Here is a 57,671-nt window from a genome sequence, read left to right as displayed (position 1 = left end):
TGTGGTTGAACATTTTCATCAATATTAACAGAAATTTCTTCTGTACCATCTAGACCAAGAGAATCAGCTGATTCACCTTTTTTAAACTCTAATGGTAATACACCCATCATAACTAAATTTGAACGATGGATACGTTCATAACTTTGTGCAATAACTGTTTTAACACCTAATAAGTTTGTACCTTTTGCTGCCCAGTCACGAGATGAACCCATACCATAATCGTTACCAGCTAATACAACTAAACCTGTACCATCTTCTTTATATTTCATTGCAGCATCAAAGATAGGCATTACTTCATTTGTTGGCCAATAAGTTGTAAAACCACCTTCAGTACCTGGCGCTAATTGGTTTTTAATACGTATATTAGCAAACGTACCTCGAACCATTACTTCGTGATTACCACGTCTTGAACCATATGAATTAAATTCACGAATAGGCACTTGATGATCTTGTAAATATTTACCAGCTGGCGTATCTTTACCAATTGCACCTGCTGGAGAGATGTGGTCAGTTGTCACAGAATCACCGAATTTACCCATAACACGTAAACCATTTAATGGAACAATCGTACCCGGTTCTTTAGATAATCCTTGGAAGAATGATGGATTTTGAATGTATGTTGAATTAGGATCAAAGTCATATAGAGGTTGATCAGTTACATCAATCTCATTCCATAATTCGTTGTTATTGTATACGTTATTATATTCTTCAATAAATAATTCAGGTGTTACAACACTATCAACGGTATCTGAAACTTCTTTAATTGATGGCCAAATATCTTTCAAATATACATCTTCACCGTCATTACCTTTACCAATAGGTTCATTCTGTAAATCAATATCAACCGTTCCAGCTAATGCATAAGCAACAACTAACTGTGGTGAAGCTAGGTAATTGGCTTTAACAAGAGGATGGATACGACCTTCAAAGTTACGGTTACCAGATAATACAGATGTCACTAATAGGTCCTCATCAGCAATCGCTTTTTCAATTTCTGGTAATAAAGGACCTGAATTACCGATACAAGTTGTACATCCATAACCAACCAAGTTGAAGCCTAAATCATCTAAATAAGGTTGTAAGCCAGCATCTCTTAAATATCCGGTAACAACTTTTGATCCTGGTGCTAGAGAAGTTTTAACGTATTCAGGAACTTTCAAGCCTTTTTCAACTGCTTTTTTAGCAACTAAACCTGCACCTAACATTACATAAGGGTTAGATGTATTTGTACATGATGTAATTGCTGCTATTGCAATATCACCTGTTTTCATTGTAGCTTTTGATCCATCTTTAAAGTTAATTTCAGCTTTCTTATCAAATTCACTTTTATCTAAACCGTGTCCTTGGTTGCCTGCTGGAGCTGTTACAGAATTTTCAAATGATGATTTCATATCACTTAAGAAAATTAAATCTTGAGGACGTTTTGGTCCTGAAAGCGATGCTTCAACTGTTGATAAATCCAATTCGATAACATCTGTATAATTAGGATCTTCTTTTTCAACATCAAAGAACATATGGTTTTGTTTCAAATATTCTTTTACTAGCGCGATATGTTCGTCTGATCTACCAGTTAACTTCATATATTTAAGAGATTCATCATCAACCGGGAAGAATCCGCAAGTTGCTCCATACTCTGGTGCCATGTTTGCAATTGTAGCACGGTCTGCTAGTGGTAAATGTTGTACACCTGGACCAAAGAACTCTACAAATTTACCAACAACACCTTTTTTACGTAGCTCTTGAGTTACTCTTAACGCTAAATCAGTTGCTGTTGCGCCTTGTGGTAATGAATTTACTAGTCGTACACCAATAACCTCTGGAATTGGGAAATAAGAAGGTTGTCCAAGCATTCCAGCTTCAGCTTCAATACCACCAACACCCCATCCTAGTACGCCAATACCATTTATCATTGTTGTATGTGAATCAGTACCAACTAATGTATCCGGAAATGCAGTTTTTTCACCATCTACATCACGAACATGTACAACACTTGCTAAATATTCTAAGTTAACTTGGTGAACTATTCCAGTTGCAGGAGGAACTGCATTGTAATTATCAAATGCTTTCGTTGCCCAATTTAAAAACTGATAACGTTCATAGTTACGTTCAAATTCTAATTTCATATTACGTTCAAGAGCTTCTGGATTTGCATAGCTATCCACTTGAACTGAGTGGTCAATAACTAAATCCACCGGTACTTCTGGATTAATTTTAGTAATATCTCCCCCAACGTCATCCATTGCTTTACGTAAAGAAGCTAAATCAACTACGGCTGGTACACCTGTGAAATCTTGTAAAATAACACGAGAAGGTTTAAATGGTACCTCGCCTTCATTTCCATCTTTTCCAAACTGACTTAAAGCTTTAATATGATCGTCTGTAATTACAAAATCATCTTCTTGACGAAGTAAAGATTCTAACAAAACACGAATTGAATAAGGTAAATTGGAAACTTTAGTAATACCTTGCTCTTCTACAGCTTTTAAATCATAGTAAGTATAACTTTGGCCATTCAAGTCAAAATGTTTTTTTGATTGCTCTTTAAAATTTGCAGCCATTTAATGATCCCCCTTGATACATTTTTATATTTATATGCCTTGATTAAATTGTATTATTATATTTATTGATAAACAACTCATCATGCTTAGAAAACGCTTAATTTAGGTTTTGACTTTTTAATCAGAGTATATAAGAAAAACTTATCATGCGGGCAAGGTGTAATAAGTATTTTTTATTAATTGAGAATAATTATCAATTTCGTGAATGATTCAATTCAATTTTCAAACGTATTATTTCATTGAGCAGAAAGAAAATTATGGCACCAAACTTTAATATTTCTTTTCAATGTCATTCTTTTGATGGGAGTGGGACAGAAATGATATTTTCGCAAAATTTATTTCGTCGTCCCACCCCAACTTGCATTGTCTGTAGAAATTGGGAATCCAATTTCTCTTTGTTGGGCTCCATCCCCAACTTGCACATTATTGTAAGCTGACTTTTCGTCAGCTTCTGTGTTGGGGCCCTCACCCCAACTCGCATTGCCTGTAGAATTTCTTTTCGAAATTCTCTGTGTTGGGGCCCCTGACTAGAATTGAAAAAAGCTTGTTACAAGCGCATTTTCGTTCAGTCAACTACTGCCAATATAACTTCGTAGAGCATAGAATATTGATTTATGTCCCAGTCTGAGTTAATTTTCTATAAAAGTATAGTTAATTTTTTATACCGTCGTACTTCACTTTAGCTTTGTCAAACCCCTTTCTATTAAGTTGTCAGAAATAAACCTATCTTAAAATATAAAAAAAATCGAGAATTCGTAGTTTAATAACGAAATTCTCGTTCTTATCCTTTTGAATATACTCAATTTTCCACAAAAACAAACAAGTAGTATATCTGTTCTAGCTACTAGAATGACATACTACTTGTTATTTAAATACTTAACTAAATTTTATTAGTTATCTTTTTTCTCTATATTTCTACGTGACTGACGCTTTTCAAGAATGTCAGATTCATAATCTTCTTGTTGACTCTTGATATATTCTTGTAAGCGATGTTTATTCGGAGTCAATGTTAAACCTAGGAATTTACGTTCCTGGTTCGCATCCTTGTAGAAACTTACCATCATGAGTATGACGACAAAGGAGAATGGGAATGCACTTATAATTGCAGCACTTTGAATCGCATTTAAAGCTTCAGCGCCGTTACCGCCACCAGCTAATAAAAGTACAAATGCTATTAAGGCCTGTGAAATTCCCCAAACAACTTTTACCATACTAGATGGATTTAATGAACCAAATGTTGTTTGCATTCCTAATACAAATGTTGCTGAGTCAGCAGATGTAATAAAGAATGATGCAATTAATAATAATGCAATCAACGATAAAACAATGCCAAATGGCACATGATTAAACACTCCAAATAGCTGTGTTTCAGGAGTCATATCAAAAATTTCTTTGTGTTTCTTACCTGTCTCGATGCCTAATACACCAAAGACACTAAACCAAACAAAACTAACAATTGCTGGAACTAGCAAGACACCAGAAATGAACTCTCTAATTGAACGTCCTTTTGAAACTCGTGCAATAAACACTCCAACGAATGGGCTCCAACTTAACCACCAACCCCAGTAATAAAGTGTCCATGAAGACATCCATTCACGTTTTTGAGGATTTAAAGCTGCTGTATCAAAACTATTAAACAAGAATGTGTTTAGTAAACTACCCGTAGAGCTAGTTAACATATTTAAAATAAGAACAGTTGGTCCAACAATTAAAGCAGCTACCATTAAAATAGTACCTAAACCAATGTTCAAGTTACTTAAGTATTGAATACCTTTACTTAATCCAGACCATGCACTTGCTATAAATAAGATAGTAACAACAATGATGATAATCGCTTGTACAAACGTATTATTTGGAACATTGAACAAGTAATGTAAACCACCATTAATTTGTAGAGCACCCATACCTAACGAAACGGCTACCCCAACGATTGTCGCAAATACAGATAAAACGTCAATAAAAATCCCAATAGGACCTTCTACTTTATCACCTAAAAGAGGACGTAAAGTTCTAGATAATAAACCTGGTTCACCTTTACGGAATTGCGAATATGCCAACGCTAACGCAACAACACCATAAACAGCCCAAGCATGGAATCCCCAATGGAAAAATGTTGAACGTAGAGCTTCAGTATAAGCTTCAGTAGTTTTGGGATCTGCTGTAGGTGGCGTAGCAAAGTGCGCCATCGGTTCAGCTGCACCATAAAACACCAAACCTATCCCCATACCAGCACTAAACAACATAGCAAACCATGAAATTGTATTAAACTCAGGTTTGTCATTTGGTTTACCTAGTTTAAGTTTTCCAATAGGACTAAAAATAAGGAATATACAGAAGAACACGATAATCGTAGTAAGAATAAGATAATACCAACCTAACTTTTCTGTAATCCACATTTTAATATTATTGGTAACATAGTTGAATTGTTCAGGTAAAAATGCACCAAGTAATACGACTATAGCAACAACAATTGCACTATAGATGAAGACTGGTGAATACTTCTTTCCATTTGGATTCTCTGGTGAAGAAGAATTCATAATTAATTACTCCCTTCAATTCTATATTTAATTTTATGTAGTAGAATAAAAAGATTATCTAAACATTTTATTCAATAACTCACGCACCTTTATAGGATAACAAAGGTCTTTGCGATAATCAAATTTTCTTGAATAATCTATTTTCTAATTTTTTTATTTGTTGTATAATTGAGGTTACATTTAAAAAAGAGAGGTTGAGTGTAATGTTAAAAGAATTCAAAGAGTTCGCCTTAAAAGGTAACGTCTTAGATTTAGCAATTGCTGTTGTGATGGGTGCAGCTTTCAACAAGATTATATCTTCATTAGTAGAAAATATCATCATGCCATTAATTGGTAAAATTTTCGGATCAGTTGATTTTGCTAAAGAATGGTCATTCTGGGGTATTAAATACGGTTTATTTATCCAATCTGTTATCGACTTTATTATCATCGCGTTTGCTTTATTCATCTTTGTTAAGATTGCAAATACATTAATGAAGAAAGAAGAAGCCGAAGAAGAAGCAGTTGTGGAAGAAAATGTTGTGTTATTAACTGAAATCAGAGATTTATTACGTGAGAAAAAATAATTTTTAAATAAAAAGAGATGGGCTAAGGTTGTTCTATACATTCCAAAGTACCATCTCTATTTTTTATGTTTTAATTTCTTTTGAATCTTGTTGAACTCTGATATTGATCTGATTTCACTTCTAAAACTAAAGGTATTCTATTTTTCAATTCGCTCACATGTGAAATAATCCCAACCATTCTACCAGTTGATTTAAGATTTAATAAAGTGTCTAACGCTGTTTCAAGCGTTTCTTGATCTAATGTACCGAATCCTTCATCAATAAATATTGATTCTAGTGAAATACCTCCTGATTGCTGCTGTACAATTTCGCTTAACCCTAAAGCTAATGCAAGCGACGATTGGAAAGTTTCTCCACCTGATAACGAGCTAATATGTCTAGACTTATTTGAATGCAAATCAAATACATCAATTTCTAGGCCACTAAGACCATGAGAAACCGCTTCTCGCCTAATTAGTTGGTATCGATTATCTGACATTGTTGCTAATCTCAGATTTGCTTGGGCAATAATTTGATCTAAATAGTAAATTAAGACAAAGTTTTCCAATGTAAGATTTTTGTTATTCTTACCACTGACAATTTCAGCCAATTGAAAAATTTCTTGTTGATCCTTTAATTCTTGATTTAAGTAATTAATATGCGAAACTATAGATTGTGTTTTATTAATATTATTTTGACATTGATAATGAACAGCAGAGTATTCATCTATCAGTGTATTCATCTTTTCTTTTTTTTGCTCATATTCATCTTTTAATTTATCAGAGTCCAATAACTCTTTATCCTTGGTTAATGATTCTAACCTAGCTATTTCCATTTCAAATTCATGATAACGTTTTTTATAAGTATCCCTTTTCTGCTCTAATTCCTCTTGCTCGCCCCTCCAGGCTATTATTTCATTTATATCATTGTCGTCAGTTAAATTCAGCCTCGACATTTCCATTTCAATAGATTTTTCATTCAATTCTAAGTCATTATTGTAAGTTTCTAGTTGATTTTCATAGTGATTTAGATTATTTTGCTCAATTAACTTTCTTTGAGACAATTGCATTGACTTATCTTCAATCTCCTTTGAGTGTTCTTGATGTTGGTTCACATCTTGAATATACTTCTTATAATCCACCTCAAAATTAGTGATATTATTATATTTCGAGAGTGTTTCAAATTCAGTGATGAGATCTCGACATAATTTCAACTCAGATTCATTTTTATTTAGTCGCAATTGTTTATTATGAATTTGCAACGTTAGATTATCTTTTTCTTCTTTCATTTGTTCTATAAATTTATTAAGATCTCTTTGATTATTCAATGCATTTTCATTTTCTAGCAGACGCTTATTCAATACTTCGAGTGAAAAATCACTTTGCGTTTTAATATTAATATTCGATATTTTTTCATTAACAAATTTAATTTCAGAATTATGCACAGCAATATTCGATTTTATTGCGTGGATATTTGCTTCAATTTCTTTAATTTCATTTTGACGTTTAGCAATACTGTCAAAATCAATATGATGCCCTAAATCCTGAATTTCATTACCACATATCGGACATTGATCTCCAATCTTTACAGCAGATTTAATTTCACTTATAAAGCTTTCTTTATCATTTAAGTCCAATTTTGATTTATCGTAGTGATCTAATTTTATTTCGAGATTCTTCATTATAGTTGTTTCTTCATTAATTTGATTCTCTAACTCTTGCTTACTACCTAATAGTTTATCTAATTCAGCTTTAGCTTTTTCATTTTCTTTAATTATATTAATTTCATTATTTATGTTAGTTATCGCATTATTTAGTTCGATAATTTTCTCGTAATCACTTTCGTTATTACCTATTGAATCTTCGACCTTTTCTAAACCTTTAATTAGATTATTTAATTCATCACCTAATTGTTCACCCTCAGTTCTCAAGCTTTCAATATTGAGATAACTTTGTTGATACTTATTAATATCGTTAAATAATACTCTAGTTTTATCAATAAAAGAGATTTTACTTTCAATTAAATCTCCGTTTTCTTCTAACATTTTTTTCTCTTTGTCTATGTTTCGCTTATCACAATCAAGATTCAATATTTTATTATTGGTTTTAGAAATATCTTTTTTGCTATTAGCAATTTTAGTTTCAATTTTTTCTCTATTTTCAATATAATTCAATAGGTTTGTAATATCTTGTAACAACTTTAACTTAGCTTCAATTCCCTCTATTTCAGGTTGTTGTTCTTTCAATTGAACGAAATCAATTTTATTTTTGTTGAGTTGATTAATATTATCTTTTAATATATTATTTTCTAATGTTTTCTTTTCTATTATTTCAAATTCTTTAATAGCAGTTTCTTTACTTTCATTTACAGATGCTAGTATTTCTTTCGACCTAGCTTGTAAAAGTGGTATATTTTCAATCAATTTGTCTATCTGTTGAGTGGCAACCTCTAATAAGCCTTTTATATTGTCATCATCAAATGATTCAATTTCTTGCCATAAAAGGTCAATTTGTTGATATCTATTCTCGATTTGAGCTTTTTCTTTTTTTACTTCTTCTTTTAATATTTCTCGTATAGCTTCAAATTTTTCACTGTCAAACAGTGTTCTTAATATCCCTTGCTTTTCACGACTGTTTGATATTAAAAAGCGTTTGAATTCACCTTGAGGCAAAATAAACAATTGTCGGAATTGATCTGCATTTACTCCTAATAATTCAATAATGAATTGGGTACCTGAAATTACTTTACTTTCTCTAATTTCATACTTGCCATCCACCATCTCAAATACATCAAATTTAGCGTTCGTTTTTGTTGTATTACCTTCTTTGATATAAGGGCCTTGTCTATGCACTTTATAAATTCGATGATTTAATTGAAATTCAAATGTTACTGACATCGGCTGTTTACCATCAGCGAAATGACTTCTCAAATCATTTTCTTCTCTTTGTTCAGTTGATGCTTTACCAAACAAGGCATAAGTCATTGCATCAAAAATCATTGTTTTACCCGATCCAGTCTTACCACTTATTAAAAACAATTCATTATTATCAATTTTAGAAAAATCAATTTCTTCTTTTAAAAAGGGGCCGAAATTATTCAACTTTAAATGTAATGGTTTCATTCATTAATCCTCCTTTCTCAATTCGTTTTCTAAAATATTTTTTATCTTTTTAGATTGGATATCCGATAATTCTTTATCAGTTATATGTTTATAAAACATTTCGATAATTGACATGTCATCTTTTCCACTTATTTCTATAGCATTATTTTCTTCATTGTAATTAAAAGTTTCATTCGTCAGCGCTAAAGTATTAGGATAAATTTGTTTTAAACTCATCATTGGATCAGTAATATGAGACATATTTTTAAGTTTAAAATGTAAATAATTATCTTTATTTTTCACATGAACTTTTTCATTAATAACATCATTATATTCGCCTGAGATAATTTCCAATTGTCTAAGTGGCTTAAGAGGAATAAATACATCGTTAATAATGCCATCATTAATTGTTACACGTCTATACCCTTTAGCTTGACCCGCTTCCGAAAATGAATACTGCAATAAGGAGCCACTATATTTAATTTTGTCGTCTTCTATACTAAATGGATGATGCAAGTGACCTAGCATGACATAATCAAATATATCAAAAACACCTTTCTGAACTGATTCAACCGTTCCAATAGTTAATGGTCTTTCAGAATCAGATGTCTTTCCACCTTGAACAGTCAGATGACTAATTAAAATATTGACGGCATCTTCATCAATTTCCGGTGCTATTGTTTCAATACAGCGCGTAATTCCCTGTTGATGTGTTTCAATGGTGTCATCTTCAAAGTAGTGTTTCATTTCGCTCACAGTAGCATAAGGGAGTGTATAAAAATTAACCCCATTTATCTCTATTGGTGAATTAATCGATGTAAAATCTGTTCTTATAAATAACTGATTATGTTCAAACCAACTCGCCCCATAGTTTAACCTCTCTTTACCATCGTGATTTCCACTAATCATAATTATTGGTATACGCAGTTCTAAATTTAACTTTCCAATCGCTTGTTCTAATAACATGATTGCATCTTTACTTGGATATGTTGTGTCATATAAATCTCCAGCTATCACAATGATATCGGGTTCTTCTTCTTTCATTTTTTCTACGAACATATCTAAAATATACGCTTGATCTTCTAAAAGCTGTTTGCCATTTAATATTTTCCCTAAGTGCCAGTCTGCTGTATGTATAATTTTCATTACTGCCTCCATATAGAACATTTGTTCGCTTTTATTTTAATATAATCATTTCACCTTTTCAAGTAAAATTAAAACCACTCATCGACTGATTTAGAAGTCGATCACAAGTGGTTTTAAAAGTAATTAATTGATTAATGTTTTCTTTAGTTTTTTGTATTTATATAGCATTGCTGCTCTCCAAGGAACAATCATACAGAATGCTAATAAAAAGAACATGCCGCCTAATTCTCCAGGATCTATTTCATTACTAATGAATATTTTCATCACAGTACGAATGATAAGTAATGAAATCAAAATAACTGGAAATGCTTTAGATCGTTTCATATAAATTTCTGTACCTTTGACTTCAAATCGAGAAGTCCAAATTAGAACTGTAGAAAAAAGCAAACCAATTATAAAGGCTTCTAGCATTTCCGATCCTGTTAGCCTAAAATATGGAACGACGTACATCAATGCACCGGTCGCCATAAAAAACGGTGGCAAAACTATTTTTTTCTCATTTACCGGATAATTTTGAGCTTTCATACGAATAACTATAACTATAGTTCCCATAAATAAAGCTACAATGATTGAAAATATTAAATAGAGCACGCAGACACCTTCTCGTTAAATAAACTCTCTGTAAATCATACAAAATGAATTATAGCATTTCTCAGTCTATTCGTCATTTTGTTAACTTTAATTTTAATAAACATATTTGTTTTTATTAATTTGATTATAAAAAGAGGCCATTTCCATATCTGGAAAATAGCCTCTATCAATTGCGAATTTACTTTTTCGCACTCTTCATATTTTGATCCATATTTTTATTCATCATCGTCATCATTTGATTAATTTTCTTCTGAGAAGGTTTTTGACCCATTTGCATCATCATCATACGAAGCATTTCTTCGTTGATTGGTGGGTTTTTCTTCAAGTAGTCCATCATATATTTTCTAGCTAAAAGGAAACCTCCAATTAAACCTAAAATTAATGCAGCTACTATAAAAATAATTGCTAACCAAGTTGCCATTGTTTCACCCGCTTTCTTTATCCTACTGAATTTTACTAAATTCATCACATTATTTCAAGAACTAGTTTATTCAAGTATTTTAATATCGATACTAAAAATAATATCAAAAATCATGCTGTTATAACAGAGCTTTTAAAGATTAATCTGAAATAGTATACTTTCATAACTTATCACTTATGATGTAGTTTAAGTGCTATACTCTAAATTTCAACACTTTAAAAGAAGCCTAAGATTATGCATCCTAGACTTCTAAACATACTCGCTTTATAAATTATTCTTATAAGCTCATAACTTGGTTTAAGATATTTTCTTTAGTAAATCCATATTTTTCAACTACTAAATCGCCAGGTGCACTTGCGCCAAAGCCGTCAATAGCAATAACTTTACCTGCAGTACCTACATATTTATGCCATCCAAGCGGTGAAGCCATTTCAATCGCAACACGTTTTGTTACGCTTGATGGAATAACTGATTCTTTATATTCTTCAGATTGTTGTTCAAATGCATTCCAGTTAGGCATTGAAACAACACGTACTGATTTACCTTGTTTTTCAAGATCTTTAGCAGCTTCAACTGCAAGACTAACTTCTGAACCTGAAGCTAATAATAGGAATTCTGGTGTCTCTTCAGAGCCATAAACTGTATAGGCACCTTTTCGAACGCCTTCTTCAACTACATCTTCTGGTACATCTAATACCGGTAAGTTTTGACGTGTCAATACTAATGAAGTAGGTGTAGATTCAGATTCTAAGGCAACTTCCCATGCTACTCTTGTTTCATTACCATCAGCAGGACGGATAACATTCATATTTGGAATGGCTCTTAATCCAGCTAATTGCTCAATTGGTTCATGAGTAGGACCATCTTCACCTACTGCAATTGAATCATGTGTGAAGATGAACGTTGCATTTAATCCCATAATTGATGATAAACGTAACGCTGGTTTTAAATAATCACTAAATACAAAGAATGTTGCACCATATGGATGTAAACCTCCATGTGCAGCCATACCATTTACAGCAGCACCCATAGCAAATTCACGTACACCAAACCACACATTTTTACCTTCAGGTGTTTCAGAACTATAATCAGTTGCATCATTTACATTGGATTTGTTTGAACCAGCAAGGTCTGCTGATCCACCAAAGAATGAAGGGACAGTTTTACTGATTGCTTGAATAACAGTACCAGAATCAGCACGAGATGCACCATTATGACCAAGTTCAAAACGTGGTAATTCATCCTTATAATTTTTAGGCAATTTACCACTAATTGCTAATTTAAATTCTTCTGCTAATTCAGGATATGTTTCTGCATATTTTTCTAATAATGAATTCCATTGAGATTCATCTTCATTAGCACGTTTTAACATAGTATTTTGGAAAATTTCGTATACTTCTTCTGAAACATTAAAACGTTTTTCAGGATCTAAACCGTAATTTTCAAATGTTAATTTTCTTTCATCTTCACCTAAAGGTGCCCCATGAACACCATTAGTTCCTGCTTTATTCGGTGAACCAAATCCGATTGTTGTTTTAACTTCGATAATTGTTGGTCCTTCTTGAGATTTAGCAGTAGTAATCGCATTATCAATTTCTTCTAAATCATTACCATCTTTAACTAGTAAGTAATTCCAACCATATGCTTCAAAACGAGCTTTTGTGTTTTCAGAAAAAGCTTTGTTTAATTCGCCATCTAATGAAATATCATTTGAATCGTATAAAACAACTAATTTACTTAATTTATTATGTCCAGCAAATGAAGCTGCTTCATGCGAAATACCTTCCATTAAATCACCGTCAGAAGCTAATACATATGTGTAATGATCTACAACATTATATCCTTCTTTATTAAATTTCCCTGCTAGGTGATCTTCTGCTAAAGCTAATCCTACTGACATAGCAAAACCTTGTCCAAGTGGTCCGGTAGTAACTTCTACACCATCTGTATGTCTGTATTCAGGATGACCTGGTGTTTTAGAACCCCATTGTCTAAATTGCTTTAATTCTTCTAATTCTAAACTACCAGAAACATGTAACAAGCTATACAATAATGCTGAACCATGCCCTGCAGATAATACGAAACGGTCTCTATTGAAGTAATCTTTAGATTGTGGATTAAAATTCAGATGACGTGTCCACAAAGTGTAAGCCATTGGGGCAGCTCCCATAGGTAATCCTGGATGACCAGAATTCGCTTTTTCGATTGTGTCGATACTTAGTGCACGCAGCGTATCAACAGCTAATTGATCTTTTTCATTAAACATCTTGTGTATCTTCCCTTCTTCAATTTTATCAAATACATTATAACTTATTTTAAAATAAAAAGATAAGTAAAATACTTATTTCAAGTTATAATGTCAGAAAATTCTTTACAGATTTGTGATTTAATTTTTATTATCTCTTTTTTGTTGTATCTCTTTAATTTTTTCAGGTGTTACATCATTACCTTCTGGATCAATTACTTTAGTATTTTCAATTTGTTGTTTAAACCCTTTTCTAAAACTCTCAAGATAAGCTTTTCTTAAGGCTGTTTGCTCCTTTGCTTCTTCTTGAGTTAATCCTACTTCTTTTTTCTTTTTAGCTAACTCGTTAATTCTTTCGATATTCAAATCAGAATTACTCAATTAAAAAACCTACCTTCAATTTGTTTATTCAATCATTATAATACTTTAACAAAATATAACAAATTTAAGATCAGTAAAAAAGTAATAAAAAACGCTATTTCGCAAAAATAGGCAAAATAACGTTGTGACAATGTATCAATTTATTAAAGCGAACACTTTCCCATCTCTTTGTTCGCTATTGTTTGTAGGGTCTTTATGTTCGTATGCTTTATTTATCGTATTGTTCTTAATTTGATGGTCAGTCATTTCGTACACTTGTTCCGAGTGAGCACTAATGTTCGCACTTAACAAGAATATTGCAAAGGCTGCACTTGAAACTAAAAATATGATGATATATGTTGATACGTTTTTATATTTATTGTAAAACATCATTTCCACTCCTAGAACATTTGTTTGTATTAGTAATTTATCAGAACTTATGTTCTCTGTCAATATTTTAACGAACAAATGTTTGTTTTGGTTGTGAATTAATGATATACTGTATATAAATTAATTTAGGGAGTGCCTATATATGAGAGAATTAACAAAACGACAAAGCGAAATATATAACTATATTAAACAAGTTGTTCAAATGAAAGGTTATCCGCCTAGTGTTCGCGAAATTGGTGAAGCAGTTGGCTTAGCATCCAGTTCAACTGTTCATGGTCACCTTTCACGTCTTGAAGAAAAAGGCTATATAAGAAGAGATCCGACGAAACCACGTGCTATAGAAATTGTAAGTGATCAAACAAATGATAATATTAATATGGAAGAAACGATTCATGTGCCAGTTATTGGTAAAGTCACAGCAGGTGTTCCTATTACCGCAGTAGAAAATATTGAAGAATATTTTCCATTACCTGAACACTTAACATCGACACACAATAGCGACATATTCATATTAAACGTCGTAGGCGACAGTATGATTGAGGCTGGTATATTAGACGGAGACAAAGTAATTGTTCGCAGTCAAACCATAGCAGAAAATGGAGACATTATTGTTGCTATGACTGAGGAAGATGAAGCAACTGTCAAACGCTTCTATAAAGAAAAAAATCGTTATCGATTACAACCTGAAAATAGTACAATGGAGCCAATTTACCTCGACAATGTTGCTGTAATTGGGAAAGTAATTGGTTTGTACCGCGAAATGTAATATTTTAAACCGTTATATATTATCGTAATTGTTAAGCCCTCATTTTTATAAATTTTGGACCTCTTGAAAAAGTTACGTTTTCAAGAGGTTTTATTTATTCTAATCTAAATTCAGTTCAAACAGAAATTGCGAATTGTTAGATAATCTCATTCTTTAATATAAATTTTGAATTACAGATTCCTGCAAAATGTTAAACAAATTAAAACTCGCCCCCGTAATAATTTACAGGAGCGAGCCATTATTATTTTTTTCTTTCTTTTTTATTAAGTATATCTTTGACGCGTTCAAGTATATCCGCATCTTTTGGTTTATCTGTTGTCATCATGTTTATCTACTTCCTTACAGACAAACATTACCCTTTAAACTCATGCCAAAAACATTAACCAGTATAATTTTCTGTCCAAAAAGGTTGTTTTTCATCATTAAAATCAACACCAACACCTAATATTTTAAACGTATCATTTAAAATGTTTTTTCTGTGACCAATAGAATTCATTAATCCTTGATGTGCATAGATACTACTAACTTGACCATATGCTAAATTCTCTCCGGCTGAGTTAAATGTAATACCATCTTTTTTCAATCGATCAAATGGTGATTGATCTTTTAAATTTGTATGATCAAAATAATGATTGTTGGCCATATCTTTACTATGCTTACGTGCAGTTTCAGAATTCTGTTTAGAATACTTCAATGTAGATAATTGATGTTGTTTTCTTTCAGCATTAACTAAATCAAAATTTTGTAGTTCAAAACTATCTGCAAGCGATTTCGAAGGTGCTCCATATTGTTCTTTTAATCTATTTTCCATAGCATCACTTACTTGTAAAACAGCTGTTACATTATTACGTCGATGCTTATCATAAAATACCGTCGTATAAATGTGATTTTTATGGAAAACATCATATTCTTTATTATTTTGTTCGTAACGCACTCTACCTTTAACAATCTCTGTTTCTGGTTCGCCTAATCTTTGCCTTACAACCGATTTCGGTGTATTGTATTTAATTTTTGATTTTGAAGTGATTATATTTTGATTTGTATATAACGCATTAACTTTATCTTTAATGTAACTTATCATTATAAAATTATTGTAATCGTCATCATAATACGTATACCACTTCGTACCATATTCATTAAATGTCACTCTTTTTGGTTTATTTAATGTTTTCTCAACATCTGATTTTGACATGTTCATTTGTATATTGTTAAAGGCAAATTGTTGTTTCTTCGGCGTATCCAATTTATTTTCCGCAGAAATTGTTTCTTTATTGATGTGAATGTCAATATATTGTCTTACTTCATTTTGTAAATGAATGAATGGTTTAAATTCTGTTATTGGCGCAATGATAATAATTGATAAAAACGCAACAACAGTTACTATGAATTTTTTAATTTACATCACCTACTATAAATATTAATCTCTATCACCGTTGAAAATAGAGTTTCTAACAATAACATAATCTACAGTACGTAATGATTTCAAGTCTTTTCCACCGGCATATGAAATTGAGCTTTGTAAATCTTGTTGCATTTCTTTTAAGGTATCCATTAATGAACCCTTATGTTCTACAAACATTTTTTTACCTTCTACATTTTTATGTTCGCCTTTTTGAAATTCAGATGCACTACCAAAATATTCTTTATACTGTTTACCATCAAGTTCTACAGTTTCACCAGGTGATTCTTCGTGTGCCGCAAATAATGAACCAATCATGACCATTGATGCACCAAATCTAATTGATTTAGCGATGTCGCCATGCGTTCTTATACCACCATCAGCAATCAAAGGTTTACGAGCTGCTTTACTACATATGTTTAATGCCGCTAACTGCCAACCACCAGTACCAAAACCTGTTTTAATCTTTGTAATACAAACTCTACCAGGACCTATACCGACTTTGGTAGCATCAGCACCAGCATTTTCTAATTCTCTAACACCTTCTGGCGTACCAACATTACCAGCAATAACAAAACTATCAGGTATATGGTTTTTTATATGTTTAATCATGTTTATCACTGAATCTGAGTGACCATGCGCAATATCTATTGTAATATATTCGGGGATTAATTTTTCTTGAGCTAACTTTTCAATAAAATCAAATTCCGCTTTCTTTACACCAACTGAAATAGATGCAAATAAGCCTGAATTTTGCATATGTTTTATAAAAGGTATTCTTGCTTCTTCATCAAAACGATGCATGATATAAAAGTAATCATTTTCAGCAAACCATTTCGCTAATTTCTCATTCATAACTGTTTGCATATTTGCAGGAACTACAGGTAGCTTGAATTTTTTCGGACCAAATTGGATAGTTGTATCACATTCAGACCTACTTTCAACTATGCATTTATTAGGTATTAATTGAATATCTTCGTAATCAAATATTTTCACTTTAAATAGCCCCTTTAAAAACTAATTATTTTTAAATGCAAATTAAAAACCGAATGTTTCCTTATTAATATGAGAAAACATTCAGTTTATAGCATTCGTATATACTGTACATTGTTTTATTGATATTGTAAATGGGCTAAAGTACGAAATTTGATTTTACCAACTTGATTTTTTAACACCTGGAATTTGTCCTTTGTGCGCATGTTCTCTAAACGCAATACGAGACATTTCAAATTTACGTAATACACCTCTAGGTCTTCCAGTTACTTTACATCTTCTAGTTAAACGTGTAGGTGATGAATCTCTTGGTAATTTTCTTAACGCTTCGTAATCACCTTTTGCTTTTAACTCTTTACGTAATTCGTAATATTTATTTACTAACTCTTCTCTTTTTCTCTCTTTTGCTATTTTAGATTTCTTAGCCATATATAGTTACCTCACTTTTTATCAAATCGTAATTATTACGATTTATATAATAACACAATCCTCACATAATTCAACAGTAAAGTTTCATTTCTTTGTTAAATCATTTTCTAAACCATCATATTTAAGATTAAAGTGTATTATCGAACATTTATAAAACATACCCAGAATTACTTCGTACTTATTAAATTCCGCTTTGAAATTTTAAATTCTACTATATTAAATACTCTTTCAAGCATTCGCTAACAAAGTGACTTTATAAAATCAGTAATCTATTTCCTTCTATAAATATTCTCAAATTTTAATAAAGTAACAACTAATACAATCATATATTGTTCTACCGATGAAACTCAATCCATTAATCACTCTTCACAAAAATTTCATAAAAAAGCGAGCTCCCCAATATAATAGGTAAGCCCGCTTTATTTTCAAATCGTCGTATTTGAATGATAAGAATTACTTAGTTTCACGATGTAACGTATATTTGTTTAATCTTGGGCAATATTTTTTCATTTCAATACGCTCAGGATTATTACGTTTATTTTTAGTAGTGATATAGTTACGATCGCCACATTCTGTGCATGCTAATGTTACGTTTACGCGCACGTTAAACACCCTCTCTTGTTAGGAATCTTTACGATTTATTATGATATCATAAACTGCTCAACTACGCAATATAGAAACTACATATCAAATTTATTTTTCAAAGTTTTCGTATGTTTCATCATTTTCAGTTTCAAGATCAATAGAATTTATATCAATACCTAATGCTTTTGCAACACCTTTACCATATTCTGGGTCAGCTTTGTAACAATGACGAATATGACGTCGTTTAACATCATCCGTTACGCCTTCCATTGCATTTGCTGTATTTGTAAAAATTCTTTCTTTAGCGTCCTCTGATTGTAATCTAAACAATTTACCTGGTTGTTCAAAATAATTATCATCATCTTGACGTTGATTATATTCATAGCCATATCCATCAGTTGGGAATGGTGGCTTTTTATATTCAGGTTGAGAATCAAATTTACCATGGTTATTTGGATAATAATGTGTTCCTCCACCTTGATTATTGTCAACTACGCGCATTTGACCATCTCTACTAAAAGGACAAATATTTTCAATACCAACACCTTTAGGTTGGTTTACAGGAATCTGCCAATGATTAACTCCTAATCGATATCTTTGCGCATCGCCATATGAGAATAAACGCCCTTGCAGCATTTTGTCTGGAGAAAAATCTAATCCTGGAATAATATTAGTTGGTGCAAACGCAGCTTGTTCAACATCCATAAAGTAATTATCTGGATTTCTATTTAATTCAAACTCTCCAACTTCAATTAGAGGATACTCATCGTGATACCATACTTTTGTTAAATCAAATGGATTATCTTTATGGTTTTTAGCTTGTTCCTCAGTCATTACTTGAATATACATTGTCCATTTTGGATAATCACCTTTTTCAATGGCTTCGAATAAATCGCGTTGAGATGAATCACGATCTGTAGCTATAATTTCAGCAGCTTCTTCATCAGTTAAGTTTTCAATACCTTGTTGCGTTCTAAAATGGAATTTAACCCAAACACGTTCACCAGAATCATTATACATAGAGTATGTGTGAGAACCGAACCCATGCATATGACGTAAATCTTTAGGAATCCCTCTATCTGACATTAAGATCGTTACTTGGTGCAATGCTTCTGGAAGACCCGTCCAGAAATCCCAGTTATTTTGTGCATCTCTCATATTTGTTCTAGGATCTCGTTTCACCGCACGATTTAAACTAACAAATAACTTTGGATCTCTAAAGAAGAATACTGGTGTGTTATTCCCTACTAAATCCCAGTTCCCTTCTTCAGTGTAGAACTTTAACGCAAATCCTCGAATGTCACGCTCCGCATCAGCAGCACCACGTTCTCCTGCTACAGTAGAGAAACGGGCAAACATTTCGGTTTGCTTACCTATTTCAGAGAATATTTTAGCATTCGTATATTTTGTTATATCTTTAGTTACAGTAAATGTCCCAAATGCACCAGAACCTTTGGCATGCATTCGACGTTCTGGTATTACTTCTCTATCAAATTGAGACATTTGCTCTAAAAAGTAAATATCTTGCATTAAAAGAGGTCCCCTAGGCCCTGCTGTCATACTATTTTCTCGGTCTGATACTGGATGCCCAAAAACACCAGTTAACTTTTTGTCTTGTTGTGACATAGTCATCCCTCCACAATTTATAATAATTATAATTTAATACATATTATAATTTAACCCCATCAAAATTACAATTAAACATGCTCAAGATGATTAAAAAATCAGAAAATTTTAATTTTTTCGCTTTACAGTACTAAATAGTTATTGAATAGTACACTTAAAAAGCTTACAATAATGGGTATATTTAAATAGATGGGAGACTAAATATGGAAGATAATAAAATGAACCGTAGTCTTAACTCAAGACACATTTCCATGATTGCTATAGGTGGTGCAATTGGGACTGGTCTATTTGTAGCTACTGGTAATATCATTTCTCAAGCTGGTCCTGGAGGCGCTATACTCGCTTATCTTGTTATTGGTGTCATGCTATATTTCTTAATGTCATCAATTGGAGAGTTGGCAACATTTTATCCAGTATCAGGTTCATTCAGCTCTTATTCAACACGCTTTATTGACTCATCTCTTGGCTTTACCATGGGATGGTTGTATTGGGCATTGTGGTCATTAGTTACAAGTGTTGATGTCATAGTAGCGTCAAATGTGCTTTATTTCTGGGACACATTTAAATTTTTCCACCCCATTACTTGGAGCTTAATCTTTATTACAATTTTACTATTATTAAACATTTTTTCTGTAAAATCATTTGGAGAAACTGAGTTTTGGTTATCATTGATTAAAGTGTTAACAATTATCGTATTCGTTATTTTTGGCTTTTTAATGATTTTCGGTATCTTAGGTGGTCATACATATGGATTTGAAAACTATACAAAAGGCCAAGCACCGTTTGTTGGTGGTATCTCTGGTTTCTTAGGCGTATTATTAGTCGCCGGATTTTCGGTTGGTGGTACAGAAGTAGTAGCAGTAACTGCTGGTGAATCAGATGACCCTAAAAAGTCTATGCCTAAGGCAATTAAACAAGTATTTTGGCGTATTCTTTTATTCTATGTCTTATCAATTGCAGTAATTGGTGCAATTATTCCGTACACAGATCCATCATTATTAAGAGCAAGTAGTTCAATAAGTCAAAGCCCATTTACAATTGTATTCGATAGAGTAGGCATAGCCTTTGCAGCATCAGTAATCAACGCGGTTATTTTAACTTCATTATTATCCGCTGCAAATTCAGGTGTTTATACAACAGGCAGAATGTTGTATTCCTTAAGTTCAGACAAAAAAGCACCCCAATTTTTAAGTAAATTAAACAAGACAACTAAGTTACCTTTAAGAGCATTATTAACTACTTATGCAGTCGTTGTTATTGTTATTATTTATGCAAACTTTAATTCAAATGCCGTTTTTAATTTACTTGAAATTATTGGTTCAATGATTATAGTTGTTTGGGGATCAAGCATTTGGTCACAAATACGATTGCGACAAGCTATTAAAAAACAAGGTCAAGACCCTAATAAGGTCCTACCATATAAAGCACCTTTTTATCCATTAGGACCAATCATTGTCATCACTACACTATTATTCTTGCTATTTGGTGGCTCAGTTGAATATATTTTAAAAGATCAATGGTTAAATGCTTTTAAAAACTTTTTACCTTTAATCATTCTAGCGTTGATTTACTTTATTCATAAAATCATTCACAAAACAAAATTTGTAAAGCTAGAAACAATTAATTTAAAACCACACGATTATGACAATCAAAAATAAATAAATTCTCATACGGCAGATGCTTTAGATTATCTATAGCATTTGCCGCTTTTTAATGGTGTAAAGCAGATATACTTTAATATCTTTTTCTAGTATAAAGTGTATTAACTAGTATTCTGTTTATATTTTATTATTACCATGTTACCATTCTTTATTTTAGATATTTTGCATATCGTGTATAATATAGATAACAATAACTTTTCAGGGGTGAAATTCAATGATTGGACAAACAAATTTATTTGATGATGTACTAAAGCAAGATGAAAGATTTGTTATTGTAGTTCAAGCATTAGAAGAAAAGAACGGACAATTATTAAAGAGAACTTTAAGGGAATATCCCGGTTTAAACCATAAACAAATGAATGATTTATTTATGCACTTAAAGGAATTATTTTCCGAAGAATCATTTGCTGAAAACCAATCAGCGTTCAGTATTACAGTTTATACAAATTTAGATTATACTGCTGACCAAATATATGCTCATGTAAAACGTTTCAGAGGTAAGCATGACTGGACACAAACAGCTAAATAAAATCAAGATGCTTGCAGTGATTTTAACAATTAATGTTAGATTGTCACTGCATTTTTTAATGCATTCGTTATTATTCAGAATGATCAAATTTATTTATCTACCTTCAGTGACTAGTTAATACTTGATTTATTCAAAAAATATACATTTACTCTATTCGTTTGATATCATTACTAATCTAAAATATGTATTTCAAATCCTCCATAGTATAACTGAAGTCATTTTCACAAAAATAAAAAGCCTTAACCACAAGATATCTTATTCAAATATCATGTGTTAAGGCTTATTTTAAAATTTATAACAATTTTTTGAGCGCATGTGGAATACCATTTTCATTATGATCCAACGTAACTTCATTTGCATATTGCTTAAGTTCATCTGATGCATTCCCCATAGCAATAGCTAGACCTGCGACTTCAAACATTGATTTATCATTCATACTATCACCAAAAGCAATGACTTGATCCACCGAATATCCCAATTTGTGACATAACGCTTTAATTGCATTACCTTTTGAAACGTCTTTGGCCATAAATTCTAAGAAGAATGGCTTACTTGTCGTAGCATCTACATTATCATTGAACACACCATTCAAATCAATTCTAGCTTCTGTAATATTCGCTACATAATCTACACCCATGACCTTGGGTACATCGCCTTGAATATACGCTTTGATATCATCAACACGTTTCATCGGTAAACCTGTTAATTCTGCTTCAATATTCATATACTCATGTTCGCTGTCGTAAATAATTTGACCATCATGATATGTAAGAACGAAAAAGCCTCTATCTCGACAATAATCTACAATTTCATCGAAATCTTGCTTACCAATCGATTTACTTACTTCTACTTCTTCATTAGTCATGTTAATCGTTTTACTACCGTTATAACTAATAATATAGCTATGATGTTCAGGTAATTTTAAATCTCTAGCAGTTGGAATCATACCTTCAGTAGGTCTACCAGATGCTAAAACAACATAATAACCTTCATCTTGAATTGCTGTTAAATAATTTGCAGTTTCTTCTGATATCACATTATCTGAATTTAGCAATGTGTCATCCATATCTAAAACGACAACTTTATAATTTGTCATATCGCATTAAATCTCCTCTCTATTCTGCATTTAATACTATTTTACAATATAAAGCGTCTATTGGTATACAATTCGTTCTTTAACACCACTGATATTAATATCGACCAATTCAGAATGGCATGATACTACCTGACTATTTAAAGAGCGAACCAATTCCCCACTATTTTCTTTACGACTAAATATTAAAATAGTTGGTCCAGCACCACTAATTACAGTTGCATAGGCATTATGTTGAATAGCAATTGTTTTCACTTCATCAAATTCAGCAATTAAATGCTGACGATACGGTTCATGAAAGCCATCTTGTTGCATGAGTTTACCTGCTAATTCATAATTGTGCTGTGCTAATGCACAAATCATTGTATTACTAATTGCACTACTTTTAACCGCTTCACTATGTGTTAATTTTTGTGGTAAAGCACGTCTTGATGCTTCTGTTTTTAGTTCATAAGTTGGTATCGTTACAATCACATCCACGTCTGGTATGTCGATATGTGCAACTGACGTTTCTTTCGAGACATCATTATAATATCCAGCGATTAAACCACCATAAATGGTCGGCGCAACATTATCAGGATGTCCTTCGATTTCAGTCGCTAATTGTAATACCTCATGTTTAGACAGTTGGATATCACCAAAATAATTTGCGATATATATAGCTCCTACTAAAGCAGAAGCTGACGAACCTAACCCTCTTGCCAATGGAATATCACTTCTCATTTCGATACATAAATTAGGCAAGTCAACACTATATTTAGAAGCAACTTGTTGTGCTACATGATAAATAAAGTTTGTTTCGTCAGTAGGCAATTGCTTAGATGCATCATCATGGAAAATATATTCCCATTTTGTCCCTGATGTTTCCTTTACAGACAGATGCAAAAATTTATCTAAAGCCATACCTATAGAATCAAAGCCAACTCCAAGGTTGGCTGTTGATGCAGGAATTGTTAACTCCAAAACATTCGACATGTTATAAAGCTCCTTTAATATAATCGATAATGCTATCTTTATCATTTGGCAATGGCTTTATCGGATTATCTAGTAGTGAAATAGCAGTATCAGGATCTTTTAATCCATTACCAGTTAAAATAGCAACTACTTTTTTACCTTGAGGTAATTTACCTTGTCTATGCAATTTAATTAAACCTGCAATAGAAGCATTACTCGCTGGTTCACTAAAGACACCTTCTTTAGTTGTCATTAACTGATATGCTTCTAGAATTTCATCATCAGTAACACTATCTATTAATCCATTTGATTCTTTAAGAGCATTAGTCGCCTTATCCCAACTAGCAGGATTACCAATTCGAATAGCAGTTGCAATCGTTTCAGGATTTTTAATGACTTTATTTTGAACAATTGGTGATGCGCCTTCAGCTTGGAAGCCAAACATTTTCGGCAATTGTGAACCTTTAGCTTCATGATATTCTTTAAAGCCTTTCCAATATGCAGTAATATTACCTGCATTACCTACAGGAATCGCTAAAATATCAGGTGCTTCACCGTCTAATTGTTGTACAATTTCAAATGAGCCTGTCTTTTGCCCTTCGATTCTAAATGGATTGACAGAGTTTACAAGCTCTATTTCGCCACTTTTTGCAATTTCTTTTACAATTTCTAAAGCTTCATCAAAGTTTCCTTCAATAGAAACGATTTCTGCACCATACATTACTGCTTGCGACAATTTACCTAATGCAATTTTACCTTCTGGTATTACGACGATAGCTTTTAAACCTGCTCTCGCTGCATATGCTGCTGCAGACGCTGATGTATTTCCAGTCGAAGCGCATATTACAATTTTCTTACCTTGCTCTTTTGCTTTTGTCACAGCCATTACCATACCGCGATCTTTAAATGAACCTGTCGGATTGGCACCTTCATACTTCACATATAAATCTATACCTAGTATTTTAGACATATTTTCACAATGAATGAGTGGTGTATTTCCCTCGTTCAATGTTAATTTTGGTGTATTTTCATTTACTGGTAAATGTGCTTTAAACTCTTCTACTAATCCTTGCCATCTTCTCATTATAATTAAACTCCTTCTACTGGGTATACTTTGTCAACTTCGTATCCATGCTTAGTGATTAATTCTTCCGGTGATGATTCCAATCCAACTATAACAGCGGCATATGATTGATTATCGTAATTTGCAACTCTTAATGATCGGTGAAATGGTAATATTGCCTTTAACTCATTTTCAAAATTTTCAATTGAACCTTTGACATGATTCACTACTACAAAGAAATTGGATTTTTCTTTAATATTAATTTCTGCATCTGAATCCATCATTTCCCGTGTTTTATCTGTCTTTATTTCAAAATGTGGTGGCAATGTGTGTAAATCTGATTCAAAGAATAATGCTACATTCAATAAATCACTGACAACGGCACTACCTGTTGCTAAACTGCCTGCTCCTTTTCCATAAAACATCGTGTCACCAACGGCATCACCAATGACATAAATCGCGTTATATTCATCCTCTACAGCTGCTAATTGATGCTTTTTATCAATTAACGTTGGTTCTACCGATGCATTAACTTTGCCATTTTCATATATTCCCTTACCAATCAATTTAATTTTATACCCCAGTTGATCGGCTACATTAATATCAGTTAAAGTTACGCCACTAATTCCTCTTCGTTTAACGTCGTTTAATTTAATGACTTGGTTAAATGATAAATATGATGTAATGACAACTTTACGCGCTGCATCTACCCCTTCTACATCATCAGTTGGATCCGCTTCAGCAAAACCAAGTCTTTTCGCTTCATCAAGTGCTTCCTCAAATGTCGTTTGCTCTTTAGTCATTTTAGATAAAATAAAATTAGAGGTACCATTTAAAATTCCCATAAATTTTGAAATATTATTCGCATTCAAACCATTATTTATGGCATTTACGATCGGAATACCACCTGCTACACTCGCTTCAAACTTTAAAGCTACACCATTTTCTTCTGCTAAATCTTCTAAAAGTTTAAGATGTACTGCTAATAAATCTTTATTTGCGGTAATAACATGTTTTTTATTTTTAAGTGCTGTTCTTAACCAATCTACAGTTGGTTCAATTCCTCCCATGACTTCAACGATAATATCTAATGAATCATCATTTAAAATTTCATTAACATCTTCAGTTAAATGATATTGGCTAATATTTAGCGGTCTCTTTTTAGATTTATCTCGAACAAGAATATGCTTTATGACAATATCTTTATTTAATGTATCTTGAATTTGCTGTCGGTTCTCTTCGATGATTTTAACAACACCAGATCCGACAGTACCTAATCCTAATAATGCTATATTTAATTTTTTCATTTTATGTACCTCCGTTTGTGCTTTTGAGAAAAACAAATGTATTATTGAAAAACACTAGATGATAGTATAGTATAGAATTATTCTTTATTTTTGTAAAGTTCGTAATATTCAAAATATAAATACATAATATCATTCTTACTTACAAAACTGAATACAATTTTCTGATTTTTTAGAAAGGTTGGCATGCACTATGAAAGTTTCCAAATTCGGTGGTAGCTCCGTCTCCAATGCTACTCAAATTAAAAAGGTTTTAAATATTGTTAATTCTGATCCAGAGCGAAAGATTGTTATCGTTTCTGCTCCAGGTAAAAGACATGATAATGATATTAAAACAACTGATTTGTTAATCAGATTATATGAAAAGGTCATTAATCATCTTGATTATCATGATAAAAAAAGAGAAATTATTCAGCGTTATGATGATATTGTAAAAGAATTGCAAATGGATGAAAGTATTTTACGGACGATAGATGTGACTTTGGAACATTATATTAATCAATTAAAAAATGAACCAAAGAGACTATTAGATGCATTACTTTCTTGTGGTGAAGATTTTAATGCGCAATTGATAGCTTTATATAATAATAGTCAAGGTATACCAACAAAATATATATCACCGAAGGAAGCGGGTATTTTTGTTACTGACGTCCCACAAGAAGCACAAATATTAGATAGTGCTTACTCTGAAATTAAAAAATTAAGAGATTATGATGAGAAACTAATTATCCCAGGATTTTTCGGCGTATCTCATGAAGGATATATAGTTACATTTCCACGTGGCGGATCAGATATAACTGGCGCCATCATATCAAGTGGTGTTAGAGCTACAATTTATGAAAATTTCACCGATGTGTCTGGTATTTATAAAGCTAATCCAAATATCATCAAAGATCCTGAATTAATCGAAGAAATCACTTATCGAGAAATGCGTGAATTATCTTATGCTGGTTTTAGTGTTTTCCATGATGAAGCCTTACAACCACTTTATAAAGATCGCATCCCTGTGGTGATTAAAAATACGAACCGCCCTCAAGATAAAGGTACATTTATAGTGCATGATAGAGAAATAAATGCGAAAAATGTGATTAGCGGTATAAGTTGTGATAAAGATTTTACCGTTATTAATATCAAAAAGTATTTAATGAATAGACAAGTCGGGTTTACTAGAAAGATATTAGGTGTCTTAGAGGATAATAATATTTCATTTGATCATATGCCTTCAGGTATTGATACTATCAGTATCGTTATGCGTTCAAAACAAATTCAAAATAAAGAAACAAAAGTATTAAATGAAATTCGTCAAAAATGTGATGTTGATGAGCTAAGTATTGAGCATGATTTAGCAATATTAATGATTGTCGGCGAAGGTATGAATAAAGTCATCGGTACTGCAAATAAAATTACACATGCCTTAGCTGAATCAAAAATTAACTTAAAAATGATTAACCAAGGTGCTTCGGAAATCTCGATGATGTTTGGAATTCATGTAGATGATGCTGAAAAAGCTGTATTATCTACATATGAGTTTTGCTATCACGGGGTTGCATTAAAAAACTTGTGTGATAAAAACTAATATAAAAGCAATTCGTAACACATGTATTCAACTGCGTTATGAATTGCTTTTTCTTAATTATTTATTGTTCTCTGGATTGCATCCTTAATACGTTGCTCACCTACTACAAATTTTAAAATAAAAAATTGATAGTAGCTTAATGCATCTATGACTCGTTTATAATTGGAATAATGATGATACTGATGGTGTTGCATTAGATCATACATTAGAACGATCTCCGGTTTAATATAATCCACATCCCAATTTAAACTATGGAAGTATATGTTACTCTTAGGTATACGTATATTCGGATCCAATCTAAAAATCCATTCATCGTTTACTACATCATAAACGAAAATACTCATTATTGTTGTATCATCATATTGCACATAAACTTTTGCAATTTTTGAAAGTGATAAATCTTCTTTAGCTATTGCTTGATCTTGCTTATCTATGTATAGTAACGCATATGATTGCGGAATAACTTTCACAATATCACTTAAACGCTTACGTTCCACGCATATTTCAACAATAGAAGGTAATTTTAATTCATCATTTAAGAAAAGCTGCATGGCAACTTCACCGTGAAATTTAAATAATTGCGATGATGTTTTCATTAAATTGTCCACTAATTGTTCTTTAGCATTCATTTCATTCACTCTCAAATACACCTCCTAAGCAAGCGCTTTCACAAATATCATTATACATTTTAAAATTAATGAATTCAATCTTCAAAATACTATGAGTGACCTAATTCTGTCATTTAAATGACCGTTATAACATAAATTCGACATAAACTTGAATTCACGAATCTTTCACGTCATATTCATTGAACATCAATATCTGTCAGTTTATAATTTGATTATAACAATGATGAACTAAAATCAACTAATAAAAATGTGGGAAATTGAATAACAATTAATCTTTATTAATTATTATTGTATACAAAGTTAAAGAAGTCAAAAAGGATTGGTGAAAAAATGTCTTTTTATGTTGTACTTATCATTATCATTGTAGCATTAATTGGTATATTAGTTTTAAATCAAAGGTATAGTAATAGTAAAATAGATACCGAAGTTTATGCAAGAAAGCAACTTATTAAAAAGAACAAAGCATTAAGTGCAGAAAATGCTGAATTAAGAAGTCAAATGCTGAGTTCTAATAATGATGTTGGCCACCATGCATACAAAAATGCTAAAAGAGAATTACGCAAGATTTTAGATAGCTATCTCGAAAATGGTAAATTAAAATATTACGATATTATCGTTACAAGCAATTTAGCTACTAAACATCCGTTTTTCGAGTATGCACGTTCATTTGATTTTATCATTGTTTCAGATATCGGTTTAATAAACGTTGATGTAAAAAGCTGGGGTGAAAAAACATTTTATCACTTTGATGTACCTGATGAGCATGATACAGAAATAAGCAATAGTAATATTGAAAAAGTTGTCGGTCATTACATTAGCCAGCAATATCATGATCAGTTTAATTCATCAAGAAAGTCTATCTATACTTTTACAGAAACAGTTCAACCAAATCGTGTTATTTATGATTTTTATGATTATGATCCGTATCAATTAGCAGCAAATAATGCGAAAGCATTAAAGGATCATATTGAACAAAACTTTAACTTTAAAGTCCAAAGTACCGGTGTTATTTACTTTAGTGATGGTACAGTTAATATCATTCAAGGTTCTGAAGAAAGAGATAAATATGTTGATACAGTTTCAACAAAATCTTCGTTACGACGTATTATTAGCGAAGCCATAGAGCTATCTAAACACCCTTTAAATAAAGAACAGGTTGATCAAATCACAGCTATATTCAAGTAAAATCAAAGGCATAATAATCCATTACGCTCGATACGCACTATGGTTATTATGCCTTTAAATTATTTCTATATATAAATTTATGGTAATAATAAATCGATGCTTCAAGTATATTTTACTTTAATATATATAATCACCTATTTAATTATTTACTCCAAATATTTAATTTCTGTTGTTTAGCTTTATTTTGTGCTTCTATAAATACATTTCTATATTTGCCATTTGGTGAAAAATACTTCTCTCTAGCAAGTCCCTTTTCCACTAATTCCTTATTGTACATACGATCTTTACTTATCCATACATACGCCAATGTTCTACCATAGCGATCTTGTTTTTCTTTATCATATTCTAAATAAACATCTTGATTTGTTAATGTCTTCTTACTATAATTTGATGCTTCTTTGCCAAATGGTTGTACAGGCGTATTCGGTTTCACCGTTTCTGGCGTATCAACCCCTATAAGCCTAACTTTAATTTCTTTACCATTTTGATTTGCAATAAATGTATCACCATCCACAACTCTTTGAACATGTACTTTATCTTTACCATTTAAATCTTGTACAGTTTCATGATTCGTCCCCTTTTTGAAAGGACCCGTATGATTCATAAATTGAAATGCTAATACACCTACAATAATGATGGCTACCACAATCATAGCAAGCGATTTATTTGACTTCATATTGCCACCTACTTCTCTTTTTTCATTCCGATTAATCATATAAAAGTTAAGAAATATCGTCAATAGCCATATCTACATATTTCAATATTTTGGAAAGCTATAGCATGATATAATGTTATTGTTAAGGAGTGAAAATAAATGAACATTTCAAATGAAAATACAGTCACATTAATTGCAGTAATTATCGCAATTATCATTGGTATTTTCCTACAAATATTTTTCAAATTACCATTAATAGTGACGGCAGTACTATCTATTTTATTGGGTATCTTTGTAGGCTTTATCGTTTACTTGATTGTTTCGTTTTATAATAAGCGAAAAAATTAGTTAACAAATCTAAATTGCGAGTACCAAAATAAAAGTATTGAGTAAGATTTTGATTATTGACTCACTTTCCAAGTCTCTTAAATCAAAACACTCAATACTTTTTTGTTTGTATTTAGATCCAGCCTTTTTCATTTGCCTTTTTCCAAGCATCAAAACGATTATCTGCAAATAATTTATCAATTATAACAGATGTATAATTTCTAACTGTTCCATCTGTCAAAAATAATTTTTCACTTATTTCTTTACTACTTAAACCATTGCCAATTTCCCTTAATACAATTTGTTCTTTGGGCGTTAATGGGTTTTTATCTACAAAAAATGAAGTCATCAATGTGGCGCTATATTCTTTCTCTCCGTTATTTACTTTATTAATGGTTTCCACCAATTCTTCTATAGAACGTTCTTTTAAAACATATGCATCCACATCATTCACAACTGCTTTTTCAAAGTATCCCGGTCTTTTAAAAGTTGTTACAATAATCACTTTAATATTCAAATGCTTTTTTCTAATTTCCGCTAAAACTTCAAGTCCAGTCATGCCTGGCATTTCTATATCTAAAATAACAACGTTAGGATTATATTCTTCAATAAGTTTCATTGCATCGAGACCATTATCAGTATCTGCTAAAATTTCAAAATCACCATGTAGTTTAATTAATTGAACCATTGCCTGTCGTAACATATTTTGATCTTCTGCAATAATTAAAGATGTCATGCTATTCCTCCTGTTGAGATTTCAATGATTATTTTAGTTCCATTTGTTGAGTCGACTGCTAAAGTTCCATTTAAATGTTGTACACGCTGTGAAATACTTTTCACCTCACAATCACTATCGATACCTTTGCCATCATCTTCAATCATAAGCAGTAATTTATGATTGTTTACAGTTTTTAATTTACCATGAACTTTTGAAGCATTTGCATGTTTAATAACATTATTTATCGCTTCACGCGTAATCATAACTAACATAGATTGTTTAGTAGGACTTAATACTTGCGCTAATTCTTTATTTTCAAATGTAAAATCAATATCAGCATCTTTTAAAACTTTACGTATACTATCAATCTCTTCAATAAATGATGGTAATTTTACATCATCAATAATTTCTCGAACTTTGTTCAATGATTCACGAGATAATTTATTAATTGCTAATAATTCAGCTTTTACTTTTTCTACATCAGCATCTATTAGTTTATAAGCTAATTCTGATTTTAATGATAAACTTGCAAACACATGCCCTAACGTATCATGTAAGTCTTGACCAATTCTATGTCGCTCTTGTTCAGCAATTAATGTATTAATATGTCTATTTTTTTCTGCTATTTCTTTTTGATATTCACGGTTTTTCATTTTTTTAAAATTATCTAGCATTATTAACGATATAACGACATAATAAACCATCATTGCAACAAAATAGTTGTTATACAATAAGTACGTTATTATTGTACATATAATCATTGTTAGTATGAAAAGATTAGTTGCCGTTTTTTTAACATTATTTTTAAAAGTAAATGGAACGGCAAAAGCACTATAAAAGAAAAACAAACTTAGCATTGGATGTACACTGAAAACAAAATAACAAATAATAAAATAATGAATAATCAACAAAATGTAAAACATTAATGTATTAAGTCTATTATTTACTATAACTAATATAAGATACGACAACGAAAAGACAATGACTGATATAATATACAACCATTTGGGACCATATACTTCATTAAAAAATATACCGGCAATAGGAAAAATCAGATAAAGTATAGACGATATTTCAGCAATTGAAGTATCTTTTAAAAATTTCATATTTTATTCCGCCCTTTTAAAATGACTAATACAATATACTGCTAATATACTCCCTAAAGCATACAAGAGTATTATAGCAAATGATATTAAATTGATATGATGATTTGAAGCAATATCTACACCTAGTTTACGCAAATGATAGCTCGGTAAAACATGAGCAACATGTTGAAGCCAATTTGGAAATGTGTTTATCGGAAACCACAATCCACCTAATACTGCTAAACCAATTGTTACGATATTAGCTAAAGCACTTGTTTTTTGAATATCATTTAACAAAGAAAATAATATGCCAAAAGTTATTAATAGAGACGCACCTAACCATAAAAATATTCCTGACTCTAACCATTGAACTGCACTCATTGCAACACCTTTATAAAAATGTCCAACCATAAAAATAACTAATATCGCTATTGCAAATTGCAGCATAGTTTTCACTACTTTTGAAATATAATAACTAGTAAAAGTAAATGGTGTTACCATTAATCTTTGGCGCCATTCATTTTGTTTTTCATTAATAATATCTAATGGAAAAGTTAGTAAACTAAAACTTAACAAACTATAAACCGTCATACTATACATATACTCTTTATAAAATTTAGGTTTAACATCTTCCGGCAATTCCAATATCGAAGTAAATAATATATAGAATATAACAGGAAATAAAATAGATAATATTAATGTTGTTTTTTTACGCATTATAACTTTAAATTCGATTTTCAAGTAACTTAGTATCATAATTAGATCCCCTTTGCTTTTTATTGTTGAAGTATGAATCAACAATTGAGACTTTTTGTATTTCAATATCATCCAAATTAATATGAAGTTGTTGAAGATATAAAATCGTATCATTTACATTTGAAGTAATAATTTTGATAGTGCCATTATGATTTTTTTGAATAACTAAATCATCTTTATCTAGTTTTAACTTTCTTATATATTCATCGGATAACGTAATCTGAGATTGCTGATTGGTTCTAATATGTGACGTTGAATCATTAAGTATTATTTCTCCATTTTCAATGAGAATAATTTTGTCTGACATACGTTCGACTTCTTCAATATAGTGCGATGTATAGAGTATCGTTCGATTATCTTCTTTTAAATTTTCAATAATTGACCAAAAATATTCTCTAATTTCTATATCCATAGTCGATGTTGGTTCATCTAATAAGATCAATTGTGGTTGTCCGATTAAAGATAATACAAAATCGAGTAATCGTTGTTGACCACCAGAAAGTTTATTTACAAATTGGTTCAGTTGACTAGAATCAAATTTCGTCAGTTCTATTATTTCTTCCAATGGTAATGGATTTTCGTAAAATGATTGATATAAGTTGATAATCTCAATAACTTTTAATTGATCTGGAAACATCGTTTTTTGGAACATTATACTGCGATTTTCACTTTGTAATAACTTGTCTTTATCAAATATCTCACCAGAATTAGCATTAACATTACCAATTAATATATCAATTAACGTTGACTTTCCAGCACCATTTTTTCCAATTAAAGCGATACATTTACCTTGTTCAATATCGAACGAAATATTTTTTAGAACACATCTTTTATTAAATGACTTGTTGATATTAGATATTTGAATCAATTTAATCACCTCTATTTTTTCCTTAATTTAATATTAGTAAATTTATTAGATTTAAAATAGAACACTTTGTCATAGATTTGAAATGACAAATGTCATTATTAGGTTCACATAATATATTTATCGTTATTTTAATTTTGGGCAAAATAAAAAGAGCCTCTATAATCGAGACTCCTTACAAATAAATTATAAAATTGGCGAAACTAATTTAGCTAACGATTCTTTAAACTTAACAGACAGCGGTCTATTGGCATATGATTCTTTGGTTAGTTGTTTTGATTTTGTAATATCATGTTCATAAGCCACCCTTAAATCTTTAGCAAGCTTTTCATCATATACAAAAGCATTGACTTCGAAATTCAATTCAAAACTTCTAAAGTCCATATTAGCAGTTCCGACTGAAACCATTTCATCATCTATTAAACACATTTTAGAATGTATAAATCCATTTTCATACGTGTAAATTTTTACGCCACTAGATAGTAAATCTGAAGCATTTGAATATGTCGCCCAATAAACTAAAGGATGATCTGGCTTACATGGAATCATTAGATGAACATCTACCCCTGATTTAGCTGCAATTTTAATGGCATTTATATATGAGTTATCCGGAATGAAATAAGGCGATTGCAAATATACCGACTTCTTAGCGCTCATAATCATTTTTGTATAACCATATTCAATTTGATGCCAGTCACTAGCCGGACCACTTGCAGCTATTTGAATTGGTGAATTGCCCAATGGTCCGTTCTTTTTAGGGAAATACTTAACATCATATTCAAACTGTGGACGGTGCGCTTGCGAATTCCAGTCTAAAATAAATCGCAACTGCAGTGCATCAACCGCATCCCCTTGTATACGTAAATGCGTATCTCTCCAATACCCTAGTTTACCTAATCCTAGATATTCATCACCAATGTTAAATCCTCCGACATAACCTAGTTGACCATCGATTACGATGATTTTTCTATGATTTCTGTTATTCATTCTGAAATTCAATAACGGTAATTTAGAAGCAAAAAATGCTTCAACTTCTCCACCTAACGATTTAAAATGATCAAAATTAGCCATCTTAACTTTCTTTGAACCAACGTCATCATATAAAATTTTCACTTCTAGACCTTGTTTCAATTTCTCTTCTAACGCTTTTAAAATTCTTTGGCCCAAGCCATCTAGAGCGAATGTATAATACTCTAAATGGATGTATTCTTTAGCATTTTTAATATCTTGTAAAACTTGATCATATAAATCATTTCCATCAATGAAATGATCAACTTTATTATTTTCAGTTAAAAAACCATCTTGATCCATCAAAAGCATACGTACTAAATCATGATGTTTTTGAACTTGTTTGTTATCAGTACCATAATTACCTTTATCAAAGCTTTCTATTTGTTGTTTTAAAAGTCCATCGAAATCCGTTAACACGTTACCATTGTTTTTATTCAATTTACGTGCCGAAACGGTTCTACCAAAAAACAAGTAAAGAATAAAACCAATCAATGGTAAGACAAAAAGTACAAATAGCCATGCCCAAGTTGAACTCGCTGTACGTCTATTTCTTTCTAAAAAGATAATAATAAAAGCCAATACTAAATTAATGATGAATCCAATGGCTAAAATAATGGTAAAAAGTGTTCCTAAATCATTTGAAAATGTATATCGCATAGTCTTTTCTCCTATAAAGAAAGGCACAAAAAACATTTTGCACCTTTCACATCATATTATTTATTCACAGATAAAGTTAAAATTGCATTGAATTCTTCTTCATTATTTGGGAATGTTCTTTCTTCTATTTCTTTAATAGTAATATTTACTAATTTTAAATTTGTAGCTTCTTCAGAACTTAAAAAAGCATTAATGTTTTTTTCTAATAACTCTAAAGTCTCAGCTGTAAAAGTTTTAAGTTTAATTTGTTCCATTTAAATCCCCTCTTTTCTCTATTTCCTAAATCATAGAACTTTTAACAGTAAAATTCAATCATTAATATATGTGTTCCAGCATGAAAAGTCGCTATGATTAAAAATTAATTAATTTTCTTAATGTATTGTTTGATGTATAATATATTTATTCAACTTCGCGATAATGCGATACAAACTTTAACAATTCACAATACATTTTAAATATCGAACTAGTTTTGAAATTAGTTTATCTTATTAAAATGCTGATATTAGTTTTAGGGGGAAATGTAGTGATCTCATTTGAAAATGATTATTTAGAAGGTGCTCATGAAAAAGTATTAAAACGATTAGTAGATACAAATCTTGTACAAGCTTCGGGATATGGCTTTGATCAATTCACAGCTCAGGCAATTGAAAAGATTAAAGATACAATTGATTGTCCAAATGCTACTATCCGTTTTTTAGTAGGTGGAACGCAAACCAATCAGGTTGTTATTAATTCAATGTTAGAAAGTTACGAAGGGGTTATTTCAGCAGACACTGGTCATGTTGCTGTGCATGAGGGCGGTGCAATTGAATATAGTGGACATAAAGTAATTACTATACCCTCTAAGGAAGGAAAAGTTAGTGCTTCAGATGTTGAAACTTACATGGAGACATTTAAAAGTGATTTTAAAAAGGACCATATGGTATTCCCAGGAATGGTATATATTTCTCATCCTACAGAATATGGCACATTATACTCTAAATCAGAATTGGAAGAGTTATGCAAAGTATGTAAGCAATATCAGCTTCCATTATTTATGGATGGTGCACGATTAGGGTATGGATTGATGAGTGATCAATCAGATATGACTATTAAAGACATCGCTAAATATTGTGATGTATTTTATATAGGTGGTACGAAGATAGGTGCATTATGCGGAGAAGCAATTGTTTTTACGAAGAATAATGAACCGAAACAATTTACCACTCGAATCAAACATCACGGTGCACTTTTAGCAAAAGGACGGTTAACAGGCATACAATTTTTAGAATTATTTACGGATAATTTATATTTTAATATAAGCAGACATGCTATCGAAATGGCAAATAAGATGAAAGACGGGTTTATAAATAAAGGCTATCGTCTTTACTTTGATTCTCCAACCAATCAACAATTTTTTATTTTAAGTAACGAGAAAATAGCAGAGTTAGAACAAAAAGTTAAATTTGCTGTTTGGGAAAAATACGATGATCAACATCGTGTTGTTAGATTCGCAACCAGCTGGGCGACAACCGAAGAAAATTTAAATAAACTATTAGAATTAATCTAATAATGCTGTTATATTTCGTCTGGCAAATCATTTATTAATTAAGCCAGTTCAGTTGAGTAGTTGTGTTTATTGATTTATATATGAAACTACTCATTTGAAGCCGTTGATGTTATAAAATTACATCATTCCAAAACAAGATACTACAGATTATTGAGTATCTTGTTTTATTTTATATATTTAAAAATGTTAATTTGTGCTGTATTTACTTTAATTTGACGAGATTTGAAAAGTATTATGATGGTTGTAGTTATTTTATGAAAGTGATGTAATATCATTTGAATTACTAAATCTATTTTGGTAGGAATATCGATGTTTAGTTTAAATGGAATGCACTATTTAAGTTTTTAATATGGAGATGTTTGTGACATTTCGATGATTAAGATTTTTATAGGTGTGCATCTTTACAAATAAACTTTGTGTTTAAAATTGAACTTAGGAAATCGATAGGTTTAGATGAAGATTTTGTTGAAGGTATGTGTCTTGTATCCTTAGTTGTTATAAAAGCGCAAAAAATGGCATCACTTTATCTTTATCTGTGTAGAAAGGATGCTATTTAGAAATTATTTTAATAATCTAATACTTTTTATCTCAGTTTCATCAAACGAATAAACAGCAAAATCAGTCTGTATATCTACAACAAGATTTCCTGTTTCACTCTCAAATTCATTTTCATAGTCAGTTACAAACCCTTCGTATTCTTCATTATTCAAAAGCGTGATAATAACATCTTTACGATATGCATCTTCAATTCTCAATACTTTTCACCTACTTATCAATATAAGGTACTATATGAGCACCTGTCTTCGAATAATGCACTTTTCCTTTTCTGGTTTCAATATACACATTATCGATATGTACTTTTCCAATAATTTGATTAAAATTAATAATCTCTTTCATATCAAATAGCTCATCACTTAATATTAGATTGCCTGTTGACATTTTTTCTCTTAACAATTCATTCAATAAATCTATAGAAAGTATTGTATAGCTAGGCAATTTCTTATTATTTAAAATGGCTCTTTTTTTATTTTCATTATATAGATGATGACCTAACATATGTCCATTTTGTTTTTCACAATTTATTTCTATTTTCATTTTACAACTTTCAATCATTTCTTTCATCTGGTTTTTAGCTTTTTCTTGTAATTTAGCTTCTTTTACTTCTACCTGATATTTACCTTCACGCTCTTTAAAGAACTTGTCTCGCCAACTGCCAACATGTGGCACTGTGGTACTTCTACACTAAGGATGCATAGGTGGCGCATTCACACCTGGTATCATATCTTTAACTTTAAATATTTTTCCGTTGAGTGAATGACATAATTTAGATGTTTTACTATCTATTTTGGCAACATATTTATATTCGCCATCTTCACCAAGTTCTTTTAAATATGTTAACTTTTGTGATTCTGCATTTTCAGTAAATAGTTAAAAAAGCGTATAAAAATAGCACCACCTTCTCTTTATCTGTGTAGAAAGGATGCTATTGATATTTAGACTTTGATTGATTAATTTCTTTTTCTAATTCTTCTTTCTTCGATAATTCATCCATATGCTTAAAAAAATCTTCTATAGAAATGTAACCATCTAATTGTTGAATTGACATAATGTATTACTCCTATTTGTCCTTTCGTTTTATATATGTTTTATTATAAAGTTGCTTTAGAATATTATCAACTATCGCTTCATTATTTCTCATAGTTATAGATTGTTTTATATCTTTCATAATTTTATAAACTTGAGACTGATTATATAATGAAGTTTTACTTATATGTTTTACTACACTATAGTTAGTAACAATAGTCGTTGTTTGGATAGATTTATTTCCAATAAACATCTTTAAACCATTCAATGAAAATCCTGATTGTCCAGGATGGTTATGTAACATAACAATTGAATTCGGTTTACTGTTAAATAATAATTCGGTTGCTTGTTACCCTGGCACAAAAGATACACTATCTTGATCGCCATATACTTTTGTAACTTTAGCACCTTTTAATAAATAAGCTACTTCATTTTAGCTAACTTCTCAGCTTCTTGAACCGCATCTTTAATACGTTCATCTGATTTTTTGCGTTCTCTAGCTATACGCTCTTTAATCAATTGTGATACTTCTTCTTGAGAAAATGTTTTCTCATTCTGTTGTGATTGTTCATCACTGTTGTCTAGTTGCTCTTCGTTCTGAGTTACGTCAGTAATATTACTTTCATTTTTCTCCATGAGACATACCTCCGTTTATAGTCTGTCGACTGATATTCCATACTTGCTTTTAAAATGTCATCAGCACGTTTTGGACAATAAAAAATAACCTTCACATTGGAAGGTTAAAAAAGTGTATAAAAATAGCACCACTTTCTCTTTATCTGTGTAGAAAGGATGCTATTTTTCTAATTTTTGTTCTTTATTCTTATTTTCTAATTCTATTGCTTTCTTGTATTCTTTATCCAATAATTCTTGTGACTGTTTATTAGTTATTTCACCATCTAACTGTGCAAAATACATTTTAATCACCTAACTTTATATATTATGTTACCACTATTATATAATCTCTTTAGAATCATATCAATATCCTTATGATTGAATTTTTTTATATTCTTATTTTTATTATATTTTTTAATACAATCAATACAAGTTGATTTGCAATATTCTTTTGTCTTAGTTAAGTACTTTGTTTGACCTTTATTTGTAACAATTGTCAGTGTTTTAATAGAATTATTAAATATAAATAAATACAAGTCTGTAAGAGAAAAACTAGACTGCCCAGGATGGTTATGTAACATAACAATTGAATTCGGTTTACTGTTAAATAATAATTCGGTTGCTTTTTCCCCTGGTACAAAGGATACACTATCTTGATCACCATATACTTTTGTAACTTTACCATCTTTTAATAAATAAGCTACTTCATTGCTATCATTATTTTCTTTGGCATCTTTAAGCAAGGCTTTATGTTGTTCTTGTATAAATTGATTTTCTTCTTTGGTATGTGTTGGAATATCAACATATCTGACTTTATCAATTGCTTGATCAGTAATATATATTTTCTTTCCTAATACTTTAGCTTGTTGTAATTCATCTTTAGTTGTGTCATCTTCTACTTGATATTTACCTTCACGCTCTTTAAAGAACTTGTCTCGCCAATTGCCGACATATGGCACTGTGGTACTTCTGCACCAAGGATGCATAGGTGGCGCATTCACACCTGGTATCATATCTTTAACTTTAAATATTTTTCCGTTGAGTGAATGACATAATTTAGATGTTTTACTATCTATTTTGGCAACATATTTATATTCGCCATCTTCACCTAAATCTTTAAGATAAGCTATCTTTTGTGATTCTGTTTGTACACGTGCTGATTCGGTTACTAACAATCTACTGGCGTTATAAGAAGTAGAATTGGTTTGCTTTTTAAACTCAGAAACAAATTCATTAGGATGTCGACCTCGAATAACGACATGACTTGTTACCCTCTCAACTTCCTTTTGAACAAGTTCCATATCATTCCATAATCTAGTAGACCATTTAGCACCTTTGAAATTACTATTAACAACTGCTTTCACTTCAGTGTCATCAATTTGAACATGTTCACCTAGAATATGTGCTTGTCTCTTTACTTCTCTATTAACTGCGTCACTTAGCTTATCCTCAATTTTATTTTGAAGGTTTAAACTAGTATCTTTCACAATCAAATCTAGCTGCTGCTTTAACAGTTTTTCTCTAGAGATTTTCATCGTTAAGTTGTATTGTTTGAGCGATTGATTCGCCTCTTCACTGAAATCTTTACGCTCAACAAATTGTTTCGCTTTGTTACTAAATGCTAGTACATCAAATGAATCAGCCATTTTCTTAACTTCTTGAATACTCAGTCCAGTATCTTTGGCATATTTTGCATAAAAGGCTAATAATTCTTTTGTAATTTCAGCATACATCAATAGAATGATACGTTCAATTTCAATTATTGCTTGTGCATCAACTAAAGATTCAGCGTCCATGACGTTTTTAGCACGTTCTAGCCAATATTTTAAATTATCTGACATTTATATCAGTCATTTCATTTTCGTGGCTAAATGGTGCCTTAAATGATGAATTATCACTAATTTTTTTTACCTTATTTTGTTCATCTTCCATTTTCTTGATTTCTTCAAGTGGATTATCAATAATTGGTAACAATTTCAATCTGGTTTGTTCAGATACTCCACCATTTAATGAATTAAAAGCTTCAATTGATTCATTTAAAGACTTAGGTAAATTAGGAGTAAAAGTAATATCAATGGTTGAATAATCATACTTATGTACACCAGTTAAATTAAGAATATGGAATAATAGTTTATATCTTTTCATTAAACCTTTTTTAAACAAACGTTCTTTAATAGCTCTAACTTGTTCTAAACCAAACAATTTATATTTCATTGATTCACCAGATTGAACTCCACTGAAATTCTCATCGCTTAAATCAGGCGTATTCGTATATTTGTGAATATCTTTTTGTAATCTAGTTTTATATGCTTCTGAGCCATTAACATCATATTGTTTATAAATGTACTTAACATCTGCATTACCTTCTGAACCATTGACATTGATACTTGGTTTGACATGAACCATATTAGCTTGTCGAAACTTCTTAGCTTCATCACCATCTATTTCAATATTTCCAACGATAGCTAACATGGCATCATTTAAATCGGTCATATAATTAGCAGTATCTGATTGTGCTTGATCATACAAATCAATTAAAGAAATGACATTTTCAAAGTCACCTTGTTTAAATTGATCGTTTAAATATTCAATGATTGGCACATCATTATAGTAATGAGGTATTTCATCGATAGAATTGAAAGAACCGCCTCTTACTTCGATGTAATAAATTTTATTTGTTGTATATATTTCAATTTTCTGTATTGGTGTATTGTCAAAATCTTTAACATTAAAGTATCTAACACCTGCTATCATATTTTTATCTAGTGAAGTGTCATATACAACAAATGTACTTTTACTATCTAATAATTTGAATGTATCTTTATCATCAGTATCTCTATAAACAATTTCATACGCTCGACCATAAATAGATAGATTAAAAGCTAAATCACTATTTGTAGCATCTGCATCATTGATTTTATTAAGGTCAACTAATTTTTCATTTGTGATTTCGTCTTTATGTGTAATTGTTATAGGATTACCAGTTAAATAACCGACTATAAAGCGTGTGACATACTTAGCATAATTATGTACTGCTCTATGGTCAGCTTTATCACTATAATCATTTATTCTTCGGTTATCAGTTAAAATATCTGTATTCCTATTCAAATAATAATCTTCTAACATTTCTAATCTTGGTACTTGTTCAGTTTTATGCTTACTTATCAAACTAAGTAATACTTCTTCTTTTAATAACTGTTCTACATTACTGATTAAAAAATCATTATTTGCTGTTTTAGAGAACTTTGTGTTGTTAATTTCTTGGGTGTAAATCGTCATCAGTTCACTTCCTTAGAACATGTTTCTAATCCTTGTTAAATCATCTATTTTATTTTCAGTTTTCTTATCTTTAAAAATTAAATTACATACAGAATAGCGAAGCGCATCTATGCAATGATTATATGTATCTACAGGTTCGTTATAGTATTCGCCGGTATTTTTATCTTTTTTCCATGTATAGTTATCTAATTCTTCAATAGTTTTAAAACATCGTTCATCAACTATAATTTCAAATTGACTAATAAATTGAATTCCGGCCATAATGCTATCTTTACCTTTGATTGCAGGTTTAATTCTTCCTATACCATGCTTTCTAATCTCAGCTATACTTTTTTGTTCAGCTGAATCAGCACTTATCACTTCTTTACTAAATCCTAAATTTTTAATAAGTTTAGCTATTTCATCGTTCAACATTCCTTTTTTCACATATTCTGAAATAATATAGAGCTTCTTATTTTCAATATCAATTTTCAAATGTATCAATGCACTAGGATCATTAATGTACCCAAAATCTAAACCAAAATAAGATGGTAAGTGCCTAATTTCATCAGTATTAATGATTCGTTTTTCATATTTTGGAAAAACTAATTTATCTAATGTAGCGAACTCTCCTAACGCATATATTTTGTAATAGGCTGGATTTCTGTTCGCTAATTCTTCTAGATTATTCTTAGTCATTTTGTCCAAAAATTTATTATCCTTATAACTTGATTGCCTAATCAAGACCCCATCCATTTGTACACCATTTGCAAAAAAGTATTTATAAACCCAATTTAATTTAGAAACAGGGTTAAACATCAAAAATATTTGTTTACTCTCATGTTTACGTTCCCTTAAACGTAATGTTAATTGTGTATAATCATCTAATGTAAATTCAGATGCTTCTTCCATCACAATATCTGAAACAGCTTTAATGGACTTTATTTTCTCAGGATTATCTAAACCTTTAAATAAAAAAGTAGCGCCATTTGGTAGCACTACTTTATTATCGGTTTTATTCCATTTGCATAAGTCCCATATTTTGAAGGAAATCAAACAACTTCTCACATCTTCAAATAAGCTATCAGTAATAGTTGCTTGTACTTTTCTAAGCCATAATACTTTCCTAGGATATTTCCATTTTTTTAATGCTTTTAATACTACTTTTTGTACAACTCCATGTGACTTACCACTGGATCCACCACCATAATGAACTTCAGTAAAATGTGAGTAATCATTGATAATTTCAAATATATTTTTATTAAATATCTTATTTGGTTCCTTAATATTAATCTTAATCGTCGTCAACGTAGTCACCTATGTTTATTTCGATATTGCGATTTGTAATTTCTTGTTCAACCTTATCTCTATATTTATGGGGTAATCTATTTTTGAGAGCGAATATTAGTGATGTAGGATTAGCATGTTCATATTTCTTGATTTTTACTACTTCACCTTTATTAGTAACTGTTTCTTCTTCGTAATAATAGCCAACCGCTCTTTTATGAAGTGCATTCTCTAATTCATAATCTGATACCTCTTTGCCCTTTTTTATGGCGTCTAGAAAGTCTGGTATATTCTTTTTCCATTTAATTAAAGTATGTTTGGAAACACCTAAATTTCTAGCAATTTGCTCATCTGTTAAACCATCGCGCTTCCAACCTTCTACTAAACCTAATTTATTTACTATATCCAACTTTTCATAAAGTTCTATTCTAGCCAACTATTATCACACACCCTTACGCTAATTGCTTTAAAATTAAATTTAAAAAGCCTATCTAAGACATAGCTCAGATAGGCAATAAAAATTGGAGGAGACCAAAACAAAGATTAATTAATCTTCTACATATGTATCAAACATAAGACAAAAAATCACTATATAAATAAATTTGTTTCAAGTTCATTTTTTATTTTAATTTCAGCTCTTTTAATATAGTTTTGCACACTACCTATTTTCAAATTTAATAAACTAGCAGATTCTTTATAAGTAAGCCCCTCACATTTGACCATAATAAAACACTCTAGTTCTTTAGGTGTTAACTTCATCAGTGCGTAGCTCACTTTATTATTAACATTATTAATTATATCATTGTATTCAATATCTGAATTCTTTTTATACATTGATTCGCTAAAAGCCTTATTGATCACATCATTATCTACTAAATAGCATTGACTTCTATCTATTGCGTTATAATTGCCTGGTTCGTGTCCACATTTTAACCATTCAATTGTATAATCAATGTCTTTTAATATATCTTTGTAATTACTTAATTTATCCTCTTCATCTACTTTATATTCAAGTGATTTTATTTTATTGAGTACGCAAAGTCTCGTTTTCCTATATTCAATTAGCAAGTCTTTCATGATGTATCTCCTCGATGTAAGCATTAATAAAAAGTCTAATGGCTAATTACGTTTTAAATAAATATCGAGTTCTATTAATTCAATAAATATAATTATTAAAAATATTGTTAATATATACTCGATAAAATTAAATCCAAATCCTAATGTGATTGCGAGACTTAAACAAACAGTAAATAATAGAATTGCAATCATTCTGATATATTTATTAACGATATATTTGCATGTATAAAATAAAATTATTGTCAAAATCATAAATGTTAAGTTTAATAAAATCATTCATGATAACCTCTTTCCTCTTCTAATCTTTACATTCTCTCTATTTAACGCGCAGTTCAAACTATCCATGAGCATAACGTTATCTCCCATTGTTAATGTTTTTCTACCAGATTTACGTATAATGCCCTCACCTATAATGACAATGCCTACATTTTCTTGTTTAAGAATTGAACTCAAATCTGTGTATTTTACTTCTTCATATAGGTTTCTCGGTAAAACTAAGTAATTATAATGACCTACAAAAGACAATTTAGCTGAACTCTTTAAATCTGCTTTTGATACTTTAATTTCATATGCCCTAAAAATATTTCTAGTATCATAGGTTAAAAAGTCCACGATTTCACGCCCATGTGTGAGAGGCTTACGCCCAATGACTACCTCATGACATCCACACATTCCCATTTTGTCTATGATCAGTGAATCATATAAATACTGTTCCGCTTCTATGGTTGCTATTGATTTCACTTTTGCAACACCTCATTAAATCTTTGATTGCTCTTAGCTCTAGTTATGTGTGTATGTTTACGTCCTGTAGAATCTTTGAATGTTGTGATTAAGTATTGTGCCACTTACTCGACACCTCTTTCACTTGCATGTTACTTGCATTTCACTTAAATTCTGCTTATATTTCGGGGTTATATCACTTGCACGTTACTTGCAAACTCTATTGACTTCATTTTTGCAACACCTCATCAAATCTTAGTAGCATTTTAATCGCAATTTAAATCTGAGTCTTTTACGAATTTACCATCAATCATTTCGCCTTTCCTGTTTTTGATTTCATCATAGGCAAGTGCTAAACATGTTCTTAAATCGGAACTATTTTTATATGCCGTTTCTTTAAGTAAATAGGTAATGTTTGTAATCAATGTTTGAATTTCACTAAACAAATTGCCATTATTATTATCAGACATAAAATCTTCTAGTTTTTCACCTAAGTAAAATAGTGATTTAATATAATTTAAAGTATTAACCTCACCTTCACCGAAATCAGATAGGCTTAACGCTAATTTAATATTGCCTTTAATTTGTTGCATCATGATTATTAATACAACAAACATGTCACCTATACTATCTTTAATTAATTGCATATCTTGTTTATTTAATCCTCGTACTAGTTCTCCATGTTCTTCGACCAACTTATCAAACTGCTTTAAGGGACTTGCATGATTTATATTACGGTCAACACTCCATTGTTCTACTTTTCCAATTAATTCATCAATAGTTAATGAATTAGTCATTATTAAGCAACTCCTTAAATTTTTCTTCACTAATTTCAACATCTACTAAATTACATGTTTTAAACCATTCACTTGGTCTGTAATTTTGAATTGCATCTTCTCCGTAACGTTCCTTTAAGATATCACTCAAATTTTTTTCTTCCCTCAAAAAGATTTCTTTAGCTTTCTTTTTATCCGGTTTACTTCCGTCTTTATTTGCAAATAGTATTGCCTCATCTAAATCTTGGCACCACCCTTCAAATTCACCAATGTATACGCCTGATTCGTCTTTATGTTCAAATGCTAATGCTGGATATGTTTTCATTATTCATATTCCTCCTCTACATTAATTTCATATTCATCACAATCAAATGGCACTTCCATTCTCGCAAAATCATGCGCCTCATTTTCTGCTTCGTCTAAACTTTCAGCCTCGATAGTCTCTTCAATCATGCCAGTATATGTGATTTGAACATTAAATTTTTTCATCTTCTTGCTCCTCCTTAAAACAAACTGAGTTGTTTTGCCTTTTCGAAATACAATTCGTTACTTTCAATGTAGCTAGCAAATTCTAATTTGTTATTGAATTTCTTTTTCACGCCTTTAAACATCGTTTTGTGATGACCGTGAATAAGATATATGTCATTCACTACATGAACATGAGCAACTTTTCTATCTGCTTGGTATAAATATTGTTTGCTGTCGAAAAATTGTTTAATCAGACTTTTATTTTTTCTAAGCGTATATTGTCGATTTGTTGATGCATCGTCACAAATATTATTTTGTCTTAACACCTAATCACCCCAATGAGCATTTAATTTTTTTAAAAATTCAGCCCTGTCTTTTTCAAATTCTTCATCAACTTCGACAGCTGTATTTTGATTTTGATTGGTTAACCAACTTGGCGTTTTTTCTTTAGACTTATAATTTTCTTTTTGCTTATTCTGCATTTTTTTCGTGGCTTTATATTGAGCTTCATAAGCTTTAATTTGATCGTAGTTGCTTAAATTCATTTGTAACCAAGAATTTAAAATACTTTTAGCGTAACCCCAATTAACTTTATTTCTGTCTTTAGCTATCTTCAGTGCAGCAATCAAAATTTCATCCGAATCTTGACAAAAAGCATCTAGATAATAATTTATGTCTTCAAGAATATACTGAGTGATAAATCCAAATCCATTTTCTTGAAAGAAGTCGAAGACTTTATAATTCTTCTTCTCCTTCTTCATATTCTTCACATTCTTATCATTCTTTATATTCTTTAATTCTTTAGTCTTGTTCATTGTTCTGTTCAGTCTGTTGTCTTTCTTTTGTTCACTCTGTTGTTCACACTGTTGTTCACTTAGTTGTTCAGTCTTTTGTTTTTTATAATCATCATTATCTTGATAAATACCGTAGTTATGCACTATTATAGTTGTTCCGTTTTTTGTCTTTTTAGTGGTTATCATGGTGTCTTTTTCTAACGCATTCAAATAATTTCTAACTGTGTTTCTAGATACGTTCCATCGTTCAGATAATTTTAATTCTGATGTATGAAAAGAACCACGCTTTAAAACAACTAATTTCCCACCTAACATTACCTTTTTATCTGAATGATTGGTTAATAGTAATAAATCCATCCACCATTTTAGTCTCTTAGAATCCGTCCAAATCCAATGGTCTATAATTTTACGATGTATTTTTATCCAGCCAGCCATTTAAACCACGTCCTAGAACGGTAAATCATTGTCATTTATTTCTATAGGTGCATTAGCAAACAAGTTACTTTGCTGGCTCATTGGCGTCTGTTTCCCATTTGCTTGCTGTTCTATTTGTTTCATCTCATCAGTTTTAGGTTCTGGTTTATTAACTACTTCATCGCCCTTATTCCAAACTTTTACATATGAAAGTCTTACAAAGTATTTACCTTGTTCCTCGTTAAACTTATTTTTAAGTACAATAGTACCGATTTTGTTAATTAATTGATTAGTGTCAAAAGTTAAATCAGGTAAGTTCAATTTAATTCCTAATCTACTAAGTAACTCGATATATTGTTTTTCTTGAAAATCTTGTTGGAATGGTGGGACAAATTGGTTGTGTTTGTATTGTTTACCTTCGTTGTTTTCAAAAATAATTGTGAAGTATCTGTTTTCTCTGTCGTTAAACTCGACATTTGCAACTTTCACTGTGAATTCTCCAGCGCCTAAAAACTCCCCGCCTTTCATGAATGCCTCTTGATTAGTTTCTTGAATGTATAGTGCTCTACCTCTAATTTTCATGATTTTTTACCGCCTTTAGTTAATTTCTAGTTTCCATTTCTGATTGCTTGAACTACATCATTAATACTAGGATTAACGAATTTTTTACTTGAAATTGTTATATTGCTAGCATGTCTTATCTTAGTCTCAAATAAATCTGATGGTTCTGCGTTAAGTACATATTGATAAGATTTTTCGCCGTCTTGTTCATTCTCTTCAATTGTCATTCTTGCTAACACGTCAGATTGGCTAATAATTGCTTTTCTAATTTGATCTTGTGCCTCTATAGTGATTGTTGGATTGATAGTGCTACCCTCATCATCTTTATCTTTATTGATGCCCTCATGCCCGCTTATAGCAAGATGAAATTGGTACTCCTCTTGTAATTTAGAAATATATCGATAAATACTTACAATTCGCGAAGCACACTCGCCCCAATCATTAAATGTCGGTTTTTTAATCTTACCTTTCATAACATTCTCAATCGTAATATCTCTCAACTTCTGAATAGTCTCTATTACTACAACATCGATTTGTTTGCCATTTTCCCTAAGCTGTTCTATAACTTTTGGTAATAATTGAATTACTGTCCTAAAATGCTCATAATTTTTGATTTGTACAACTGCACCATCTTCAGTTACCGTTGTCCCATCTTCGTTTATATCTAGTACTAAAGCATTATTATCTTTGGTTAAAAATGTAGTTTTACCAGTCCCGAATCTTCCGTAAATAGCGAATTTATAAAACTTATTAGCATTTTGTTTGCTGATATCTTTCACACCTAGTTGCCTTAAGATATCGACGCCTTGAATAGTTTTTCCAGCCATCTATTCTCCCACCTTAACTGTGTAAGATGTTGGTTTTTCGATAATTCTAACGCCCTCTAAAATCTCGCCATTCACATCAATCAACGTGCCATTTTCAGTTACATTGAAATCTTTCTTAATCTCTGATTGACTAAGTTTTTTTGTCAATTTTACATAGTCATTCAGTCCACGTTGTTCAAGCTGTTCAATAACTTTGTTTTCGTTACTAACTTGTATCACTTTTGCCCCTTTTCGAGAGGTTACTTTGCCGTATGGCGTATTTAACTTAAATTTTTTATCTTTCTCTTTTTCAATTCTGAAATACTCAATCACAAGACTTTGAAGGTATTCCTTATTACTTTGTAATTTCTCAATTTCTTTATCGCGCCATAAATTTATACGTTCGATTTCACTGCTTGCCAGTTCATTAATTTCATTCTCTTTTGTTGTAATTGCGTCTAACTTTTTAAAAACCCAGTTAGCGCTATTTAAATCTGTGACTTGAAACCGGTCATCTTGTTCAAATGTTTCTAGTTCTCGTGCTTGTAATTCATTCATAAAACTAAACACCTTTCTTAACTAATATCTGCCCACGCATTACCGATATAATATAGTTCTTCATCCGTTCATGTGACTCTGGATATACTTCTAATATCTGTAACAACTTGTTATTTGTTTTATAACTATCGTGATAATGTAAAAAATTAATAATAATCTGTGAGGTTGGTGTCTGTTCGATTTCCAACAAGCAGTTTTCATTCGTTTTCTTAAACTCATCAAATAGTTGTTGATATAGAACAAACATCTTTTCATTAGCATCATTCTTCATTGTTATCATCATCCTTGTCGTCATCTATACCTAAAAATTTTTTTAATTTATACATTTCGATAACATTTGCGATATCGTGGTAATCATTTTCGTTATTCAATAAATTAGCAAGACCTGCAATATCCCCAAGCGCACAATGTGACGATGATGTAGTATGTCCATTACTAACCCCTACAGTTGAAAAAAGTAAAGCGTCAAATTCAGTTTCTTTATTGATTTCATTCACTAATTCAAACAATTCTCCATTCTTTTCAGCCAATAAATCTCTTAATTCTTGTCTGCTCATGTTTTTAAATTCATTTTTCATTGTTGTCTTCCCCCAAAATTGATATACTTTATTTGTTAATTGTTTTTTAATTTCTGATTGCTAATTGTCGTTAGCAGTCAGTTTTTTTATTCTCTAAAAAAATACTCATCATAGAAAATGAATATTGCAATGCCAGTACTTGCAGCAATTACCCATGCTGTTGTGAAGTACAAAAATGGCATTAAACAAATTGCTAAAATTGTTATACACATTACTGCTATGATGTAACTTTTATATGTGTTAGACATTCGCATCCTCCCTGCCTTAATACTTCGTGAATAATTCCTAGTTGATACATTTTGTTAAACTAATAAGTTGCCATTTCTTCACTCATTGTGACCCCTACCTATTCTGTTAATTTCATTTCTAATTGGTACGTTGTTTCATATGATGGTTGCCATCTCTCTACAAATCTAATCGCTTCTTGATATCGTCCTCGAGGTATACAGTTGTAACTCGGTACGTCGAAAATTTTTTTAATACTTTTATATATTTCAGCGAATAACTTTCTTGATACCTGGTCGTAGAAACCGTTAAATTTGTTTCTCACAATTTCCGCAACTTTTTGAGCAACTAACCTTTGAATATGTTTCGCTTCTCCATGCATAATTGGATATGTTTCTTCGATTTTAGTAACACGTTCATCTAATTCTGTGTTGCCCTGTGCTATTAATTGAATTTGTTCCGATGTAGTTAATGGTTTTGTTTGGTATGTTCCTGTTCTTCTTAGTGATGGTAAAACTTCCGAAGTTACCCAACGTTTGAACCTTTTCGCATTTTCTAATTTGCTAGAAAAGATTAAACTGTATAATCCAGATTCGTTGATGATCGTTACATTTCTGTTTTGACCTGACGTAACGATTCGTGACGTCAGCTTATCTTCCTCATCTACATGGTCAGATAAAGTTTTTCTTGAATTTGTGTAACCTAAAATGTCAGCAACATCTTTTCCTATAAAATATGGTTCGCCGTCAACTTCTAATGTCCTTACTGGTAATTCTTCAAAATTAAATGTTTGTAATTCTTGCAAATTGTTTTTGCTCCTTTCGTGTATAATTTAGATATCTCCTAATGGAAGGAGGTGATAGATATGAAAAACGTTTACGCTTGTTTACTTGGTGAATGGGTTAATTTGTCTAATACAGAAAACGTAATTATCGATAACTCATATAACGATGTAAATCATTGGTATAAAGAAAAAATCGATACACTGTTTGATTACGATTACATCAATATTGAGATTGATAATGTTCACTACCGTATTCATCCAAGTTTCATCCAAGTTTTAACTAAGTGATTTCTTAAGTACTTCACAGCTGTGACTGTCAAGCTCCACCTTGACGGTCATATGGCTGTATACTCTTTCAACTTCTTGCACAATTCTGTCCCATTCATATTTGGGCATGCCATTGATACCTTCTAAAATTTTGTTCAAACGATTTTGTGGTTCTTCCATTTGAATTTCCTCCTTGATTCTTTATTATTTAAATTTATTGCTATTGACACGATTGAAAGAATCATTGCTAAAATACTTACGATTAACCAAACCATTTATCATTCCTCCTATTAATTTATTTTTCTTCATCTCACACCTTTTAAATCCTTAATTTGTATAACTTTCTCGTTCTCTAGTTTTATTTTCAGTTGATCATTTAGAATTTTTTTCATACAATCAGCTCGTTCTGTTTCGTTTTTGAATAATTGACTATTACTCATGTGGTTAATGTCCTCCAATTCGATTGATTAGCGTTTGATAAGCCTCTAATACTTGCGGATAAAGGTATAACACTCTAGTGCCTACTCGTCTTGTCACTGCTACAATTTCAGGTTCATAGACTATCTTTTGTATTAGCGTTGCTTTACTTAAACCAGTAATCTCCACTAAATCTTTAATATCTACAGTTGCAACTTGCCTCTTGTAGGTACTTAAGATTTCATCAACTTTCTTTTGTACTAAATCGTTAATCATTGCTTCATTCAGTTGAATATTTAGCATGTTTTTCACTCCTTTATAATTCAATTCTATTGAACTTCTGTGTTAAAAAAATAAATTGGAATCTCTGACTCTTTAATTTCTAACAAGTTTACAGCTTTAAATATTTCTCTGTCTTTCCAACCAACTTTATTATTAAGTTTTAACGATATACTCCTTTCCGACAATTGCATTGCATGAGCAAAGCTATATCTGCTACCAAATTTCTCAACTATTTTCCCATTTAAACTTGAATAATCAAAACGCATAAATACCCCTCCTTTTTAGTTCAATTTTTTTGAACTTTATGAACTTAATTTATCACATTAAAAATTAATACGCAATACTTTTGTTCATATTTTTTGAATGTAGTTATTGAACTTTTGTTCAAAATTGTCTATAATTTATCTATAAGTTGCATTGGAGGTTTCTTAAAATGAAAGAATCATTTAGTTCTAGATTGAAGAAAGCAATGTTAGATAAACAAATGAAACAAATAGACATTATAAATAAATCTAAATTACTAAGTGATAACGGTGCTAAAATAACCAAAACCGATTTAAGCCAATATGTAAATGGTAAAACTAGCCCTGGACAAAAGAAACTTTATGTTTTATCTAAAGTTCTAGATGTTAGCGAAGCTTGGCTGTTGGGTTATGATGTATCACCTAAACGTCCTACTGATGAGGAACGTCATTTAAATCAAAATGAACAAATCATCGCAGCACATATAAAAGATGATGTCACAGATGAAGAGATGAAAGAAATCGTGAACTTCATCGAATATATTAAAAGTAAAAGAAATACAAATTCAAATAGCGATAAATAAAGAAAGACGCTCATTTTACTAATCATTGTATTAGTATTACTACGTCTTTCTTTTTTTATATATCAAATTATGCATAATTAAACTTCTGTTAATTGGAGATGATAACAACCGAAATATAAATCAAAATTTAATAAAGGAGTGAAATTATGCATCAATACAAGGAGTTGATGGATGATATAAAGATTAAATATATTGAGATGCCGGATAAATTAGAATGTCTGATTATAGGTAATGATTTATATATTAATAAGAATTTATCATCATCTACATCAACGAGTGAAATTAAAGAACCCATGTCTTTATATCACTGTCATTGTCATGATTTTGAATTATTAATCCCCTTAAATCAAATTAAACAAGCGATATATCTACATGACTGCAAAACCATACCTCAGTTAAGCGCTTATTTTAAAGTGCCTGTAACAGACATCTTACTAACAATATACTTCTATAAAGTTAAGTACTCAGATTTACATTTTCTCAATATGTTCAAAACCGATGTGTTAAGTATTCATCAAGAAATTATTTAGGAGGCGTTTAAATGCAACAAGAATCAACATCATGGTACAAACAAGAGTGGTGTATTGTTTTATCACTTTTATTCCTATTTCCTTTAGGCTTATTTTTAATGTGGAAATTCAGCAAATGGCCGTCTTTAGTTAGGACAATTATTACTGTAGTTATAGCGGTTATTGCTTTAGCTAGTATAACTTATATTGGACAAGTTCAGATGATTAAACCTTATGTAGCGAATTTAGATTCAAGTAGTGAAAGCGATAAATCTGACAGTATCACTGATAAAGATGAAGAGAATCACGAAAAAGCAAAAGAACAAACAAGTGGTAAATATCAAGAATCGTTTGACACGATTACAAAAGGAACATCTGATAGTTCAACTACAAGCTCTAGTTCTAGCATAGATGATAGTATGACACGTGACCAAAAATCAGCTTTAAAACAAGCAGAGTTTTATTCAGAACACTTACATTTATCAAAACAAGATATATATCATCAATTAATTTCGGAATATGGAGGCAAATTTCCAAAAGATGATGCGCAATACGCAATAAATCATTTAAAAGCTGACTATAATAAAAACGCATTAGAAAGTGCTAAATCATATGCCAAAAGTTTGAATATGTCTACTAGAGAAATTTATGATCAATTAATTTCAGAATACGGAGGACGATTTACACCTTCAGAAGCACAATACGCAATCGACCACTTAGACAAATAATTTAATTGGGCAGAATTCCTGCCCTTTCATTTATTTTAGGGAGGTAACCAATATGGCATCATTTGAAAAAAGAGGCAATAAATGGCGGTATAAAGTTCAATATAAAGATTCATTGGGAACAAAAAAAATTATAAGTAAATCTGGGTTTAGAACAAAAGCGGAAGCAAAAAAAGCAGCTTTAGAAGTTGAGTTAAATATTAAAAATGGTTATAAGGAAAACATGAATTATACACTTGAAAAATGGCTCGACTATTACTTAGAGACTTGGCGAAAAGATAAGGTTAACGATAGCACCTATAATATTGAATTATATTCAAAAAAACGATTATTAGACATCTATGACCCTAATATAAACATTAAAAATATTACACCATCGATGCACCAAAAATTCATAAACACTTTAATTCAACGTGGCTACAGTAAATCAACGCTCTCAAAAACACATCATTTGATGAAACGTGCAATGGAACGTGCTAAATATGATAGAATCATTTATTTTAATCCATGTGATGGTATTTCATTACAACATAAAAATTTAAAAGAAAAGGTTAAAGCTAAATATTTACCTAGCGATAAAATTAATCTTTTTTTAGAAATGGTTAAAAAGCGGGATATTTATCAATATTTCTTATTTAGAACACTTATAGAAACAGGTATACGAATCGGTGAGGCAAACGCACTCAATTGGAATGATTATGACAAAAAGCTTAAAACATTATCAATTACAAAGTCGTATGATCAAAAAAGAAAAAAATTTGGCACTACCAAAAATAAGGAAAATAGAATCATATTTATAAGTGACAAATTAGGAAAGGAACTATTCAAGTTGAGAACACTTCAAAATGCAAACAAAATAGCAAATAGTGAATTATATTATACTGATTATGATTTTATGTTTTGTAATGAATTTGGAGACCCACTTCCACGTTCTACCACCCACAATACAATGAAATATGTAACAGGTAAAATATTAGGAAAGGGCAATGAACTAAGTATACATAAATTAAGACATACGCATGCAACATTGTTACTAGAAAGTAATGTGCCCATGAAAGTAATTCAGGAGCGATTAGGTCATAAAAGTGAATTCATAACAAGCAACATTTATAGTCATGTCACTGAGAAAATGAATAATACTGCAAAAGAAAATTTCGAGAAATATATACGTGATATTTTTTGATTAAGGTTCCCAAAAGTTGCCCAATCGTAACAAAAGACGCATTTTACACCTCGAAAAGTTGCCCAGTTAAATCAAAAAAGAGCTAAAGCAAAACGCTCTAGCCCTTGATATTACTGATTTCCCATCATTGTTTAGCGTATTAATATTGCTTCATGTACTGATCTCTTTCCCATTCAGATACTTGAGTTCTGTAGTAATCCCATTCAATTGATTTTGAATTAATAAATTGATTATAGATATGATTTCCTAAAGCTTTTTTAATAACTTCATTTTCACGCATTGCTTTTAATGCAGTATAAAGTGTTGAAGGTAAGTCTTGAATGCCTACTGCTTCACGTTCTTCACGGTTCATTTCGTAAATATTTTGGTTAACTGGTTCTGGAACTTTTAATTTATTTTTAATACCATCTAGTCCAGCTTCTAAGATTGCAGCTAACGCCATGTATGGGTTTGCAGCTGGATCTACTGAACGTACTTCGATACGAGTAGATAATCCTCTTGAAGATGGTACACGGATTAATGGTGAACGGTTTTTACCACTCCATGCAATATAACATGGTGCTTCATAACCAGGTACTAAACGTTTATATGAGTTTACTAACGGGTTACATACAGCAGTAAATCCGCGTGCATTTTTAAGCACACCTGCTGTAAATTGATATGCAGTTTCCGTTAAGCCCATTTCAGTATTTGGATCAAAGAATGCATTTTCTTTACCTTTGAATAATGAAACGTTAAAGTGCATACCGCTACCATTCACACCGAATAATGGTTTAGGCATAAATGTTGCGTGTAAATTATGTTTACGTGCGATTGTTTTAACAACCAATTTAAATGTTTGGATATTATCACATGCTGTAACAGCATCTGCATATTTAAAGTCAATTTCATGTTGACCAGGGGCAACTTCATGGTGACTAGCTTCAATATCGAAGCCCATATCCTCTAATTCTAAAACAATATCACGACGACAGTTTTCACCTAAATCTGTAGGTGCTAAATCGAAATATCCACCATCATCATTAAGTTCTAAAGTTGGTTCCCCTTTTTCATCCAACTTAAACAAGAAGAATTCTGGTTCAGGCCCTAGGTTAAAGTCTGTGAAGCCTAAATCTTCCATTTCTTTTAATACACGTTTTAAGTTTGCACGAGGATCCCCTTCAAATGGTGTTCCATCTGTTTTATATACATCACAAATTAAACGTGCAACTTTACCTTGTCCAGCAGTCCATGGGAAGATTACCCAAGTATCTAAATCTGGATGTAAGTACATATCTGATTCTTCGATACGTACGAAACCTTCGATAGAAGAACCGTCAAACATCATTTCGTTATCAAGTACTTTTTCTAATTGGCTTACAGGCACTTCAACATTTTTAATTGTTCCTAAAATATCAGTGAATTGTAATCTTAAATATCTTACATTTTCCTCTTCTGCAAATTTACGAATGTCGTCTTTAGTGAAAGTACGTTTTGGCATTTTAAAATCCTCCAAATTTTATTTAATAAATCGGGATAAATCACCACGATTTATTGGCAAAGTTTCTCCAATAGGCTTTTGCGTGGCATCTACAATCATCTTTTTTCTTATCTCTTGTTCATCTGTTGTTAAATGCTCTTGTGAGTCATAAATGATTTGTTTAATCCCT

Annotated in this window: 70 protein-coding genes and 2 pseudogenes (2 of these 72 cut by a window edge); 14 read left to right on the top strand and 58 right to left on the bottom strand. The window is 31.0% G+C overall.

Features of this window, described 5'->3' with window-relative positions:
- A protein-coding gene (gene acnA, locus JQN76_RS10505) for an aconitate hydratase AcnA (protein ID WP_000729744.1) crosses the window boundary here: on the bottom strand, positions 1-2,558 show its 5' portion. It extends 148 nt beyond the left edge of the window; 2,558 of the gene's 2,706 nt are visible here — the first part of the coding sequence; it begins with the start codon at positions 2,556-2,558; its stop codon lies beyond the left edge, outside the window.
- Between the two features lie 890 nt (positions 2,559-3,448).
- A complete protein-coding gene (locus JQN76_RS10500; protein ID WP_001088978.1) occupies positions 3,449-5,095 on the bottom strand; it encodes a BCCT family transporter in 1,647 nt (548 codons plus the stop codon).
- Between the two features lie 203 nt (positions 5,096-5,298).
- Between JQN76_RS10500 and mscL the strand changes: the two genes are divergently transcribed.
- Positions 5,299-5,661, top strand: a complete 363-nt coding sequence (gene mscL, locus JQN76_RS10495) for a large conductance mechanosensitive channel protein MscL (RefSeq protein WP_000910489.1) — start codon at positions 5,299-5,301, stop codon at positions 5,659-5,661.
- Positions 5,662-5,731: 70 nt separating this feature from the next.
- Here mscL and sbcC read toward each other — a convergent pair whose 3' ends face one another.
- From sbcC to sosA, 8 genes are all read right to left on the bottom strand, one after another.
- Entirely contained in the window at positions 5,732-8,761 is a 3,030-nt protein-coding gene (gene sbcC, locus JQN76_RS10490) for an exonuclease subunit SbcC (protein ID WP_000803168.1), read from the bottom strand.
- Between the two features lie 3 nt (positions 8,762-8,764).
- Entirely contained in the window at positions 8,765-9,886 is a 1,122-nt protein-coding gene (sbcD, locus tag JQN76_RS10485; protein WP_000691304.1) for an exonuclease subunit SbcD, read from the bottom strand.
- Positions 9,887-10,009: 123 nt separating this feature from the next.
- Complete coding sequence (locus JQN76_RS10480; protein ID WP_000966142.1) at positions 10,010-10,477, bottom strand: CcdC family protein; 468 nt, start codon at positions 10,475-10,477, stop codon at positions 10,010-10,012.
- Positions 10,478-10,570: 93 nt separating this feature from the next.
- Entirely contained in the window at positions 10,571-10,669 is a 99-nt protein-coding gene (locus JQN76_RS10475) for a hypothetical protein (protein WP_001789897.1), read from the bottom strand.
- Complete coding sequence (locus JQN76_RS10470) at positions 10,656-10,898, bottom strand: YneF family protein (RefSeq protein ID WP_000246909.1); 243 nt, start codon at positions 10,896-10,898, stop codon at positions 10,656-10,658. Before JQN76_RS10470 ends, JQN76_RS10475 begins: the two co-directional genes overlap by 14 nt.
- 277 nt (positions 10,899-11,175) lie before the next feature.
- Positions 11,176-13,164, bottom strand: a complete 1,989-nt coding sequence (gene tkt / locus JQN76_RS10465) for a transketolase (protein WP_000481451.1) — start codon at positions 13,162-13,164, stop codon at positions 11,176-11,178.
- A 120-nt stretch (positions 13,165-13,284) separates the two neighbouring features.
- Positions 13,285-13,524: a DUF896 domain-containing protein gene (locus JQN76_RS10460; RefSeq protein ID WP_000071351.1), complete on the bottom strand. Its 240-nt coding sequence runs from the start codon at positions 13,522-13,524 to the stop codon at positions 13,285-13,287.
- 135 nt (positions 13,525-13,659) lie between these two features.
- Positions 13,660-13,893, bottom strand: coding sequence for a DNA damage-induced cell division inhibitor SosA (sosA, locus tag JQN76_RS10455; RefSeq protein ID WP_000499647.1), 234 nt, complete (start codon positions 13,891-13,893; stop codon positions 13,660-13,662).
- A gap of 142 nt (positions 13,894-14,035) precedes the next feature.
- On the opposite strand from sosA, the gene lexA reads away from it, so the two are divergent.
- Positions 14,036-14,659: a transcriptional repressor LexA gene (gene lexA, locus JQN76_RS10450; RefSeq protein ID WP_001208755.1), complete on the top strand. Its 624-nt coding sequence runs from the start codon at positions 14,036-14,038 to the stop codon at positions 14,657-14,659.
- A 379-nt stretch (positions 14,660-15,038) separates the two neighbouring features.
- Here the strand turns inward: lexA and JQN76_RS10445 are convergent, their stop codons facing one another.
- From JQN76_RS10445 to JQN76_RS10425, 5 genes are all read right to left on the bottom strand, one after another.
- Positions 15,039-16,055 carry a CAP domain-containing protein gene (locus tag JQN76_RS10445; protein WP_172450394.1) on the bottom strand — a complete coding sequence of 339 codons (1,017 nt, stop codon included), beginning with the start codon at positions 16,053-16,055 and terminating at the stop codon, positions 15,039-15,041.
- A gap of 21 nt (positions 16,056-16,076) precedes the next feature.
- Positions 16,077-17,054 (bottom strand): GMP reductase, encoded by a 978-nt coding sequence (gene guaC / locus JQN76_RS10440; RefSeq protein ID WP_000688122.1) that lies wholly within the window; start codon positions 17,052-17,054, stop codon positions 16,077-16,079.
- Between the two features lie 156 nt (positions 17,055-17,210).
- Positions 17,211-17,480, bottom strand: coding sequence for a 30S ribosomal protein S14 (gene rpsN, locus JQN76_RS10435; protein ID WP_001085655.1), 270 nt, complete (start codon positions 17,478-17,480; stop codon positions 17,211-17,213).
- A 453-nt stretch (positions 17,481-17,933) separates the two neighbouring features.
- Positions 17,934-18,083: a 50S ribosomal protein L33 gene (gene rpmG, locus JQN76_RS10430; protein ID WP_001265708.1), complete on the bottom strand. Its 150-nt coding sequence runs from the start codon at positions 18,081-18,083 to the stop codon at positions 17,934-17,936.
- 90 nt (positions 18,084-18,173) lie between these two features.
- On the bottom strand, positions 18,174-19,691 hold the full coding sequence (locus JQN76_RS10425) for a catalase (RefSeq protein WP_000082539.1): 1,518 nt from the start codon (positions 19,689-19,691) through the stop codon (positions 18,174-18,176).
- A 203-nt stretch (positions 19,692-19,894) separates the two neighbouring features.
- Between JQN76_RS10425 and JQN76_RS10420 the strand changes: the two genes are divergently transcribed.
- From JQN76_RS10420 to JQN76_RS10410, 3 genes are all read left to right on the top strand, one after another.
- A complete protein-coding gene (locus JQN76_RS10420) occupies positions 19,895-21,349 on the top strand; it encodes an amino acid permease (protein ID WP_000389956.1) in 1,455 nt (484 codons plus the stop codon).
- A gap of 138 nt (positions 21,350-21,487) precedes the next feature.
- Positions 21,488-21,592, top strand: a complete 105-nt coding sequence (locus JQN76_RS10415) for a hypothetical protein (protein ID WP_001791424.1) — start codon at positions 21,488-21,490, stop codon at positions 21,590-21,592.
- Positions 21,567-21,881 carry a hypothetical protein gene (locus JQN76_RS10410; RefSeq protein ID WP_000580198.1) on the top strand — a complete coding sequence of 105 codons (315 nt, stop codon included), beginning with the start codon at positions 21,567-21,569 and terminating at the stop codon, positions 21,879-21,881. The genes JQN76_RS10415 and JQN76_RS10410 overlap by 26 nt, the downstream gene beginning before the upstream one ends.
- Positions 21,882-22,173: 292 nt before the next feature.
- Here JQN76_RS10410 and JQN76_RS10405 read toward each other — a convergent pair whose 3' ends face one another.
- Genes JQN76_RS10405 through JQN76_RS10390 form a run of 4 tightly spaced genes read right to left on the bottom strand, consistent with a single transcriptional unit; the run spans position 22,174 to position 26,298 of the window.
- Positions 22,174-22,977, bottom strand: a complete 804-nt coding sequence (locus JQN76_RS10405) for a Cof-type HAD-IIB family hydrolase (RefSeq protein ID WP_000186313.1) — start codon at positions 22,975-22,977, stop codon at positions 22,174-22,176.
- A 57-nt stretch (positions 22,978-23,034) separates the two neighbouring features.
- Positions 23,035-23,949 carry a homoserine kinase gene (thrB, locus tag JQN76_RS10400; RefSeq protein ID WP_000073182.1) on the bottom strand — a complete coding sequence of 305 codons (915 nt, stop codon included), beginning with the start codon at positions 23,947-23,949 and terminating at the stop codon, positions 23,035-23,037.
- A gap of 1 nt (position 23,950) precedes the next feature.
- Complete coding sequence (gene thrC / locus JQN76_RS10395; protein ID WP_001255460.1) at positions 23,951-25,012, bottom strand: threonine synthase; 1,062 nt, start codon at positions 25,010-25,012, stop codon at positions 23,951-23,953.
- A 5-nt stretch (positions 25,013-25,017) separates the two neighbouring features.
- Positions 25,018-26,298: a homoserine dehydrogenase gene (locus JQN76_RS10390; RefSeq protein WP_000735859.1), complete on the bottom strand. Its 1,281-nt coding sequence runs from the start codon at positions 26,296-26,298 to the stop codon at positions 25,018-25,020.
- Between the two features lie 190 nt (positions 26,299-26,488).
- On the opposite strand from JQN76_RS10390, the gene JQN76_RS10385 reads away from it, so the two are divergent.
- A complete protein-coding gene (locus tag JQN76_RS10385) occupies positions 26,489-27,871 on the top strand; it encodes an aspartate kinase (RefSeq protein ID WP_000868645.1) in 1,383 nt (460 codons plus the stop codon).
- A gap of 53 nt (positions 27,872-27,924) precedes the next feature.
- Here JQN76_RS10385 and JQN76_RS10380 read toward each other — a convergent pair whose 3' ends face one another.
- Complete coding sequence (locus JQN76_RS10380; protein ID WP_001803470.1) at positions 27,925-28,500, bottom strand: hypothetical protein; 576 nt, start codon at positions 28,498-28,500, stop codon at positions 27,925-27,927.
- 330 nt (positions 28,501-28,830) lie between these two features.
- Between JQN76_RS10380 and JQN76_RS10375 the strand changes: the two genes are divergently transcribed.
- Positions 28,831-29,685 (top strand): hypothetical protein, encoded by an 855-nt coding sequence (locus tag JQN76_RS10375; RefSeq protein ID WP_000011823.1) that lies wholly within the window; start codon positions 28,831-28,833, stop codon positions 29,683-29,685.
- 142 nt (positions 29,686-29,827) lie between these two features.
- On the opposite strand, the gene nucI is transcribed toward JQN76_RS10375, so the two are convergent.
- Positions 29,828-30,361, bottom strand: coding sequence for a thermonuclease NucI (nucI, locus tag JQN76_RS10370; protein ID WP_000841351.1), 534 nt, complete (start codon positions 30,359-30,361; stop codon positions 29,828-29,830).
- A 138-nt stretch (positions 30,362-30,499) separates the two neighbouring features.
- Between nucI and JQN76_RS10365 the strand changes: the two genes are divergently transcribed.
- The gene (locus JQN76_RS10365; RefSeq protein ID WP_001027143.1) at positions 30,500-30,688 is read left to right on the top strand and encodes a hypothetical protein; all 189 of its coding nucleotides are present in this window, start codon (positions 30,500-30,502) and stop codon (positions 30,686-30,688) included.
- A 112-nt stretch (positions 30,689-30,800) separates the two neighbouring features.
- Here JQN76_RS10365 and JQN76_RS10360 read toward each other — a convergent pair whose 3' ends face one another.
- From JQN76_RS10360 to JQN76_RS10335, 6 genes are all read right to left on the bottom strand, one after another.
- Positions 30,801-31,403, bottom strand: a complete 603-nt coding sequence (locus JQN76_RS10360) for a response regulator (protein ID WP_000202390.1) — start codon at positions 31,401-31,403, stop codon at positions 30,801-30,803.
- A complete protein-coding gene (locus JQN76_RS10355; RefSeq protein ID WP_000670300.1) occupies positions 31,400-32,491 on the bottom strand; it encodes a sensor histidine kinase in 1,092 nt (363 codons plus the stop codon). The genes JQN76_RS10360 and JQN76_RS10355 overlap by 4 nt, the downstream gene beginning before the upstream one ends.
- Positions 32,492-32,494: 3 nt before the next feature.
- Positions 32,495-33,226, bottom strand: a complete 732-nt coding sequence (locus tag JQN76_RS10350; RefSeq protein WP_000603969.1) for an ABC transporter permease — start codon at positions 33,224-33,226, stop codon at positions 32,495-32,497.
- On the bottom strand, positions 33,195-34,103 hold the full coding sequence (locus JQN76_RS10345; RefSeq protein ID WP_000593436.1) for an ABC transporter ATP-binding protein: 909 nt from the start codon (positions 34,101-34,103) through the stop codon (positions 33,195-33,197). Before JQN76_RS10345 ends, JQN76_RS10350 begins: the two co-directional genes overlap by 32 nt.
- 174 nt (positions 34,104-34,277) lie before the next feature.
- Positions 34,278-35,759 carry a cardiolipin synthase gene (gene cls, locus JQN76_RS10340; RefSeq protein WP_001270821.1) on the bottom strand — a complete coding sequence of 494 codons (1,482 nt, stop codon included), beginning with the start codon at positions 35,757-35,759 and terminating at the stop codon, positions 34,278-34,280.
- 56 nt (positions 35,760-35,815) lie between these two features.
- Positions 35,816-36,013: a hypothetical protein gene (locus JQN76_RS10335; protein ID WP_000435068.1), complete on the bottom strand. Its 198-nt coding sequence runs from the start codon at positions 36,011-36,013 to the stop codon at positions 35,816-35,818.
- Positions 36,014-36,282: 269 nt separating this feature from the next.
- Here JQN76_RS10335 and JQN76_RS10330 point away from each other — a divergent pair, with 269 nt between their 5' ends.
- On the top strand, positions 36,283-37,308 hold the full coding sequence (locus tag JQN76_RS10330) for a threonine aldolase family protein (protein WP_000622698.1): 1,026 nt from the start codon (positions 36,283-36,285) through the stop codon (positions 37,306-37,308).
- A gap of 560 nt (positions 37,309-37,868) precedes the next feature.
- Here the strand turns inward: JQN76_RS10330 and JQN76_RS10325 are convergent.
- From JQN76_RS10325 to JQN76_RS10210, 26 genes and pseudogenes are all read right to left on the bottom strand, one after another.
- Positions 37,869-38,063: a hypothetical protein gene (locus JQN76_RS10325; RefSeq protein WP_001217295.1), complete on the bottom strand. Its 195-nt coding sequence runs from the start codon at positions 38,061-38,063 to the stop codon at positions 37,869-37,871.
- A 10-nt stretch (positions 38,064-38,073) separates the two neighbouring features.
- Positions 38,074-38,721, bottom strand: a pseudogene (locus JQN76_RS10320) (minor capsid protein); the annotation flags it as partial.
- 70 nt (positions 38,722-38,791) lie between these two features.
- On the bottom strand, positions 38,792-38,914 hold the full coding sequence (locus JQN76_RS14265; protein WP_000027399.1) for a hypothetical protein: 123 nt from the start codon (positions 38,912-38,914) through the stop codon (positions 38,792-38,794).
- A 12-nt stretch (positions 38,915-38,926) separates the two neighbouring features.
- Positions 38,927-39,196: a hypothetical protein gene (locus tag JQN76_RS10315; RefSeq protein ID WP_001641468.1), complete on the bottom strand. Its 270-nt coding sequence runs from the start codon at positions 39,194-39,196 to the stop codon at positions 38,927-38,929.
- 119 nt (positions 39,197-39,315) lie between these two features.
- Positions 39,316-39,528: a hypothetical protein gene (locus JQN76_RS10310; protein ID WP_001566611.1), complete on the bottom strand. Its 213-nt coding sequence runs from the start codon at positions 39,526-39,528 to the stop codon at positions 39,316-39,318.
- A complete protein-coding gene (locus JQN76_RS10305; RefSeq protein ID WP_031835011.1) occupies positions 39,495-39,623 on the bottom strand; it encodes a hypothetical protein in 129 nt (42 codons plus the stop codon). Before JQN76_RS10305 ends, JQN76_RS10310 begins: the two co-directional genes overlap by 34 nt.
- Positions 39,624-39,687: 64 nt before the next feature.
- Complete coding sequence (locus JQN76_RS14260) at positions 39,688-39,810, bottom strand: hypothetical protein (RefSeq protein ID WP_000273438.1); 123 nt, start codon at positions 39,808-39,810, stop codon at positions 39,688-39,690.
- Between the two features lie 5 nt (positions 39,811-39,815).
- Complete coding sequence (locus JQN76_RS10300) at positions 39,816-41,348, bottom strand: phage head morphogenesis protein (RefSeq protein ID WP_001836893.1); 1,533 nt, start codon at positions 41,346-41,348, stop codon at positions 39,816-39,818.
- The gene (locus JQN76_RS10295) at positions 41,338-42,786 is read right to left on the bottom strand and encodes a phage portal protein (RefSeq protein ID WP_000158568.1); all 1,449 of its coding nucleotides are present in this window, start codon (positions 42,784-42,786) and stop codon (positions 41,338-41,340) included. The genes JQN76_RS10300 and JQN76_RS10295 overlap by 11 nt, the downstream gene beginning before the upstream one ends.
- Before the next feature lie 12 nt (positions 42,787-42,798).
- Complete coding sequence (locus JQN76_RS10290) at positions 42,799-44,073, bottom strand: PBSX family phage terminase large subunit (RefSeq protein WP_000207537.1); 1,275 nt, start codon at positions 44,071-44,073, stop codon at positions 42,799-42,801.
- Positions 44,060-44,488 (bottom strand): helix-turn-helix domain-containing protein, encoded by a 429-nt coding sequence (locus tag JQN76_RS10285; RefSeq protein ID WP_000090969.1) that lies wholly within the window; start codon positions 44,486-44,488, stop codon positions 44,060-44,062. The genes JQN76_RS10290 and JQN76_RS10285 overlap by 14 nt, the downstream gene beginning before the upstream one ends.
- A 152-nt stretch (positions 44,489-44,640) precedes the next feature.
- The gene (locus tag JQN76_RS10280; RefSeq protein WP_000653930.1) at positions 44,641-45,129 is read right to left on the bottom strand and encodes a sigma factor-like helix-turn-helix DNA-binding protein; all 489 of its coding nucleotides are present in this window, start codon (positions 45,127-45,129) and stop codon (positions 44,641-44,643) included.
- 276 nt (positions 45,130-45,405) lie between these two features.
- On the bottom strand, positions 45,406-45,870 hold the full coding sequence (locus JQN76_RS10275) for a hypothetical protein (protein WP_000835355.1): 465 nt from the start codon (positions 45,868-45,870) through the stop codon (positions 45,406-45,408).
- 8 nt (positions 45,871-45,878) lie between these two features.
- Positions 45,879-45,974: pseudogene (locus tag JQN76_RS10270) on the bottom strand (DUF1381 domain-containing protein); the annotation flags it as partial.
- A gap of 141 nt (positions 45,975-46,115) precedes the next feature.
- Positions 46,116-46,646: a MazG-like family protein gene (locus JQN76_RS10265; RefSeq protein WP_000185176.1), complete on the bottom strand. Its 531-nt coding sequence runs from the start codon at positions 46,644-46,646 to the stop codon at positions 46,116-46,118.
- Entirely contained in the window at positions 46,639-46,950 is a 312-nt protein-coding gene (locus JQN76_RS10260; RefSeq protein ID WP_000860979.1) for a hypothetical protein, read from the bottom strand. Before JQN76_RS10260 ends, JQN76_RS10265 begins: the two co-directional genes overlap by 8 nt.
- Complete coding sequence (locus JQN76_RS10255) at positions 46,950-47,114, bottom strand: hypothetical protein (RefSeq protein ID WP_000714410.1); 165 nt, start codon at positions 47,112-47,114, stop codon at positions 46,950-46,952. Before JQN76_RS10255 ends, JQN76_RS10260 begins: the two co-directional genes overlap by 1 nt.
- A gap of 14 nt (positions 47,115-47,128) precedes the next feature.
- Positions 47,129-47,419 carry an SAV1978 family virulence-associated passenger protein gene (locus tag JQN76_RS10250; RefSeq protein WP_000946005.1) on the bottom strand — a complete coding sequence of 97 codons (291 nt, stop codon included), beginning with the start codon at positions 47,417-47,419 and terminating at the stop codon, positions 47,129-47,131.
- Entirely contained in the window at positions 47,420-48,322 is a 903-nt protein-coding gene (locus JQN76_RS10245; protein WP_000929466.1) for a DnaD domain protein, read from the bottom strand. It lies immediately after the preceding gene.
- A 12-nt stretch (positions 48,323-48,334) separates the two neighbouring features.
- On the bottom strand, positions 48,335-48,883 hold the full coding sequence (locus JQN76_RS10240) for a hypothetical protein (RefSeq protein ID WP_000702007.1): 549 nt from the start codon (positions 48,881-48,883) through the stop codon (positions 48,335-48,337).
- 26 nt (positions 48,884-48,909) lie between these two features.
- Complete coding sequence (locus JQN76_RS10235) at positions 48,910-49,689, bottom strand: ATP-binding protein (protein WP_000907597.1); 780 nt, start codon at positions 49,687-49,689, stop codon at positions 48,910-48,912.
- Positions 49,690-50,226 carry a host-nuclease inhibitor Gam family protein gene (locus tag JQN76_RS10230; RefSeq protein WP_001004327.1) on the bottom strand — a complete coding sequence of 179 codons (537 nt, stop codon included), beginning with the start codon at positions 50,224-50,226 and terminating at the stop codon, positions 49,690-49,692.
- 4 nt (positions 50,227-50,230) lie between these two features.
- A complete protein-coding gene (locus tag JQN76_RS10225; protein ID WP_000786634.1) occupies positions 50,231-50,497 on the bottom strand; it encodes a hypothetical protein in 267 nt (88 codons plus the stop codon).
- Positions 50,487-50,804: a DUF2482 family protein gene (locus tag JQN76_RS10220; protein ID WP_000786993.1), complete on the bottom strand. Its 318-nt coding sequence runs from the start codon at positions 50,802-50,804 to the stop codon at positions 50,487-50,489. Before JQN76_RS10220 ends, JQN76_RS10225 begins: the two co-directional genes overlap by 11 nt.
- An 86-nt stretch (positions 50,805-50,890) precedes the next feature.
- Entirely contained in the window at positions 50,891-51,052 is a 162-nt protein-coding gene (locus JQN76_RS10215; protein WP_000072840.1) for a DUF1270 family protein, read from the bottom strand.
- A 98-nt stretch (positions 51,053-51,150) separates the two neighbouring features.
- The gene (locus JQN76_RS10210) at positions 51,151-51,834 is read right to left on the bottom strand and encodes a phage repressor protein (protein WP_001157025.1); all 684 of its coding nucleotides are present in this window, start codon (positions 51,832-51,834) and stop codon (positions 51,151-51,153) included.
- 60 nt (positions 51,835-51,894) lie between these two features.
- On the opposite strand from JQN76_RS10210, the gene JQN76_RS10205 reads away from it, so the two are divergent.
- Positions 51,895-52,101 (top strand): hypothetical protein, encoded by a 207-nt coding sequence (locus JQN76_RS10205; protein WP_000800341.1) that lies wholly within the window; start codon positions 51,895-51,897, stop codon positions 52,099-52,101.
- Here JQN76_RS10205 and JQN76_RS10200 read toward each other — a convergent pair.
- The 3 genes from JQN76_RS10200 to JQN76_RS10190 form a co-directional block, all read right to left on the bottom strand.
- Entirely contained in the window at positions 52,090-52,260 is a 171-nt protein-coding gene (locus JQN76_RS10200) for a hypothetical protein (RefSeq protein ID WP_000392387.1), read from the bottom strand. The genes JQN76_RS10205 and JQN76_RS10200 overlap by 12 nt on opposite strands.
- A gap of 264 nt (positions 52,261-52,524) precedes the next feature.
- A complete protein-coding gene (locus tag JQN76_RS10195) occupies positions 52,525-52,800 on the bottom strand; it encodes a hypothetical protein (protein WP_000932238.1) in 276 nt (91 codons plus the stop codon).
- Positions 52,801-52,826: 26 nt separating this feature from the next.
- The gene (locus JQN76_RS10190; protein ID WP_001209962.1) at positions 52,827-53,045 is read right to left on the bottom strand and encodes a DUF739 family protein; all 219 of its coding nucleotides are present in this window, start codon (positions 53,043-53,045) and stop codon (positions 52,827-52,829) included.
- 167 nt (positions 53,046-53,212) lie between these two features.
- On the opposite strand from JQN76_RS10190, the gene JQN76_RS10185 reads away from it, so the two are divergent.
- From JQN76_RS10185 to JQN76_RS10170, 4 genes are all read left to right on the top strand, one after another.
- Positions 53,213-53,605, top strand: coding sequence for a helix-turn-helix domain-containing protein (locus JQN76_RS10185; RefSeq protein WP_000664917.1), 393 nt, complete (start codon positions 53,213-53,215; stop codon positions 53,603-53,605).
- Positions 53,606-53,751: 146 nt separating this feature from the next.
- Entirely contained in the window at positions 53,752-54,135 is a 384-nt protein-coding gene (locus JQN76_RS10180) for a hypothetical protein (protein ID WP_000554410.1), read from the top strand.
- 11 nt (positions 54,136-54,146) lie between these two features.
- Positions 54,147-54,842, top strand: a complete 696-nt coding sequence (locus JQN76_RS10175) for an Ltp family lipoprotein (RefSeq protein ID WP_001183750.1) — start codon at positions 54,147-54,149, stop codon at positions 54,840-54,842.
- Between the two features lie 52 nt (positions 54,843-54,894).
- Complete coding sequence (locus JQN76_RS10170; RefSeq protein ID WP_001836882.1) at positions 54,895-56,022, top strand: site-specific integrase; 1,128 nt, start codon at positions 54,895-54,897, stop codon at positions 56,020-56,022.
- 139 nt (positions 56,023-56,161) lie between these two features.
- Here the strand turns inward: JQN76_RS10170 and glnA are convergent, their stop codons facing one another.
- Positions 56,162-57,502, bottom strand: a complete 1,341-nt coding sequence (gene glnA / locus JQN76_RS10165; protein WP_001126603.1) for a type I glutamate--ammonia ligase — start codon at positions 57,500-57,502, stop codon at positions 56,162-56,164.
- A gap of 18 nt (positions 57,503-57,520) precedes the next feature.
- Positions 57,521-57,671: the 3' portion of a MerR family transcriptional regulator gene (locus tag JQN76_RS10160; protein WP_000624945.1), read on the bottom strand. Its footprint extends 218 nt past the window's final position; the window shows 151 of its 369 coding nt (coding positions 219-369); the start codon falls outside the window, past its right edge — the gene reads right to left on this strand; its stop codon occupies positions 57,521-57,523.

The sequence above is a fragment of the Staphylococcus sp. SM3655 genome (assembly GCF_016917315.1).
GTDB lineage: Bacteria > Bacillota > Bacilli > Staphylococcales > Staphylococcaceae > Staphylococcus > Staphylococcus aureus.
Note: the sequence above shows the minus strand (reverse complement) of the source record. Positions and strands in the feature narration are given on the sequence as shown.

Bases quoted from the DNA above. Each gene is read 5' to 3' on its own strand.
- JQN76_RS10500 (WP_001088978.1), bottom strand. From the start codon at position 5,095: ATGAATTCTTCTTCACCAGAGAATCCAAATGGAAAGAAGTATTCACCA.
- mscL (WP_000910489.1), top strand. From the start codon at position 5,299: ATGTTAAAAGAATTCAAAGAGTTCGCCTTAAAAGGTAACGTCTTAGAT.
- sbcC (WP_000803168.1), bottom strand. From the start codon at position 8,761: ATGAAACCATTACATTTAAAGTTGAATAATTTCGGCCCCTTTTTAAAA.
- sbcD (WP_000691304.1), bottom strand. From the start codon at position 9,886: ATGAAAATTATACATACAGCAGACTGGCACTTAGGGAAAATATTAAAT.
- JQN76_RS10470 (WP_000246909.1), bottom strand. From the start codon at position 10,898: ATGGCAACTTGGTTAGCAATTATTTTTATAGTAGCTGCATTAATTTTA.
- tkt (WP_000481451.1), bottom strand. From the start codon at position 13,164: ATGTTTAATGAAAAAGATCAATTAGCTGTTGATACGCTGCGTGCACTA.
- sosA (WP_000499647.1), bottom strand. From the start codon at position 13,893: ATGTTTTACAATAAATATAAAAACGTATCAACATATATCATCATATTT.
- lexA (WP_001208755.1), top strand. From the start codon at position 14,036: ATGAGAGAATTAACAAAACGACAAAGCGAAATATATAACTATATTAAA.
- rpsN (WP_001085655.1), bottom strand. From the start codon at position 17,480: ATGGCTAAGAAATCTAAAATAGCAAAAGAGAGAAAAAGAGAAGAGTTA.
- JQN76_RS10425 (WP_000082539.1), bottom strand. From the start codon at position 19,691: ATGTCACAACAAGACAAAAAGTTAACTGGTGTTTTTGGGCATCCAGTA.
- JQN76_RS10420 (WP_000389956.1), top strand. From the start codon at position 19,895: ATGGAAGATAATAAAATGAACCGTAGTCTTAACTCAAGACACATTTCC.
- JQN76_RS10415 (WP_001791424.1), top strand. From the start codon at position 21,488: ATGTTACCATTCTTTATTTTAGATATTTTGCATATCGTGTATAATATA.
- JQN76_RS10410 (WP_000580198.1), top strand. From the start codon at position 21,567: ATGATTGGACAAACAAATTTATTTGATGATGTACTAAAGCAAGATGAA.
- JQN76_RS10405 (WP_000186313.1), bottom strand. From the start codon at position 22,977: ATGACAAATTATAAAGTTGTCGTTTTAGATATGGATGACACATTGCTA.
- thrB (WP_000073182.1), bottom strand. From the start codon at position 23,949: ATGTCGAATGTTTTGGAGTTAACAATTCCTGCATCAACAGCCAACCTT.
- thrC (WP_001255460.1), bottom strand. From the start codon at position 25,012: ATGAGAAGATGGCAAGGATTAGTAGAAGAGTTTAAAGCACATTTACCA.
- JQN76_RS10390 (WP_000735859.1), bottom strand. From the start codon at position 26,298: ATGAAAAAATTAAATATAGCATTATTAGGATTAGGTACTGTCGGATCT.
- JQN76_RS10385 (WP_000868645.1), top strand. From the start codon at position 26,489: ATGAAAGTTTCCAAATTCGGTGGTAGCTCCGTCTCCAATGCTACTCAA.
- JQN76_RS10380 (WP_001803470.1), bottom strand. From the start codon at position 28,500: ATGAATGCTAAAGAACAATTAGTGGACAATTTAATGAAAACATCATCG.
- JQN76_RS10375 (WP_000011823.1), top strand. From the start codon at position 28,831: ATGTCTTTTTATGTTGTACTTATCATTATCATTGTAGCATTAATTGGT.
- nucI (WP_000841351.1), bottom strand. From the start codon at position 30,361: ATGAAGTCAAATAAATCGCTTGCTATGATTGTGGTAGCCATCATTATT.
- JQN76_RS10365 (WP_001027143.1), top strand. From the start codon at position 30,500: ATGAACATTTCAAATGAAAATACAGTCACATTAATTGCAGTAATTATC.
- JQN76_RS10360 (WP_000202390.1), bottom strand. From the start codon at position 31,403: ATGACATCTTTAATTATTGCAGAAGATCAAAATATGTTACGACAGGCA.
- JQN76_RS10355 (WP_000670300.1), bottom strand. From the start codon at position 32,491: ATGAAATTTTTAAAAGATACTTCAATTGCTGAAATATCGTCTATACTT.
- JQN76_RS10350 (WP_000603969.1), bottom strand. From the start codon at position 33,226: ATGATACTAAGTTACTTGAAAATCGAATTTAAAGTTATAATGCGTAAA.
- cls (WP_001270821.1), bottom strand. From the start codon at position 35,759: ATGCGATATACATTTTCAAATGATTTAGGAACACTTTTTACCATTATT.
- JQN76_RS10335 (WP_000435068.1), bottom strand. From the start codon at position 36,013: ATGGAACAAATTAAACTTAAAACTTTTACAGCTGAGACTTTAGAGTTA.
- JQN76_RS14265 (WP_000027399.1), bottom strand. From the start codon at position 38,914: ATGTCAATTCAACAATTAGATGGTTACATTTCTATAGAAGATTTTTTT.
- JQN76_RS10315 (WP_001641468.1), bottom strand. From the start codon at position 39,196: ATGTTACATAACCATCCTGGACAATCAGGATTTTCATTGAATGGTTTA.
- JQN76_RS10310 (WP_001566611.1), bottom strand. From the start codon at position 39,528: ATGGAGAAAAATGAAAGTAATATTACTGACGTAACTCAGAACGAAGAG.
- JQN76_RS14260 (WP_000273438.1), bottom strand. From the start codon at position 39,810: ATGTATTTTGCACAGTTAGATGGTGAAATAACTAATAAACAGTCACAA.
- JQN76_RS10300 (WP_001836893.1), bottom strand. From the start codon at position 41,348: ATGTCAGATAATTTAAAATATTGGCTAGAACGTGCTAAAAACGTCATG.
- JQN76_RS10295 (WP_000158568.1), bottom strand. From the start codon at position 42,786: ATGACGATTTACACCCAAGAAATTAACAACACAAAGTTCTCTAAAACA.
- JQN76_RS10280 (WP_000653930.1), bottom strand. From the start codon at position 45,129: ATGAAAGACTTGCTAATTGAATATAGGAAAACGAGACTTTGCGTACTC.
- JQN76_RS10265 (WP_000185176.1), bottom strand. From the start codon at position 46,646: ATGACTAATTCATTAACTATTGATGAATTAATTGGAAAAGTAGAACAA.
- JQN76_RS10260 (WP_000860979.1), bottom strand. From the start codon at position 46,950: ATGAAAACATATCCAGCATTAGCATTTGAACATAAAGACGAATCAGGC.
- JQN76_RS10255 (WP_000714410.1), bottom strand. From the start codon at position 47,114: ATGAAAAAATTTAATGTTCAAATCACATATACTGGCATGATTGAAGAG.
- JQN76_RS10245 (WP_000929466.1), bottom strand. From the start codon at position 48,322: ATGGCTGGCTGGATAAAAATACATCGTAAAATTATAGACCATTGGATT.
- JQN76_RS10240 (WP_000702007.1), bottom strand. From the start codon at position 48,883: ATGAAAATTAGAGGTAGAGCACTATACATTCAAGAAACTAATCAAGAG.
- JQN76_RS10235 (WP_000907597.1), bottom strand. From the start codon at position 49,689: ATGGCTGGAAAAACTATTCAAGGCGTCGATATCTTAAGGCAACTAGGT.
- JQN76_RS10230 (WP_001004327.1), bottom strand. From the start codon at position 50,226: ATGAATGAATTACAAGCACGAGAACTAGAAACATTTGAACAAGATGAC.
- JQN76_RS10225 (WP_000786634.1), bottom strand. From the start codon at position 50,497: ATGAAGAATGATGCTAATGAAAAGATGTTTGTTCTATATCAACAACTA.
- JQN76_RS10220 (WP_000786993.1), bottom strand. From the start codon at position 50,804: ATGAAAAATGAATTTAAAAACATGAGCAGACAAGAATTAAGAGATTTA.
- JQN76_RS10215 (WP_000072840.1), bottom strand. From the start codon at position 51,052: ATGTCTAACACATATAAAAGTTACATCATAGCAGTAATGTGTATAACA.
- JQN76_RS10205 (WP_000800341.1), top strand. From the start codon at position 51,895: ATGAAAAACGTTTACGCTTGTTTACTTGGTGAATGGGTTAATTTGTCT.
- JQN76_RS10200 (WP_000392387.1), bottom strand. From the start codon at position 52,260: ATGGAAGAACCACAAAATCGTTTGAACAAAATTTTAGAAGGTATCAAT.
- JQN76_RS10195 (WP_000932238.1), bottom strand. From the start codon at position 52,800: ATGCTAAATATTCAACTGAATGAAGCAATGATTAACGATTTAGTACAA.
- JQN76_RS10190 (WP_001209962.1), bottom strand. From the start codon at position 53,045: ATGCGTTTTGATTATTCAAGTTTAAATGGGAAAATAGTTGAGAAATTT.
- JQN76_RS10185 (WP_000664917.1), top strand. From the start codon at position 53,213: ATGAAAGAATCATTTAGTTCTAGATTGAAGAAAGCAATGTTAGATAAA.
- JQN76_RS10180 (WP_000554410.1), top strand. From the start codon at position 53,752: ATGCATCAATACAAGGAGTTGATGGATGATATAAAGATTAAATATATT.
- JQN76_RS10175 (WP_001183750.1), top strand. From the start codon at position 54,147: ATGCAACAAGAATCAACATCATGGTACAAACAAGAGTGGTGTATTGTT.
- JQN76_RS10170 (WP_001836882.1), top strand. From the start codon at position 54,895: ATGGCATCATTTGAAAAAAGAGGCAATAAATGGCGGTATAAAGTTCAA.
- glnA (WP_001126603.1), bottom strand. From the start codon at position 57,502: ATGCCAAAACGTACTTTCACTAAAGACGACATTCGTAAATTTGCAGAA.